This window comes from Rhizobium sp. S96 (assembly GCF_030382195.1).
Lineage (GTDB): Bacteria > Pseudomonadota > Alphaproteobacteria > Rhizobiales > Rhizobiaceae > Rhizobium.
Genome location: NZ_JAUDRY010000010.1, coordinates 229,753 through 285,732 on the forward strand (window position 1 = coordinate 229,753; position 55,980 = coordinate 285,732).

The 55,980-nt window shown below is 61.2% G+C and carries 56 protein-coding genes, 1 tRNA gene, 1 pseudogene and 1 riboswitch (2 of these 59 cut by a window edge); of the genes and pseudogenes, 27 read left to right on the forward strand and 31 right to left on the reverse strand.

Annotation, left to right across the window (positions count from 1 at the left end; genetic code table 11):
* From QTL94_RS13280 to QTL94_RS13290, 3 genes are all read right to left on the reverse strand, one after another.
* Positions 1–787: the 5' portion of a glycosyltransferase family 4 protein gene (locus tag QTL94_RS13280; protein WP_289802188.1), read on the reverse strand. The gene continues 380 nt to the left of window position 1, outside the view; only the first 787 of its 1,167 coding nucleotides appear in the window; the start codon lies at positions 785–787; its stop codon lies beyond the left edge, outside the window.
* 141 nt (positions 788–928) lie between these two features.
* Positions 929–1,165 (reverse strand): Lrp/AsnC ligand binding domain-containing protein, encoded by a 237-nt coding sequence (locus tag QTL94_RS13285; protein WP_065694565.1) that lies wholly within the window; start codon positions 1,163–1,165, stop codon positions 929–931.
* A 71-nt stretch (positions 1,166–1,236) separates the two neighbouring features.
* Positions 1,237–2,133, reverse strand: a complete 897-nt coding sequence (locus QTL94_RS13290) for a LysR family transcriptional regulator (protein WP_289802190.1) — start codon at positions 2,131–2,133, stop codon at positions 1,237–1,239.
* Between the two features lie 259 nt (positions 2,134–2,392).
* Here QTL94_RS13290 and QTL94_RS13295 point away from each other — a divergent pair, with 259 nt between their 5' ends.
* From QTL94_RS13295 to QTL94_RS13315, 5 genes and pseudogenes are all read left to right on the forward strand, one after another.
* Positions 2,393–3,676 carry an NAD(P)/FAD-dependent oxidoreductase gene (locus QTL94_RS13295; protein WP_289802191.1) on the forward strand — a complete coding sequence of 428 codons (1,284 nt, stop codon included), beginning with the start codon at positions 2,393–2,395 and terminating at the stop codon, positions 3,674–3,676.
* A 26-nt stretch (positions 3,677–3,702) separates the two neighbouring features.
* On the forward strand, positions 3,703–5,241 hold the full coding sequence (gene amaB / locus QTL94_RS13300; RefSeq protein WP_289802192.1) for an L-piperidine-6-carboxylate dehydrogenase: 1,539 nt from the start codon (positions 3,703–3,705) through the stop codon (positions 5,239–5,241).
* Between the two features lie 279 nt (positions 5,242–5,520).
* Positions 5,521–6,546, forward strand: coding sequence for an iron ABC transporter substrate-binding protein (locus QTL94_RS13305; protein ID WP_289802193.1), 1,026 nt, complete (start codon positions 5,521–5,523; stop codon positions 6,544–6,546).
* Between the two features lie 65 nt (positions 6,547–6,611).
* Positions 6,612–8,283 (forward strand): annotated as a pseudogene (locus QTL94_RS13310) (ABC transporter permease).
* Positions 8,280–9,317 (forward strand): ABC transporter ATP-binding protein, encoded by a 1,038-nt coding sequence (locus tag QTL94_RS13315; RefSeq protein WP_289802194.1) that lies wholly within the window; start codon positions 8,280–8,282, stop codon positions 9,315–9,317. Before QTL94_RS13310 ends, QTL94_RS13315 begins: the two are co-directional and overlap by 4 nt.
* Here QTL94_RS13315 and QTL94_RS13320 read toward each other — a convergent pair whose 3' ends face one another.
* The 6 genes from QTL94_RS13320 to thiC form a co-directional block, all read right to left on the reverse strand.
* Positions 9,318–10,640: a glucoamylase family protein gene (locus tag QTL94_RS13320; protein ID WP_065694558.1), complete on the reverse strand. Its 1,323-nt coding sequence runs from the start codon at positions 10,638–10,640 to the stop codon at positions 9,318–9,320.
* 98 nt (positions 10,641–10,738) lie between these two features.
* Positions 10,739–11,350, reverse strand: coding sequence for a thiamine phosphate synthase (locus QTL94_RS13325; RefSeq protein WP_289802195.1), 612 nt, complete (start codon positions 11,348–11,350; stop codon positions 10,739–10,741).
* Positions 11,347–12,120 carry a thiazole synthase gene (locus QTL94_RS13330; protein ID WP_289802196.1) on the reverse strand — a complete coding sequence of 258 codons (774 nt, stop codon included), beginning with the start codon at positions 12,118–12,120 and terminating at the stop codon, positions 11,347–11,349. Before QTL94_RS13330 ends, QTL94_RS13325 begins: the two co-directional genes overlap by 4 nt.
* A 3-nt stretch (positions 12,121–12,123) precedes the next feature.
* Positions 12,124–12,321, reverse strand: a complete 198-nt coding sequence (gene thiS / locus QTL94_RS13335) for a sulfur carrier protein ThiS (RefSeq protein ID WP_289802197.1) — start codon at positions 12,319–12,321, stop codon at positions 12,124–12,126.
* Positions 12,318–13,292 (reverse strand): glycine oxidase ThiO, encoded by a 975-nt coding sequence (gene thiO, locus QTL94_RS13340; RefSeq protein ID WP_289802198.1) that lies wholly within the window; start codon positions 13,290–13,292, stop codon positions 12,318–12,320. Before thiO ends, thiS begins: the two co-directional genes overlap by 4 nt.
* Before the next feature lies 1 nt (position 13,293).
* Complete coding sequence (gene thiC / locus QTL94_RS13345) at positions 13,294–15,120, reverse strand: phosphomethylpyrimidine synthase ThiC (RefSeq protein WP_289802199.1); 1,827 nt, start codon at positions 15,118–15,120, stop codon at positions 13,294–13,296.
* A 92-nt stretch (positions 15,121–15,212) separates the two neighbouring features.
* Positions 15,213–15,345, reverse strand: a riboswitch (TPP riboswitch).
* Positions 15,346–15,523: 178 nt separating this feature from the next.
* Between thiC and QTL94_RS13350 the strand changes: the two genes are divergently transcribed.
* Complete coding sequence (locus tag QTL94_RS13350; RefSeq protein ID WP_289802200.1) at positions 15,524–15,709, forward strand: hypothetical protein; 186 nt, start codon at positions 15,524–15,526, stop codon at positions 15,707–15,709.
* A 170-nt stretch (positions 15,710–15,879) separates the two neighbouring features.
* Here the strand turns inward: QTL94_RS13350 and QTL94_RS13355 are convergent.
* Positions 15,880–15,954 (reverse strand) — tRNA-Gly (locus tag QTL94_RS13355).
* A gap of 257 nt (positions 15,955–16,211) precedes the next feature.
* Here QTL94_RS13355 and QTL94_RS13360 point away from each other — a divergent pair.
* The 4 genes from QTL94_RS13360 (at position 16,212) to QTL94_RS13375 (ending at position 18,710) form a co-directional block, all read left to right on the forward strand.
* Positions 16,212–16,721 (forward strand): prolyl-tRNA synthetase associated domain-containing protein, encoded by a 510-nt coding sequence (locus tag QTL94_RS13360; RefSeq protein ID WP_065694608.1) that lies wholly within the window; start codon positions 16,212–16,214, stop codon positions 16,719–16,721.
* 53 nt (positions 16,722–16,774) lie between these two features.
* A complete protein-coding gene (gene trxA, locus QTL94_RS13365) occupies positions 16,775–17,740 on the forward strand; it encodes a thioredoxin (protein WP_289802201.1) in 966 nt (321 codons plus the stop codon).
* 100 nt (positions 17,741–17,840) lie between these two features.
* Positions 17,841–18,512, forward strand: coding sequence for an LON peptidase substrate-binding domain-containing protein (locus QTL94_RS13370; protein WP_065694551.1), 672 nt, complete (start codon positions 17,841–17,843; stop codon positions 18,510–18,512).
* Positions 18,513–18,521: 9 nt separating this feature from the next.
* A complete protein-coding gene (locus QTL94_RS13375) occupies positions 18,522–18,710 on the forward strand; it encodes a Trm112 family protein (RefSeq protein ID WP_065694550.1) in 189 nt (62 codons plus the stop codon).
* On the opposite strand, the gene QTL94_RS13380 is transcribed toward QTL94_RS13375, so the two are convergent.
* Positions 18,707–19,936, reverse strand: coding sequence for a ubiquinone biosynthesis hydroxylase (locus tag QTL94_RS13380; RefSeq protein ID WP_502944132.1), 1,230 nt, complete (start codon positions 19,934–19,936; stop codon positions 18,707–18,709). The genes QTL94_RS13375 and QTL94_RS13380 overlap by 4 nt on opposite strands.
* Before the next feature lie 71 nt (positions 19,937–20,007).
* On the opposite strand from QTL94_RS13380, the gene tesB reads away from it, so the two are divergent.
* From tesB to QTL94_RS13410, 6 genes are all read left to right on the forward strand, one after another.
* The gene (gene tesB, locus QTL94_RS13385) at positions 20,008–20,892 is read left to right on the forward strand and encodes an acyl-CoA thioesterase II (protein ID WP_113521403.1); all 885 of its coding nucleotides are present in this window, start codon (positions 20,008–20,010) and stop codon (positions 20,890–20,892) included.
* 210 nt (positions 20,893–21,102) lie between these two features.
* Positions 21,103–21,453 (forward strand): P-II family nitrogen regulator, encoded by a 351-nt coding sequence (locus tag QTL94_RS13390; RefSeq protein WP_065694547.1) that lies wholly within the window; start codon positions 21,103–21,105, stop codon positions 21,451–21,453.
* Between the two features lie 27 nt (positions 21,454–21,480).
* On the forward strand, positions 21,481–22,845 hold the full coding sequence (locus QTL94_RS13395) for an ammonium transporter (RefSeq protein ID WP_065694546.1): 1,365 nt from the start codon (positions 21,481–21,483) through the stop codon (positions 22,843–22,845).
* 242 nt (positions 22,846–23,087) lie between these two features.
* Positions 23,088–25,763, forward strand: a complete 2,676-nt coding sequence (locus QTL94_RS13400) for an FtsK/SpoIIIE family DNA translocase (protein ID WP_289802202.1) — start codon at positions 23,088–23,090, stop codon at positions 25,761–25,763.
* 137 nt (positions 25,764–25,900) lie between these two features.
* On the forward strand, positions 25,901–26,575 hold the full coding sequence (locus QTL94_RS13405; RefSeq protein ID WP_065694545.1) for an outer membrane lipoprotein carrier protein LolA: 675 nt from the start codon (positions 25,901–25,903) through the stop codon (positions 26,573–26,575).
* Between the two features lie 150 nt (positions 26,576–26,725).
* Positions 26,726–27,529 (forward strand): exodeoxyribonuclease III, encoded by an 804-nt coding sequence (locus QTL94_RS13410; protein WP_289802203.1) that lies wholly within the window; start codon positions 26,726–26,728, stop codon positions 27,527–27,529.
* A gap of 16 nt (positions 27,530–27,545) precedes the next feature.
* On the opposite strand, the gene QTL94_RS13415 is transcribed toward QTL94_RS13410, so the two are convergent.
* Both QTL94_RS13415 and QTL94_RS13420 read right to left on the reverse strand, forming a co-directional pair.
* Complete coding sequence (locus QTL94_RS13415; RefSeq protein ID WP_289802204.1) at positions 27,546–28,001, reverse strand: cyclic nucleotide-binding domain-containing protein; 456 nt, start codon at positions 27,999–28,001, stop codon at positions 27,546–27,548.
* Between the two features lies 1 nt (position 28,002).
* Positions 28,003–28,686, reverse strand: a complete 684-nt coding sequence (locus QTL94_RS13420) for a response regulator transcription factor (protein WP_065694542.1) — start codon at positions 28,684–28,686, stop codon at positions 28,003–28,005.
* 142 nt (positions 28,687–28,828) lie between these two features.
* On the opposite strand from QTL94_RS13420, the gene QTL94_RS13425 reads away from it, so the two are divergent.
* Together QTL94_RS13425 and QTL94_RS13430 are read left to right on the forward strand one after the other, a co-directional pair.
* A complete protein-coding gene (locus tag QTL94_RS13425) occupies positions 28,829–29,377 on the forward strand; it encodes a L,D-transpeptidase family protein (protein WP_289802205.1) in 549 nt (182 codons plus the stop codon).
* Positions 29,378–29,509: 132 nt separating this feature from the next.
* The gene (locus QTL94_RS13430; protein ID WP_289802206.1) at positions 29,510–30,340 is read left to right on the forward strand and encodes an aldo/keto reductase; all 831 of its coding nucleotides are present in this window, start codon (positions 29,510–29,512) and stop codon (positions 30,338–30,340) included.
* A 30-nt stretch (positions 30,341–30,370) separates the two neighbouring features.
* Here QTL94_RS13430 and QTL94_RS13435 read toward each other — a convergent pair whose 3' ends face one another.
* The 4 genes from QTL94_RS13435 to QTL94_RS13450 all read right to left on the reverse strand — a co-directional run bounded on the left by QTL94_RS13435 (position 30,371) and on the right by QTL94_RS13450 (position 34,350).
* Positions 30,371–30,934 (reverse strand): SixA phosphatase family protein, encoded by a 564-nt coding sequence (locus QTL94_RS13435; protein WP_065694539.1) that lies wholly within the window; start codon positions 30,932–30,934, stop codon positions 30,371–30,373.
* Positions 30,935–31,053: 119 nt separating this feature from the next.
* Positions 31,054–32,463: a 3-isopropylmalate dehydratase large subunit gene (gene leuC / locus QTL94_RS13440; protein WP_065694538.1), complete on the reverse strand. Its 1,410-nt coding sequence runs from the start codon at positions 32,461–32,463 to the stop codon at positions 31,054–31,056.
* 246 nt (positions 32,464–32,709) lie between these two features.
* On the reverse strand, positions 32,710–33,534 hold the full coding sequence (locus tag QTL94_RS13445; protein ID WP_065694537.1) for an amino acid ABC transporter permease: 825 nt from the start codon (positions 33,532–33,534) through the stop codon (positions 32,710–32,712).
* Positions 33,535–33,552: 18 nt separating this feature from the next.
* A complete protein-coding gene (locus tag QTL94_RS13450) occupies positions 33,553–34,350 on the reverse strand; it encodes a transporter substrate-binding domain-containing protein (protein ID WP_065694536.1) in 798 nt (265 codons plus the stop codon).
* A gap of 297 nt (positions 34,351–34,647) precedes the next feature.
* Here QTL94_RS13450 and QTL94_RS13455 point away from each other — a divergent pair, with 297 nt between their 5' ends.
* Entirely contained in the window at positions 34,648–35,091 is a 444-nt protein-coding gene (locus QTL94_RS13455; RefSeq protein ID WP_065694535.1) for an SRPBCC family protein, read from the forward strand.
* 69 nt (positions 35,092–35,160) lie between these two features.
* Here the strand turns inward: QTL94_RS13455 and QTL94_RS13460 are convergent, their stop codons facing one another.
* Positions 35,161–36,039, reverse strand: a complete 879-nt coding sequence (locus QTL94_RS13460; RefSeq protein ID WP_289802207.1) for an aldo/keto reductase family oxidoreductase — start codon at positions 36,037–36,039, stop codon at positions 35,161–35,163.
* Positions 36,040–36,236: 197 nt separating this feature from the next.
* Complete coding sequence (gene rplS / locus QTL94_RS13465; protein ID WP_065694533.1) at positions 36,237–36,779, reverse strand: 50S ribosomal protein L19; 543 nt, start codon at positions 36,777–36,779, stop codon at positions 36,237–36,239.
* Between the two features lie 344 nt (positions 36,780–37,123).
* On the opposite strand from rplS, the gene QTL94_RS13470 reads away from it, so the two are divergent.
* The gene (locus QTL94_RS13470; RefSeq protein WP_065694532.1) at positions 37,124–38,581 is read left to right on the forward strand and encodes an NCS1 family nucleobase:cation symporter-1; all 1,458 of its coding nucleotides are present in this window, start codon (positions 37,124–37,126) and stop codon (positions 38,579–38,581) included.
* Between the two features lie 71 nt (positions 38,582–38,652).
* On the opposite strand, the gene QTL94_RS13475 is transcribed toward QTL94_RS13470, so the two are convergent.
* From QTL94_RS13475 to ffh, 6 genes are all read right to left on the reverse strand, one after another.
* Positions 38,653–39,456 (reverse strand): class I SAM-dependent methyltransferase, encoded by an 804-nt coding sequence (locus QTL94_RS13475; protein ID WP_289802208.1) that lies wholly within the window; start codon positions 39,454–39,456, stop codon positions 38,653–38,655.
* 120 nt (positions 39,457–39,576) lie between these two features.
* A complete protein-coding gene (trmD, locus tag QTL94_RS13480) occupies positions 39,577–40,257 on the reverse strand; it encodes a tRNA (guanosine(37)-N1)-methyltransferase TrmD (RefSeq protein ID WP_065694606.1) in 681 nt (226 codons plus the stop codon).
* Positions 40,258–40,265: 8 nt separating this feature from the next.
* Positions 40,266–40,850, reverse strand: coding sequence for a ribosome maturation factor RimM (gene rimM / locus QTL94_RS13485; protein ID WP_289802209.1), 585 nt, complete (start codon positions 40,848–40,850; stop codon positions 40,266–40,268).
* A 117-nt stretch (positions 40,851–40,967) separates the two neighbouring features.
* Positions 40,968–41,336: a 30S ribosomal protein S16 gene (gene rpsP, locus QTL94_RS13490; RefSeq protein WP_037182500.1), complete on the reverse strand. Its 369-nt coding sequence runs from the start codon at positions 41,334–41,336 to the stop codon at positions 40,968–40,970.
* 49 nt (positions 41,337–41,385) lie between these two features.
* Positions 41,386–41,706, reverse strand: a complete 321-nt coding sequence (locus QTL94_RS13495; protein WP_016556656.1) for a chorismate mutase — start codon at positions 41,704–41,706, stop codon at positions 41,386–41,388.
* Positions 41,707–41,722: 16 nt separating this feature from the next.
* The gene (gene ffh, locus QTL94_RS13500) at positions 41,723–43,291 is read right to left on the reverse strand and encodes a signal recognition particle protein (RefSeq protein ID WP_289802210.1); all 1,569 of its coding nucleotides are present in this window, start codon (positions 43,289–43,291) and stop codon (positions 41,723–41,725) included.
* A gap of 303 nt (positions 43,292–43,594) precedes the next feature.
* Between ffh and QTL94_RS13505 the strand changes: the two genes are divergently transcribed.
* Positions 43,595–44,599 carry an MBL fold metallo-hydrolase gene (locus QTL94_RS13505; RefSeq protein ID WP_289802211.1) on the forward strand — a complete coding sequence of 335 codons (1,005 nt, stop codon included), beginning with the start codon at positions 43,595–43,597 and terminating at the stop codon, positions 44,597–44,599.
* Positions 44,600–44,602: 3 nt separating this feature from the next.
* Here QTL94_RS13505 and QTL94_RS13510 read toward each other — a convergent pair whose 3' ends face one another.
* Complete coding sequence (locus tag QTL94_RS13510) at positions 44,603–46,561, reverse strand: elongation factor G (RefSeq protein ID WP_289802212.1); 1,959 nt, start codon at positions 46,559–46,561, stop codon at positions 44,603–44,605.
* Positions 46,562–46,742: 181 nt separating this feature from the next.
* Here QTL94_RS13510 and dapF point away from each other — a divergent pair, with 181 nt between their 5' ends.
* From dapF to QTL94_RS13535, 5 genes are all read left to right on the forward strand, one after another.
* Positions 46,743–47,651, forward strand: coding sequence for a diaminopimelate epimerase (gene dapF, locus QTL94_RS13515; protein WP_289802213.1), 909 nt, complete (start codon positions 46,743–46,745; stop codon positions 47,649–47,651).
* Positions 47,648–48,922 carry a tRNA (N(6)-L-threonylcarbamoyladenosine(37)-C(2))-methylthiotransferase MtaB gene (gene mtaB, locus QTL94_RS13520; protein WP_289802214.1) on the forward strand — a complete coding sequence of 425 codons (1,275 nt, stop codon included), beginning with the start codon at positions 47,648–47,650 and terminating at the stop codon, positions 48,920–48,922. The genes dapF and mtaB overlap by 4 nt, the downstream gene beginning before the upstream one ends.
* Positions 48,923–48,937: 15 nt before the next feature.
* A complete protein-coding gene (gene ftsY, locus QTL94_RS13525) occupies positions 48,938–50,623 on the forward strand; it encodes a signal recognition particle-docking protein FtsY (protein WP_289802215.1) in 1,686 nt (561 codons plus the stop codon).
* Positions 50,624–50,719: 96 nt separating this feature from the next.
* On the forward strand, positions 50,720–51,364 hold the full coding sequence (locus QTL94_RS13530; protein ID WP_065694523.1) for a septation protein A: 645 nt from the start codon (positions 50,720–50,722) through the stop codon (positions 51,362–51,364).
* Positions 51,361–51,954 carry a DUF2585 domain-containing protein gene (locus QTL94_RS13535; RefSeq protein WP_113521382.1) on the forward strand — a complete coding sequence of 198 codons (594 nt, stop codon included), beginning with the start codon at positions 51,361–51,363 and terminating at the stop codon, positions 51,952–51,954. The genes QTL94_RS13530 and QTL94_RS13535 overlap by 4 nt, the downstream gene beginning before the upstream one ends.
* 44 nt (positions 51,955–51,998) lie before the next feature.
* On the opposite strand, the gene QTL94_RS13540 is transcribed toward QTL94_RS13535, so the two are convergent.
* The 5 genes from QTL94_RS13540 to ccmA form a co-directional block, all read right to left on the reverse strand.
* The gene (locus tag QTL94_RS13540; protein ID WP_065694521.1) at positions 51,999–52,604 is read right to left on the reverse strand and encodes a DsbE family thiol:disulfide interchange protein; all 606 of its coding nucleotides are present in this window, start codon (positions 52,602–52,604) and stop codon (positions 51,999–52,001) included.
* On the reverse strand, positions 52,601–52,768 hold the full coding sequence (ccmD, locus tag QTL94_RS13545) for a heme exporter protein CcmD (protein ID WP_065694520.1): 168 nt from the start codon (positions 52,766–52,768) through the stop codon (positions 52,601–52,603). Before ccmD ends, QTL94_RS13540 begins: the two co-directional genes overlap by 4 nt.
* A gap of 5 nt (positions 52,769–52,773) precedes the next feature.
* Entirely contained in the window at positions 52,774–53,535 is a 762-nt protein-coding gene (locus QTL94_RS13550) for a heme ABC transporter permease (protein ID WP_065694519.1), read from the reverse strand.
* Between the two features lie 47 nt (positions 53,536–53,582).
* Positions 53,583–54,242, reverse strand: coding sequence for a heme exporter protein CcmB (gene ccmB, locus QTL94_RS13555; protein WP_065694518.1), 660 nt, complete (start codon positions 54,240–54,242; stop codon positions 53,583–53,585).
* 205 nt (positions 54,243–54,447) lie between these two features.
* Positions 54,448–55,122, reverse strand: coding sequence for a heme ABC exporter ATP-binding protein CcmA (gene ccmA / locus QTL94_RS13560; protein ID WP_289802216.1), 675 nt, complete (start codon positions 55,120–55,122; stop codon positions 54,448–54,450).
* A gap of 229 nt (positions 55,123–55,351) precedes the next feature.
* Between ccmA and acnA the strand changes: the two genes are divergently transcribed.
* A protein-coding gene (acnA, locus tag QTL94_RS13565; RefSeq protein WP_289802217.1) for an aconitate hydratase AcnA crosses the window boundary here: on the forward strand, positions 55,352–55,980 show its 5' portion. It continues 2,062 nt past the right edge of the window; the window shows 629 of its 2,691 coding nt (coding positions 1–629); its start codon is at positions 55,352–55,354; its stop codon lies beyond the right edge, outside the window.

Here is a 55,980-nt window from a genome sequence, read left to right on the forward strand (position 1 = left end):
TCTTCAGCCGGGCTATATGACTGAGCAAGTCCTGGCGGTTGAGATCATACTCGACGCCGACGATATCGAGATGCCAATCGGGATTGTGGGCCTTTAGCGCTGCGGTAACCTCAAGAAGGTGGTCGAGGCGCTTGTTTACCGAGAAGCGGCCGATGGTGAGCATCCGGCGGCGCGCGTTCTTCGAGGCCATGTCGGCGAATTTGCCTATATCCGCGCCGTTCTCGATCAGGATGCTGCGTGTCGGGGCAACCTGCGAAAACTGCCTCAGGTCGGAAACACTGCATCCGATGACCTTCCGATATGCCCGCGCCGACAGGCGCGTCACCGTCTGGAACCAGATCTTCTTGATCGCCGCATAATTCGTGGTGTGGAAGAAGCCGCCATGCGTCGTGACGACCATCGGCTTGCCATGCAGAAACCGTCCCCAGGCCAGTGCGTCAAAGAAGAAATCGATGGCGTGGACGTGGATGACATCGGCGTCACCGAGGTGACGGAAGACCTGCGGAGCGATGGGATAGCGGGTGCTGCCGGACCAAGGGATGCGTACGACCTCAATACCGGCAATCACCTCATGATGCGGGAGCTTCTCTTCCCGGCTGGTAAACAGCGAATCGAGCGTGATCACGCGAACACGATAGCCGCGGTCGATGGTCTGGCGCGCGAGGTTGGAGACCACATCCTCGAGTCCGCCGCGGTTCGGCAGGAACTGCCGTATGACGTGAACAATCAGCGGCCGGGAATCGGGAGACGGTTCGGCTTCGTGGACGTAGGTTTCGGCGACAGACATGATCGGACCCTTGAGGTCGCGCGCAGGCGACCGTGGCGACGGTTATATCAACAAGGCCGCCGCCAGCATTAAGGTCGGGTTTAAATGCCGCCGTCGGACAGCATTTCTCGTCGGGAAAGTTAACCGAGCGTGACTGTTCCCTCAGAACGCCTTGAAGGTCAGGGTCGTCAGCGAGCGAATAATGCCGGGGATGTTGGCAATATTGTCATTAATGAATTTTCCGATGTCCTGACCCTCCTCAATATAGATCTTGAGCAAAAGATCGTAGTCGCCGCTGGTCGAATAGAGCTCCGAGGCACGTTCGGTCTGGTAAATCGCATCGGCGACTTCGTAGGTCTTGCCCGGGGCGCATTGGAGTTGGACGAAAATCGGCTTCATTGAGGTTTCCTGCATGGAATTATGTTTGCCGCATAATGCTCGAAAGCGGCATGGAGACGCAAGCTGTTCCGTTACCCTGCTGCCTCCCGGACGATCCAGTCACGAAATGCTGCAAGCGGCGGGTAGTCTGCCCGTTCGGGCGGATAGGCGAGGTAGTAGCGTTCGTTGCTTTCCATCTCGCGGTCGACGGCCGCGACCAGATCGCCGCGTTTCAGTTCGTCCTCGATCAGGAAAGTCGGGAGAAGCGCGATACCCAATCCCGCGACGGCCGCCTGCGCCGCCGTTGCGAATTGGTCGAAGAGCATCCCGTGGACGGTCTGAAAGGAAACGCCGTTGTTTGCGAACCATTGCTCCCAGGCATCGGGCCGGGTGTTGAGATGAAGCAGCGGAACATCGAGCAGATCGGGTGCCGCGGAGATTGTGTGATTGTCGCGAAACGCCGGACTGCAAGCAGGTACGGTTCGTTCAGACATCAGGAACGCCAGTTCGGCGCCGGGCCAATGGGCATGTCCGAAGTGGATTGCGGCGTCGATTGAATCAAGGCGGAAGTCGAACGAGGAAAGCCGCGTCACCAGATTGATCGTCACACCCGGATTGGCGTTGAGAAAGCGGCCAAGGCGCGGCGCGAGCCAGCGTGTGCCGAAGGTCGGCAGTATGGCAAGGTTCAGCGTGCCGCCATGCGGGTTCGCCCGAAGATTGAGCGATGCACTGGAGATGCGGCGAAGCGCCTCGCGGATTTCGCGCGCATAGCTGTCGCCGGCCAGCGTCAGGCGTACGGTCTGCCGTTCGCGGACGAACAGTTCGACGCCTAGTTGCTCCTCCAGCGCCTTGATCTGGCGGCTGACTGCGCTCTGCGTGAGGTCGAGTTCGCGGGCGGCGGCCGTGACACTGCCGGTGCGGGATACCGCTTCGAAAGCCACCAGAAGCGACGTGGAGGGCAGAAAGCGTCGAGAGACCAGCATGGTCATTCCAATACAGAATGAGCTATTTCATAAATGTCGATATTTATGGCTTCGAGCGGCTTGTAAAGAACATTATCCAGCAGAATTGGAATGAACGTGGAGTTTCTTCGTGTCGACAGGTTTCGTTTCCGCTGACCACATTCGCTCGCTTCCACGCAGGCGCAGCGACCTGTTGCAAACGCCAATTGACTTACTTCGCGTCGCGGGTTTCCAGTTAAGCTTATTGCCTGCCGATGGTCTCACACTGTAATGGATGGTTTGATCGATGCTGAATGATCCGCGCTCCCACGGGCTATGGGAAAAAACCGCTCCGCCTGCTCTGGTCTCCTCTCACCTGCAGGGCAATGTCACCGCTGATGTCGTCGTGGTTGGCGGCGGCTATACGGGGCTGTCGTCAAGCCTCCACTTGGCGGAAGCGGGTTCGCGCGTTGTGCTTCTCGAAGCGAAGGAAATCGGCTTCGGCGGCGCGGGGCGTAATGTCGGCCTCATCAATGCCGGTATGTGGGTCATGCCCGACGATCTTCCGGGTGTCCTTGGTCCGGTTTATGGCGAACGTCTGCTCGACCTGCTTGGCAACGCACCGAAGCTGGTGATGGAACTTATCGACAGGCACGGTATCGCCTGCGAGCTTGAGCGGAACGGCACATTGCATGTCGCAGTCGGCGCCGATGGACTGAAGGAGATCGAAGATCGCGCCAAGCAATGGGGCGCACGCGGCGCTCCCGTCACGGTGCTTGACGCTGCAGAGACCGCCAGACGCGTCGGCAGCAATGCCTATACCGGAGCGCTGCTCGATATGCGCGCCGGTACGTTGCAGCCCTTGGCTTACGCCCGTGGCCTGGCACACGCCGCAGTCAAGGCGGGTGTCGAGATCCACACATCAAGCCCGGTGATCGCGACAGAGCGAAACGGCGACCGGTGGACCGTCAAGACCGCGAGCGGACAGGTGACCGCAGACTGGATCATCGTTGCGACCGATGCCTACAGCACCGGCCCGTGGGAACAGGTCCGCAACGAGCAGGTGCACCTGCCCTATTTCAATCTGGCCACCACGCCGCTCAGCGACAACCTCCGCAAGTCGATCCTCGCGGGTCGCGAAGGCGTATGGGATACCAAGGAAATCCTGTCGTCCTATCGCATGGATCAGGCCGGTCGGTTGGTTTTTGGCAGCGTCGGCGCCTTGCGAAACAGTGGGCTTGCGATCCACAAGGCCTGGGCGCGGCGGTCGCTCAAGAAGCTCTTCCCCCAGATCGGCGATGTTGAGTTCGAGTGCGAATGGTATGGCAAAATCGGGATGACCGACAACGCGCTACCGCGCTTCCATAAGTTCGCGCCGAACGTTATCGGTTTTTCCGGCTATAATGGCCGCGGCATTGCACCGGGCAGCGTCTTCGGACGCACGCTTGCGCAACACATCCTGGGGCAGCTCGCTGAAAGCGATCTGCCGCTTCCCTTGACGCCGCTTGCTGAACCGAGCTTCCGCGCCGTCAAGGAACTGTGGTACGAAGCCGGCGCGCAAGTCGCCCACTTCGCCGATGCACGATTTTAAGAACAACAGGGTTGGGAACAACGACAATGACAACCGCAACGCTCGATCTCGCCACTGAGACACACAAACTGCTCGCTGAAATGGGTGTTCCCACGGATCGTTACGCGGGTGGGACGCTCCGGGTTACGTCGCCTGTGTCAGGCAAGGAAATCGGCGCGCTCAAGGAGCATTCCGTCGCTGACGCCAAGACGGCGATCGCGGAGGCGCACAAGGCGTTCGTCGAGTGGCGCGCTGTTCCCGGTCCCAAGCGCGGCGAACTGGTTCGCCTGCTGGGTGAAGAGCTTCGTGCATCCAAGGCTGCGCTTGGCCGCCTGGTTTCCATCGAGGTCGGCAAGATCGTGTCGGAAGGCCTCGGCGAGGTGCAGGAGATGATCGACATCTGCGATTTCGCGGTCGGTCTGTCGCGCCAGCTCTACGGCCTGACGATCGCCACCGAGCGTTCCGATCACCGCATGATGGAAAGCTGGCATCCGCTCGGTGTCGTCGGCATCATCTCTGCCTTCAATTTTCCCGTGGCCGTCTGGTCGTGGAACGCTGCGCTCGCCATTGTCTGCGGTAACTCGACGGTATGGAAGCCCTCCGAGAAGACGCCGCTGACGGCGCTGGCAACGCAGGCCCTGTTTGAAAAGGCACTCAAACGGTTCGTTGCCGAAGGTGGGCAGGCGCCCGCCAACCTGTCGACGCTTCTGATCGGCGGTCGTGAGGTCGGTGAGGTGCTGGTCGACCATCCGAAGGTGCCGCTTGTATCGGCCACTGGCTCGACGGCGATGGGCCGCGTGGTCGGTCCACGCCTGTCGCAGCGTTTCGCGCGGGCGATCCTGGAACTGGGCGGCAACAATGCCGCGATCATCTGCCCGACGGCTGACCTCGACCTGACGTTGCGTGGCGTTGCTTTTTCCGCCATGGGCACCGCCGGACAGCGCTGCACGACGCTGCGCCGCCTCTTCGTCCACGACAGCGTCTATGACAAGCTGGTTCCGCGTCTGCAGAAGGCTTACGGCTCGGTCACCATTGGCAATCCACTCGAGACCGGCACGCTGGTCGGACCGCTGATTGACAAGCAGGCGTTCAACAACATGCAGTCGGCGCTTGATCAGGCAAAGGCGGCTGGTGGCAACGTCACAGGCGGCGAGCGCGTTGAGAACGGTTCGGCGGATGCCTTCTATGTGCGTCCGGCGCTCGTCGAGATGCCGTCGCAGACCGGGCCCGTCGAGCATGAAACCTTCGCTCCAATCCTCTACGTCATGAAGTATAGCGATTTCGACGACGTGCTCGAGCAGCACAATGCCGTGCCGCAGGGCCTGTCGTCGTCGATCTTCACCAACGACATGCGCGAGGCGGAGATGTTTGTTTCGGCTCGCGGTTCCGACTGTGGGATCGCCAACGTCAACCTCGGTCCTTCAGGCGCCGAAATCGGCGGTGCGTTCGGCGGCGAAAAGGAAACCGGTGGCGGCCGCGAGTCCGGTTCGGACGCGTGGCGCGCCTACATGCGTCGGGCAACGAACACCATCAACTACGGCAAGACATTGCCGCTGGCACAGGGCGTCAAGTTCGACGTCGAGTAGTTGGCCAATGACGCGAAGGGGCGAAGGCGCTGCGGCGTTGTCGCCCCTCGGGCTTTTGCGGGTTTCGGCTGCGTGATCCATTTGCGACAACAGGCTGTTGTCGTTGGCGGTGCCGTTCCCCCGTGAGTTGCGGTATTTTCTAGAATTATTCTAATTAAGTAATTATATCAATCATTTGTGATCGTCCGAGCGATCCCGAAACTTGAAATGCGAACTCAACAAAAATATAGGGGCACACATCGCTTCGGGGAACTCGGGCGAAACGCCAAGGAGGGCATGATGAAAACTTCCCTTAATCGCTTCTCGGGCGCGCTTATGATTGCTGCGTCGCTTGCTGCCACTTCGCTGACGACTGGGGCTGCGCGCGCTGCCGATTCCGAAGGAATCGTCGTTTATAATGCGCAGCACGAGAGCCTCGGCCGCGAATGGATCGATGCCTTCACCAAGGCGACGGGCATCAAGGTAACCGTGCGCCAGGGCAGCGACATGCAGTTCGCCAACCAGATCATTCAGGAAGGCGATGCGTCCCCAGCCGACGTGTTCCTGACCGAAAATTCTCCCGCCATGACTCTGGTCGATGCTGCTGGTCTGTTTGCGCCGGTCGACAAGGACACGCTGGCCCAGGTTCCCGATGCCTACCGTCCGTCCGACGGGATGTGGACGGGCATCGCCGCGCGTTCGACGGTGTTTGCCTATGACAAGACGAAGCTGACGGAAGACAAGCTGCCGAAGTCCCTGCTGGATCTGGCTGATCCAGCGTGGAAGGGGCGTTGGGGTGCAGCACCGGCCGGCGCCGACTTCCAGGCAATCGTCAGCGCCCTGCTCGAACTGAAGGGCGAAGAGGCGACTGCCGCATGGCTCAAGGCGCTCAAGGAAAATGCAACGCCGTACAAGGGCAACAGCGTTGCCATGAAGGCCGTCAATGCGGGCGAAGTCGAAGGGGCGGTCATCTACCACTACTACTGGTTCGGTGATCAGGCCAAGACGGGTGAAAATAGCAAAAACGTTGCGCTCCACTACTTCAAGAACGAAGATCCAGGCGCTTTCGTCAGCATCTCCGGTGGCGGCATTCTGAAGTCCAGCCAGCATATGAAGGAAGCGCAGGAGTTCCTGAAGTTCGTTACCGGCAAGGCCGGCCAGGACATTCTGAAGACCGGTACGTCGTTCGAATATGCGGTCGGCAACGGCGCAGCATCGAATGAAAAGCTGGTGCCGCTGACTGATCTTCACGCACCGAAGGTCGATGCTGCGAATCTGAACAGCAAGAAGGTCACTGAACTGATGACGGCTGCAGGCCTCATCTAAGGCTTTTGTGTCGCGGGTGATTGTGGGTCAAAACTATTGCTTTTGGCTCAAGAAAACCTTAGGGCATGACAAAATCCGGCAACCGCTTCCAACGGGGCGGTTGCCTTCCTTTTTCAGCGTGTGAAGGCGGCAGCCTTGCTGCAGGACAACAGATTGCTCGCATCCGGCCAAGAAGTGTCGACGGCGCGTCCGATGGTCGGACTGTATCGCTTGCGTGCCCGCATGCCGCATACGTCCGTCGTTCTCCTGGCTTCCATGGTCGCGCTTTTCAGCCTGGTGCCGCTTGGCTTTATCAGCTGGATCACCTTTGATGTCGGCTGGCAGACGGTCAAGGAACTGGTGTTTCGTCCGCGCGTCGGCGAACTTCTCATCAACACCGTGCTTCTCGAGGTCATTACGGTTCCGCTCTCCATCGCGGTTGCGGTGACGCTCGCATGGTTGACGGAGCGAACGGACATCCCGTTCGCACGGATCTGGTCATGGCTCGCGGTCGCGCCGCTTGCTGTTCCCGCCTTCGTGCACAGCTATGCCTGGATCAGCCTGATCCCGGGGATGCGTGGGCTGCAGAGCGGTGTCTTCGTCTCGGTCATCGCCTACTATCCGTTTTTGTATCTGCCGGTCGCAGCCGCTCTCCGTCGCCTTGATCCGGCAATCGAGGACGCCGCCGCCTCGCTAGGACTCGGGCCCTGGCAGGTGTTTTTCCGGGCGGTCCTGCCGCAGTTGCGGCTTCCGATTTGCGGCGGCTCGCTGTTGATCGCGTTGCATCTGCTTTCGGAATACGGGCTCTACGTGATGATCCGGTTCGATACGTTCGCGACGGCGATCGTCGACCAGTTCCAATCCGCCTACAACAGCCCTGCCGCCAATATGCTGGGCGGTGTGCTGGTGGCCTGCTGCCTGCTCTTGCTTGGCCTTGAAGTGCTTCTTCGCGGCAATGAACGCTACGCACGCGTGGGCTCCGGTTCGGCGCGTCCGGCCGATCGCCGGCGCCTTGGCTGGTTCGTCGTGCCGGCTGTGTTGCTGCCGCTTGCTCTGGCTGCACTGACCCTGGGCGTGCCCCTCGTGACACTTGCCCGGTGGCTCTATCTCGGTGGTCTCGATATCTGGCGCCTGGACACCGTCGGTAGTGCCTTTCTGCAAACCATCGTCCTGGCCGTTGCCGGCGGGATACTGGCCACCATATCCGCGGCGCCGATGGCATGGCTGTCTGTGCGGGCGCCGGGACGGTTCCAGCGTATCCTTGAGGCCTGCCACTATTATGTCGGCTCGCTGCCGGGCGTCGTTGTCGCCCTGGCGCTGGTCACCATCACCGTTCGCTTGGTTCTGCCGCTTTACCAGACCTTCGCGACCTTGGTGGTGGCCTATATCCTGCTGTTCCTGCCGCGCGCCATGGTCGGGCTGCGTGCAAGCATCGCGCAGGCGCCGGTAGAGCTCGAGCGCGCCGCCATGGGGCTTGGGCGCACGCCGTCGCAAGCCGTGCGGCAGATTACCATGCGGCTTGCCGCGCCTGGCGCTGCCGCCAGTATCGCTCTGGTCGCGCTCGGCATCACCAATGAATTGACCGCCACGCTGATGCTGGCTCCCAACGGCGTTGAAACGCTTGCGACGAAATTCTGGTCGCTGACCAGCGAGATCGACTACGTTTCGGCCGCGCCTTACGCCTTCATGATGGTCGTGCTATCGCTGCCGCTCACCCTTCTTCTTCATGCGCAATCGAAACGGACGGCCGGACAATGACGCTGCTTACGATCGACGGTATCAGCAAGCGGTACGGTCATGTCCAGGCGCTGCAAAACATTTCGATCGATGTCACCGCCGGAAGCCGTACCGCAGTGGTCGGCCCGTCCGGTTCCGGCAAGACGACGCTTCTTCGCATTATCGCCGGTTTCGAACAGCCGGACACCGGGCAAGTGACTTTGGACGGCGAACTGTTGGCCGATGGGCCCGCGGCGGTCCCCGCGCATAAGCGGGGCATCGGCATCGTCTCCCAGGAGGGGGCGCTGTTTCCGCATCTCGATGTCGCAGAGAATATCGGCTTCGGGATTGCCCGCCGGGCGCCCGACCGCGACAAGCGGATCCTCGAGCTTTTGGACATGGTCGAACTCGAGCGGAGCATGCTTGCGCGCAGGCCGCATCAGCTTTCCGGTGGCCAGCAGCAGCGCGTGGCGCTTGCCCGGGCACTCGGACGCGAGCCGCGCCTCATGTTGCTGGACGAGCCGTTCTCGGCGCTCGATACGGGCTTGCGCGAGAACATGCGCAAGGCTGTTGCGCGGGTGCTGCAGGCAGCCGGCATCACGACCATTCTCGTTACTCACGATCAGGCAGAAGCCCTGTCGTTCGCCGATCAGGTGGCGGTGCTTCGCGCGGGCTGCCTAGTTCAGGCGGGCTCGCCGCAGTCGCTCTATCTTCAGCCGCGCGACCGGGAAACTGCTCTGTTCCTGGGCGATGCCGTGATGCTTCCGGCGATCGTGAGGAACGGTGTTGCCGATTGTGCGCTCGGACGCGTCGCCGTGGAAGGCAATCACCGGGGCAAGGTCGAGATCATGTTGCGGCCGGAGCAGATACGCGTCGTCACTGATGAGAGCGAGCAGAAGTACGGCGGTCGCGTTGTCGAGGTGGAGTTCGGCGGTGCTACCTGCACGGTGGCCGTATCGCTCGATGGTGTCGCGCTGCCGCCGATCCTGATCAAGACGTCCAGCGTTGCGCTGCCGGCGCGGGGCGATCGCGTCCGGCTCGATATCGCCGGCAAGGCGCATGTCTTCAATCGCTGATCAGGCGATTTTCCGTTCCACGTCCTCTTCGTCCAGCCAACCGCCGGTAAAGCCCGCACGCTGCAAGCCTCTGCGAATGACCGGCGATTGCCGCATGAGACCCCAGATGAAATCCGAGCGGTCGTTTTCGATCGTCATCACGAGAAGCCCCTGATCGATGCCGACACAACGGTCATCGACCCAGCCTTCGGGTCGGGCCGTCTTGACCGTCGGATTGAAGCCGCCGGGAAAGCGGTCCTCGTAGAGCAGATTGGGGTAGGTCGAGAGCAGGGCGCGGACGCCGTCGATCGAGGCTTGGCGGTTGTAGGGTAGTGAAGCAAGCGCCGACCATGGCGCTATCGTGCCGTCATCAGGTCCGAGAGGCGCGCCACGAGCGGCATAGCCAAGCACATGCGGATGGCGCCCGCCACGCATGTGGCGCGTTGGCGGCGGACCGTCGGAAGCCGACAGGCCCCAGACATTCTTGTTGTAGCCGACGAAATGGCCGGGGTTGCGCTCGGCATAATCCCGTTGAACGTCGATGCAGACCTGCGTGTTGCGGAAGTAGTCCCAGTTTCGTGCCGCCATCGGGCGATCCTGGATGCCCCGGAAGTCGATCCAGGCATGAGAGAAGAAATGGATGAAAAGAGGTCCGGCATAAAGATATGCCTGCTCGCCGAACAGCATCCAGGAATAGCTGGAGGTAAAGGCATCATAGCTCGATGGGGGGATCGGATGGGTCGGCGAGGCGAGGGCGAGGGTATAGAGAAGGACGGCTTCGTCGTAACCCTGCCAGCGCCAACGCAGGAAGCCGCTCCCAGGCTTCCAGCCCATACAGACGGTCTGGCCTTTGTTGAGCGCCCAGTGCCAGTCGATCCGCTCATAGATCAGCGTTGCAAGCCGACGGATCTCTCTTTCGGCGTCGTCCTCACGGTCGAAATAGGCGGCCGCCGTCAGCACACCCGCGACGAGCAGCGTCGTGTCGATCGTCGAAAGTTCGCTGTTCCAGGCGCGATGGCCGGTATCCATGTGGAGGAAATGATAGAAGAAGCCCTTGTAGCCGATGGCATGGCGCTCGCGCCCCTGGTGGCCATTGGCAAAGAAACAAAGCGTCCTGGTGACACAGTCTATGGCATCAGCACGGTTCACCCAGCCGCGCTCGACGGCGACCGCATAGGATGTCAATGCGAAACCGACGGCGGCGATGCTGCAGGGAACGCCCGCCACCGAGGTATCGGCGACGAGGCCGTTCTCGGGATTATAGTGCTTTGGGAAATAGTTGAATGCCGCCTGCTGCAGCCTGTCGACCAATGCGGCGTCGGTTTCCTCGGTCCTTTGTAGCATGCGCTCCAAACCCAATTCGTGATCCTTTCTCCTGCTTCAACACGGGTGGGCTCTATGTGCAAATCAATCTTTTTGGAGCCCTCGATTGAGGTCCTTATTCAGGACTGTCGCCAGGTCTCCGTCGCGGTGAGCCATTGCCGGGTTCGCCGTTCCGGATCGGCATTGCGGGTGATGTCGGTCACGACAGCGGCGCTGTCAGCTCCATGGGCGAAGACGCCGTCGATACGATCGACGTTAAGGCCGCCAATCGCAACCAATGGCATGTCGCCGATCCGCGATTTCCACGTGCGCAGTTGCGACAGTCCCTGAGGCGCCCATTTCATCTGCTTGAGGATCGTCGCATAGACCGGGCCGAGCGCGACGTAATCGGGTCGGGCGGCGAGGGCGGTTTGCAGTTCGGCATTGTCATGGGTGGAGAGACCGAGCCGGATGCCGGCGGCGCGGATGGCGGCGAGGTCGGCGGTCTCAAGATCCTCCTGGCCGAGATGGACGAAATCGCAGCCTTCCTCGATCGCCAGCTGCCAGTAATCGTTGACGATCAGCTGGCAGCGGTGCTCCGCGCAGATCGCCCGAGCGTTGCGGATCTCTTGGCGCAGATCGGCCTCGGAGCGATCCTTGACGCGCAGCTGCACCAGCTTGACGCCGAGCGGCACCAGCCGGGCGATCCAGTCGGCGCTGTCGACGATGAGGTAGAAGGGATCGAGCCTCATGCGAACACCGCCTGTCCGATAACAGGCGTCGATGGCACGGCCATGTCGCGCGGTTCCAGTATCCCCGCCTCGAAGGCCTGGCGGCCGGCTTCGATCGCGCTTGAGAAGGCGGCGCCCATCAGGACAGGATCGCCGGCGCCGGCCACCGCGGTGTTGAGCAGAACAGCGTCGAAGCCGAGTTCCATGACAGCAGTCGCGTGCGAGGGGCGGCCTATGCCGGCGTCGACGATGAGCGGTACGTCGGGGAAATGGGCGCGCATGGAGCGTAAAGCCATCGGGTTGAGCGGGCCGGCGGCACTGCCGATCGGCGCGCACCAGGGCATCAGCACCCTGCAGCCGGCTTCCAGCAGCCGCTCGGCGATGACGAGGTCGTCAGTCGTATAAGGGAAGACCTGAAAGCCTTCGCTGACGAGAATGCGGGCCGCCTCGACGAGGCCGAAGACATCGGGCTGCAGCGTGTCGTGGTTGCCGATCACTTCGAGCTTGACCCAGTCGGTGGCGAACAGCTCGCGCGCCATCTTCGCCGTCAGCACCGCCTCGGAAACGCCGTGGCAGCCGGCGGTGTTGGGCAGTACCTTGACGCCGAGCGAGCGGATCGTCTCGAAGAAGGCGCCGCCATTACGACCTCCTGCCGTCTCGCGGCGCAGCGAGACGGTGACGATCTCGGTGCGGGAGCGGCTGACGGCATCGGCCATGATCGACGGTGACGGGTAGCGCGCGGTGCCGAGCAGCAGGCGCGAGCGCAGTTGCGTTCCATAGAGTTCAAGCATCGGTCAGCCTCCCTGCATCGGCGACAGGATCTCGATCCGGTCGTCATTGTTCAGCGTATGGGCCGGCCGGTCCTCGCGGTGGACGAGTTCGCCGTTGACGGCGGTCGCCAGCCAGTCGCCTTCGTAATCCATCAGCGCCAGCAGTTCTTCCAGCGTGGCGGCGGCGATTTCCTTGGGTTCGCCGTTGACGATCAGTTTCATGATGCGTGTCCTCCTGCAGTATCGGTGTTGAAGACAAGGTCGGCCGCCCGCGTCGCGATGGCGGGCGCGAGCAGAAAGCCGTGGCGGTAAAGGCCGTTCAGCGAGATCAGTTTTCCGCGTCGCTCGACGCGGGGGAAATTATCGGAAAAGGCGGGGCGGATGCCGGCGCCGGTTTCCACCACGGTCGCGTCGGCGAAGGCCGGATGCAGCGCGTAGGCGGCGTTCAGCAGTTCCATCAGCGAACGGGCAGTGATCGGCCCGGAAAACTCCGTCTCGATCATCGTCGCGCCGACCATGAACAGGCCTTCGCCGCGCGGCACGATATAGACGGGGATGCGCGGGTGCAGCAGCCGGACCGGGCGGTCGAGAGTGACCTCGTCGGTCCTGAGATACAGCATTTCGCCACGGACGCCGCGCAGCGAGGCGGTCTCACCGATGCGCGTCGCGCCGGTGCAGTCGAAGATATGGTTGAAGTCCTGCTCGTCGGGGAGCGTTTCGACGAAAGCGGCGCCGCACGCGATCAGCTTTTCGCGCAAGGCAGTCATCGCCCGGCGCGGATCGAGATGCGCTTCGCGGGGGAAGAACAGCGCTTGCCGGAAGCGACCGGCCAGGGAGGGTTCGAGCGCGGCGATCCGCTCTTCGTCGAGCCATTCGTATCCCGTCGTGCGGCCGGCGAAGCGCTTCAGCTCCGCCTGGTCGCGGGCGGGCGCCAAGACCAGCGTGCCGTTCCGTTTGACCTCGCCGGGCAGCATCGCTTCCCAGCGGTCGGGCGCATCCTTCCCCTCGCGCAGCACGGCTTCGTCGGCGCTCTCGCGCTCGCACCAGGGCGCCAGCATGCCGCCGGCGAGCGAGGAGGCGGCCGCCGAAAAGCCGGGGTTGGGATCAAAGACCGTGACCTCGGCGCCGCGCGCGGCGAGCGCATGGGCCACCGTGAGGCCGGCGACGCCGGCCCCTTTGACAAGGACGCGCATATCAGCCGGCCACCTGGCCCTCGGCATCGACGGCCATATAGAGATCGCCGCCGTCGCGGTACTTGGCCGCCATGGCGTCCAGCCCCTCTTTCTGCGCTTCGGCGCGGATATCGTGGGAGATCCGCATCGAGCAGAATTTCGGGCCACACATCGAGCAGAAATGCGCGACCTTGTGTGCTTCCTTCGGCAGCGTCTCGTCGTGGAAGCTCCGGGCGGTCTCGGGGTCCAGCGAGAGGTTGAACTGGTCCTCCCAGCGGAACTCGAAGCGGGCGCGTGACAGCGCATCGTCGCGCAACTGGGCGGCCGGGTGTCCCTTGGCGAGATCGGCGGCGTGGGCGGCGATCTTGTAGGTGATGACGCCGGTCTTCACGTCGTTTCGATCCGGCAGGCCGAGATGCTCCTTCGGCGTGACGTAGCAGAGCATCGCCGTGCCGAACCAGCCGATCATCGCCGCACCGATGCCTGAGGTGATGTGGTCGTAGCCCGGCGCGATATCCGTTGTCAGCGGCCCGAGCGTATAGAACGGCGCCTCGCCGCAGACGGCGAGCTGTTTGTCCATGTTTTCTTTGATCTTGTGCATCGGCACATGGCCGGGGCCCTCGATCATCACCTGGCAATCCTTGCGCCACGCGATTTTCGTCAGTTCGCCCAGCGTTTCCAGCTCGGCGAATTGTGCGGCGTCGTTGGCATCGGCGATCGAGCCGGGGCGCAGGCCATCACCGAGTGAGAACGAGACGTCATAGGCGCGGCAGATATCGCAGATCTCCTCGAAATGCTCATAGAGGAAGCTCTCGCGATGGTGATGAAGACACCACTTGGCCATGATCGAGCCGCCGCGCGAGACGATGCCGGTGACGCGGTTGACGGTCAGCGGGATGTAGTGGAGCCGCACGCCGGCATGGATGGTGAAATAGTCGACGCCCTGTTCGGCCTGCTCGATCAGCGTGTCGCGATAGACCTCCCAGGTCAGGTTCTCGGCAATGCCCTCGACCTTTTCCAGCGCCTGGTAGAGCGGCACGGTGCCGATCGGCAGCGGCGAGTTGCGGATGATCCATTCGCGGATGTTGTGGATGTTGCGGCCGGTGGAGAGGTCCATGACCGTATCGGCGCCCCAGCGCGCGGCCCAGACCATCTTCTCGACCTCTTCGGCCATCGAGGAGGTGACGGCGGAGTTGCCGATATTGGCGTTGATCTTCACCAGGAAGTTTCGGCCTATGATCATCGGCTCGGCTTCGGGGTGGTTGATGTTGACGGGAATGATGGCGCGGCCGGCGGCCACTTCCTGGCGGACGAATTCAGGCGTGACGTGATCGGGGATATGGGCGCCGAAGCTCTCGCCGTCGCGGACCATGGCTTCGGCTTTGATCTTGCGGCCGAGATTTTCGCGGATGGCGATGAATTCCATCTCCGGCGTGACGATGCCGGCGCGGGCATAGGCCAGCTGGGTCACGGCCTTGCCGTCTGTGGCGCGCAGCGGCCGGCGCTTGGCGGGGAATTCCGGCGTCAGGCGCTCGCCGCTGGCAAAGCCGTTGTCTTCGGGGCGCACCTGCCGGCCGTCATAGGCCTCGACATCGCCGCGGGCGAGAACCCAGTCGCGCCGCAGCGCAGGCAGACCGCGCTCGATGCTGATGTCGGCGCCTTCGACGGTGTAGATGCCGGAGGAATCGTAGACCGTGACCGGCGGCTCGCCGGAGGTGGGATGAACACTGATCTCGCGCATGGGAACGCGGATATCGGGGTGGATGTCGCCCGGAATATAGATCTTGCGGGAGGCCGGCAGCGGGCCTGTGGTGACTGTGGGGGTGATGGTCTTTGCGGCGATATTCATGGTTTGAGGCTCCAAGTTTTCGATTGGAGACCCAGTCCTCAGCCGGAATGATGAAAAGACGCCGGCACGGAATCCACGCGGGAATCCCTGCCTTTCGAGCGCTTGCACCGTCCCTACGCCAGTATGAACTGGATCAGGTTCAACGGGTCACTGCGCCACGAAAGGCCTAGGCCATATCGTCCAGCAGTATCTCAGCCCCTTGCCGGGACCCCCCTGGTGAATGCGAAAAGGGTAGAGGGCAAACCGTGAAGCTGTCAAGCGACAGTCGCGGCTGTGCGGAGGGCCAAGGTCCAAGCCATTGTCGCGTCTGAATAAAAGCTGGTGAGAAATTGTTCGGCGTATTTCAGACACGCCGGTGAGCCGCTAAATGTTTACGAAGTGTAAACAGCGTAGCGGGTTTGAGATGAGAAGCTTTGCAGGAAACATGACGGCGGGTCATCTGGAGCGGATGCTTGCCCCTTACATCGCCGAACGCCGTGCCGAAGCCGCTGCCCGTGAGGCTGGTCGCGAGCATGGCGAGGCAGACAGTGTCACCGCCAAGAGCGACAGCGCCAACAGCTGGCAAGCGTCAAGCGATCTGGCGCGCTGACAAATCAATCACAAGCGTAGAGACCCGCCGCGCAGCAGATTTGTTGCGCGGCTTTTTTCGTTGAGTCGGATTGTGAGGCGGCTGAGTGATTTTCACCAGAGCAAACATAGCCAACGACCGCCAGCGTGTCGCTGTCGGTCAAGTCAGTTTCAGTGATCATCTAGGAAAACTGGAGCGGGCGAAGGGATTTGAACCCTCGACCCCAACCTTGGCAAGGTTGTGCTCTACCCCTGAGCTACACCCGCTCAATCCGCACCGGTCCGGGGTAGTTGTGAGGACCGTGGGCGCCACCTTGCGGCGACGGGCGCTATATCGCCCAAACGATTTTCAAATGCAACAGGGAAATGACGGAAAATCGAAGAAAAATTTGCGGGGCGGTTTTGCGGGCGGCCGGAATGCCGCAAATGCAGGGCAAAGCGGCGAATGCGAACATTGCAAAATAAGGACGGGAAACGTAATCAGGGTGCGTTTCCGCCCCTCCTGCGTGTTGATGGATTCTTAGATGACTGACAAGACACCGAAAACTGCCGACGACCTGTTCGCCTTTCTCGACGGGTTGAACATCAAGCACAGCACGAAAACGCATGCGCCGGTCTTCACCGTTGCCGAATCGGTGTCCCTGCGCGACGAGATTCCGGGCGGCCATACCAAGAACCTGTTCGTCAAAGACAAGAAGGATCAGTTTTTCCTTCTGACGGTCGAAGAAAATGCTTCGGTCGACCTGAAGACGGTTCACACGCTGATTGGCGCCGCCAGTAAGGTGTCGTTCGGTAAGCCGGAAAAGCTGATGGAGTATCTCGGCGTGATTCCGGGTGCCGTGACCGCTTTCGGTGCTATCAATGATTCGGACGCGAGCGTGACCTTTGTTCTCGACGCCGACCTGATGAAGGAGGAAATCATCAACTGCCATCCGTTGTCGAATGATGCGACGACGTCGATCGCGAGCGCGGATCTTGTTCGTTTCATGGAAGCGACCGGGCACAAGCCGCTTGTCTTGAAAGTGACGTCCTGACATACGATTTTAGCGCTAGAAAAGCCGGCTGACCGGCGCGGCGGGAGATACCAATGAGCGGCAACGACAATCCTTACAGCAATTCATTTGGCCAGATGTCGGCAACGGCAAGCTATGGCGCGGCACCTGAACAGGCGGCAGGGAGCTATATCAAGGATACAACAACTGCGACTTTCGCGAAGGACGTTCTCGAAGAGTCTCGCAACCAGCCGGTTCTGGTCGATTTCTGGGCTCCCTGGTGCGGGCCATGTAAGCAGTTGACGCCGGTGATCGAAAAGGTGGTCAACGAGAGCCAGGGCCGCGTCAAGCTGGTCAAGATGAACATCGACGATCATCCGTCGATCGCGGGCCAGCTCGGCATTCAGTCGATCCCTGCCGTGATTGCGTTCGTCGGCGGGCGTCCGGCCGACGGCTTCATGGGTGCCGTGCCGGAAAGTCAGATTCGTGAGTTCATCGACCGCGTTGCCGGCCCCGCGGGTGCCGATCAGGCGGCCGAAATCGAAGCGGTGCTGAAGGAAGCTGACGAATTGCTGGCTTCGGGCGACGTCAATGGCGCTGCGCAGCTCTACGGCGCTATCATGCAGGCCGATCCCGAGAACGCCAAGGCGCTTGCCGGCATGGCGGAGTGCATGATCGCGGCGAACCAGCACGAGCGGGCGCGCGAGGCACTCACGGATCTGCCGGAAGACATGGCGAAAGACGCGTCCATCCTAGCTGTTCTCAAGAAGCTTGAGCAGATCGAGGAGGCGCGCAAGCTTGGTGATCCGGTGGCGCTCGAGCACGAACTGGCGCGCAACCCTGAGGATCATGAAGCCCGCGTGAAGCTTGCGAAGATCCGCAATGTCGAAGGCAAGCGCGACGAGGCCGCCGACCACCTGCTCTACGTCATGCGCAAGGACCGCACGTTCGACGATGATGGCGCCCGCCGCCAGCTGTTGCAGTTCTTCGATGTCTGGGGCTTCAAGGATCCCGCGACGGTAGCCGCGCGACGCAAGCTTTCGGCGATGCTCTTCTCCTAAGTTTCGGCAAAGGGACTTGCGTTTTCGGAGGCGTACCCCACATTCCCGTTAGTGCGGGCGCAAGGTGTTGCGCCCTGCCAGAGGCGCGGGACTGGACTCTATGCAAGTGGGGAATGCACGATATCTCAAACCAGGTGATCTGCCGGACTCGATCGCTGTTTTTCCCTTGAGCGGTGCGCTTCTCCTGCCGACCGGCCAGTTGCCCCTCAACATCTTCGAGCCACGTTATCTCGCGATGTTCGATGCGGCGATTGCCGGAAATCGGCTGATCGGAATGGTGCAACCGGCACTCGGTGAGGCCGACGAGAAGCCCGGTGAGGGCCATCTTGCCTCTGTTGGGTGCCTGGGACGGATCACCTCCTTCGCCGAAACCGGTGACGGGCGCTACATCGTATCGTTGACGGGCGTCTGCCGGTTCCGGCTTCTGGAGCAGAAGGATACGCACCAGCCATATCGTACCTTCCGTATTGCTCCGTTCATCGCGGATCTCTCGGCACGCGACGAGGAAGATGCCGTCGACCGTGGCGCGTTGCTGGCTGCCTTCAAGGCCTATCTCGATGCCAACAAGCTTGAGGCCGATTGGGAGAGTGTCGAACGCGCCAGCAATCTCACGCTGGTCAACTCCCTGGCGATGATGTCACCTTTCGGGCCAGCGGAGAAGCAGGCGCTGCTGGAAGCACCTGACCTTAAAACACGCGCGGAAACGCTGATCGCGATCACCGAGATCGTGCTTGCACGTGTTTTCGGAGACTCGGATACCGTTCTGCAGTAGAGTGTTGGCATGGACGAAAAACTTAGTCGCGTGGACCCCAAGCTTCTCGAATTGCTGGTTTGCCCCCTAACGAAAGGCCGGCTTTCCTATGACCGCGAGCACAACGAGCTCGTCTCGGAGAAGGCGCGCCTGTCCTACCCGATCCGCGACGGCATACCGATCATGCTGGTCTCAGAAGCGCGGCGGCTTGACGACTAGATCGCTTGGCCGGTGAGGAGGCGAGGGTTCTCGTTGGCCGCGGTGCCCGCCGCCTGACCGATGAAGAAGGACTTCAGGCCGGGCAGCCGATCGACGATCCCGAGACCGAAATCCCGTGCGATTCGGATCGGCGCCAGATCGTTGGAAAACAGCCTGTTCAGCACATCGGTCGTAACGCCCATTCGGAACGTATCGAAACGGCGCCAGGACTGATAGCGCTCGAGAATGTTTATCGAGCCGATATCCAGGCCGAGCCGGTCGGCGTCGACGATGGTCTCCGCAAGTGCTGCAACGTCCTTAAAGCCGAGGTTCAATCCCTGGCCAGAAATCGGGTGGATGCCATGCGCAGCGTCGCCGGCGAGGGCAATGCGCGGGGCGACGAATGCGCGCGCAAGTGTCAGTCCCAACGGGAAGGCGCGTTTCTCGCCGATAACCCTCAGCGCGCCGAGTTTGTGGCCGAAGCGACGCTCCAGTTCTTCCTCGAAAACAAGCTCGTCGGATCTGGCCAACCTGTCGGCTTCGTGCGTGGCCTCCGTCCAGACCAGCGAGGAACGATTTCCCTTGAGAGGAAGGACGGCGAAGGGCCCTGCGGGCAAGAAGTGCTCCTCGGCGCAGCCGTTGTGGGGACGTTCGTGCTCGACGGTCGCAACGATCCCGGATTGACCGTAATCCCAGCTGACGGTCTTGATTCCCGCCAGTTCTCGAAGATGGGAGCGGACGCCGTCGCAGGCGACCACGAGGCGGGCCGCGATGACGCTGCCGTCGGATAGCATCACCTCGGCGTGCGTGTCCTCGGTCTTCAGAGCGGTTGCGGCAACGTTGTGCCGAATTTCGATGCCAAGGCGTTCGCAGCAGCCGCGCAGCGCCCGGACCAGCTCAACATTGGGAACCATGTGCGCGAAGGGCTGGCCCTCCGCTACTTCGCCATCGAATGTGAGGAAGACGGGGCGGACCGGATCGGATGTTTTCGAATCAGTGACGACCATGCGGTTTATCGGCTGCGCCGATGGTGCGATCTCGTCCCAGATGCCGAAAACCTCGAGCATCTTCGTTGCCGCCGCGATGATGGCGGATGCCCGCATATCTTTCTGCCAGACGGCTTCGGGCGCCGCCTCCACGACGATGACATCGAGGTGGGGGGCTGCCTGTTTGACCGCGACGGCAGCCGATAGGCCAACATAGCCCGCGCCAACAACCAGCATGTCCCGCATAGCGTTTCGTTCCATTCCTTGTGAATATCGTATTGATCTATATAGATCATCGCCGCTGCACTTCCTACCGTCCGGAGCCGTACAAAATGACGCGCGACATCGAAAAACCGACCGCCATGGAAACCCTGATCGCCACGCTCGATCTCGAGCCGATCGAGGTCGATATCTTCCGCGGCACAAGTCCTCAGGTCGGTTGGCAGAGGGTGTTTGGAGGGCAGGTGATCGCGCAGGCCCTGATGGCCGCGCAGCGCACCGTGGATCGCGAGCGCCGCGTGCATTCGCTGCACGCTTATTTCATGCGACCGGGCGACCCGTCGGTGCCGATCATCTATCAGGCTGAACGGATCCGCGACGGTGCGAGTTTCAATACGCGTCGCGTCGTCGCAATCCAGCACGGAAAAGCGATCTTCGCCCTTTCGGCCTCGTTCCAGATCGAGGAGCCGGGCTTCGATCACCAGATCGGCATGCCGGACGTGCCGTCGCCGGAGGAACTGATGGACGAGCGGCAAATCAGCTCGCAGTTCCTTGCGGGCGCCCCGCCCGCCATCCGCAACTACTGGGAGCGCGAGCGTCCGATCGAGATCCGACCCGTTTCCCTCACGCACTACGTCTCGGACAAGAAGCTCGATCCCTTCCAGCATGTCTGGGTCCGTGCGACCGGTTCGGTTCCCGACGATCTGCATTATCAGACCGCGATCCTGGCTTACCTCTCCGACATGACGCTGCTGGATACGTCCCTCTATCCGCATGGGACGTCGATCTTCAACCAGTCGATCCAGGTTGCCAGCCTGGATCACTCGATGTGGTTCCACCGCCAGGCAAAGATGGACGACTGGATGCTCTATACGCAGGACAGCCCTTCTGCATCGGGCGCGCGAGGGTTGACCCGAGGTAGTCTGTTTACGCGAAACGGTATCCTGATTGCGTCCGTGGCACAGGAAGGCCTGATTCGTAAAAGAGCAGATGAATAAATAATATGCAGTCTTGTGCATTTGCGCTTTTTTTGAGCGATTATTAGGCAATCATTTGCCTGTTTATTGGTTTTGCCAAATATAGCTTTTATTTTTCAATAACTTATTTTCCATTTTGAATCTGGCACGCCCCTTGAATGTATATCCCCGGTCGCTGCTCGTTAACGTCAGCGGCAAGGAGAGTCGGCTCCGCGCCGAGGATAACGAAGGATGGGAAACCAGATGAAAATTGTGATGGCCATTATCAAGCCGTTCAAGCTCGATGAGGTGCGTGAAGCCCTCACCGCGATCGGCATTCAGGGCCTGACCGTGACCGAAGTAAAGGGATACGGGCGCCAGAAGGGACATACCGAAATCTATCGCGGCACCGAATACGCGGTCAGCTTCCTGCCGAAGCTGAAGATCGAGATCGCGGTCGCATCAGAACTCGTCGACAAGGCTGTCGAGGCTATCGCGTCATCCGCGAAGACCGGCCAGATCGGCGACGGCAAGATCTTCGTTTACTCGATCGACCATGCCGTGCGCATCCGTACCGGCGAAACCGACTCAGAAGCGCTGTAAGAACGGTAGAGCAAGGAGCTTTTCTCTATGTCAATTTCAAAGTTTTCTCCCACTCTGGCGCGCCTTGCCACTGCGTCCGCAGCGCTTCTGGCGCCGGTCGTTGCCTTCGCGCAGGATGCCGCCACCGCGGCTGCTCCGGCTGCCGCCGCTGCGCCCGTTCCTGACAAGGGCGACACCGCCTTCATGTTCATCTCGACCCTGCTAGTTTTGTTCATGATTTTGCCCGGCCTAGCGCTGTTTTACGGCGGCCTCGTGCGCGCCAAGAACATGCTGTCCGTGCTGATGCAGTGCACGATGGTCGCCAGCGTCCTGATGTTGATCTGGGTCATCTACGGCTACTCGTTCGCTTTCGGCGGTTCCGACAGCCCTTACTGGGGCGGTACGGCAAAGCTGTTTCTCTCTGGCGTAACCAAGGACTCGACGGCTGCGACCTTCTCGCAGGGCGTTGTCATTCCTGAGTTCATCTTCGCGATGTTCCAGATGACCTTCGCAGCGATCACGCCCGCCCTGATCGTCGGCGCCTTTGCTGAGCGCATCAAGTTCTCGGCTGTCGTACTGTTCTGCGCACTGTGGGCAACCTTCGTCTACTTCCCGATCGCTCATATGGTCTGGGACGCAAACGGCCTGCTCTTCAAGATGGGCGCGCTGGACTTCGCAGGCGGTACCGTCGTTCACATCAACGCCGGCGTTGCCGGTCTGATCGGCGCGATCATGGTCGGCAAGCGTACCGGCTTCGGCAAGGACATGATGGCTCCGCATTCGATGACGCTGACCATGGTTGGTGCATCCATGCTCTGGTTTGGCTGGTTCGGCTTCAACGCCGGCTCCAACCTGGAAGCTTCGGGCGGTGCAATGCTCGCAACGGTCAACACCTTCGTTGCAACGGCCGCTGCTGTGGTTTCCTGGTCTGCCGTTGAAACGCTGACCCGCGGCAAGGCCTCCATGCTCGGCGGCGCTTCCGGTATGGTTGCCGGTCTCGTCGCGATCACGCCTGCTGCCGGTATCGTCGGTCCGATGGGCGCCATCATCATGGGCCTGATCGTTTCGCCGCTTTGCTACTTCTTCGTCTCTGTCGTGAAGAACAAGTTCGGCTACGACGACACGGCTGACGTCTTCGGCGTCCACGGCATCGGCGGCATGTTCGGCGCAATCGCCACCGGCATCTTCGCCAGCGCGTCGCTGGGCGGTGTTGGCTATGCAGAAGGCGTCACCATGGGCGGTCAGGTCATGACGCAGCTGACGGCGATCGCCACCACCATCGTATGGTGCGGCGTCGGTTCGGCGATCCTCTACAAGGTCGTCGACATCATCGTCGGTCTGCGTGTGTCCGTCGAGGCAGAACGCGAAGGTCTCGACCTCGCAACGCACGGCGAAGCTGCTTACCACTCCTAATCAAAGGCATTGCGGCGCTCGTTCAAGGGCGCCGCTGAACAGCCCGTCGCGGCCTATTCGAACTGTTTAAGCCGCTTTTGGCCCGAGCCCTCACAGGTTCGGGCCTTTTTTGTTTCCGGATGCTGGATGCAGCCTGCATGGTTAACATCGCTTTAACCGTCCTTTGATTAGGTGGAGCGGACGCATTGGGCGCGAAGCGCATTGGCGATTCGCACGCTTTCAAGCATTGGACGGGTACACACATGGCAAGAAGCACATCGCCAGCAATGGATGGCCGGCCGGACCGTTTCTCCCTTTCGGGGTTCATGTTCCGGCAGGCGCAGACCCTTTTGGGCTTCGCTATCTTTTTGTTGCTGGCATTGGCGGTTGCAGCTCTCGCAACGTGGAATGTTGCCGATCCGAGCTACTCCTATGCGACAGGCAACGAGCCGACCAACATTCTCGGCTATGGCGGCGCCGCCTTCGCGGATATCCTCATGCAGTTCTTCGGGCTGGCCAGCGTCGTGGCGCTGCTGCCCGTCGTGGCCTGGGCGCTGGCGCTGATTTCCGGCCGTCGTTTTACCCGGATTCCGGCGCGCGCCGCGGCATGGGGCCTTGGCTCGGTGTTGTCGTGTGCTGTGCTTGGTTGCTTCCCGCCGCCCCTCACCTGGCCGATCCCGAATGGTATCGGTGGTGTCATCGGCGACATGATCCTGCGCTTCCCGGCGCTCTTCGTCGGCGCCTATCCGACTGGTGCCTTCGCCACAGCCGTCGGCTGTGTGTTTGCCGTTCCCTGTGTCTGGATGATGCTGTTTGCGGCCGGCATTGTTGGCCGTACCGAGGAGGAAGAGGCCGAAGAGGAAGAAGAGAACTATGCGGCGAGCCGCTCGAAGCTCCGGTCGGTCGGCGATGAGGATGAGGACGAAGAAGAAGGCGGTTGGCTTGCCTTCGGCGCCCTGACGCACGCCTGGTACATGAGCCAGGCGCGGATGCGCCGCCTGCTCGGCATGGGACCACGCAAGCGCCGGCAGGATGACTTCGAATCGCCGTACGACTTCAACGACGACGAATTCGGCAAGCTGAACGAACCCGTTCGTGCGAAGACGCCCACGGCACGTGGCGAACGGATGGATCCTTCGATGGAACCGCGCGCTGCCTCGCAGCGCCGCATCGTTTCTGCGCCCTCGATCTCTCTCAATGACGACGAAGACGACGACATGCCGTTCGACAGCGACATGCCGCCACGCCCGGCCGATATCCTTCCCGATGACGACGAGGACGACGGCTGGATGATGCGCGCCCCCGCCAAGCAGGCCGGTGGTCGCCCCGAGGCACGGGTTGTGCAGCCGTCAGCCCGTCCGAAACCCGGCGCGCGCGTCGAGCGCGAACAGCAGGGGTCGTTTATTCGCCCCGAAGGCTTCCAGCTGCCGTCGATGCATCTGCTGGCCGAGCCGAAAAATGTCGTGCGTGATTCAACGCTGTCGGCCGATGCTCTTGAGCAGAACGCCCGCATGCTCGAGGGCGTGCTTGAGGACTTTGGCGTCAAGGGCGAGATCATTCATGTTCGCCCCGGCCCCGTCGTCACGCTCTACGAACTGGAACCTGCGCCCGGCATCAAGTCTTCGCGTGTCATTGGCCTTGCCGATGACATCGCCCGCTCGATGAGCGCGATCGCCGCCCGCGTTGCCGTCGTTCCCGGCCGCAACGCGATCGGTATCGAATTGCCGAACTCGACCCGTGAGACCGTCTATCTGCGTGAGCTCATTGCCTCGCGCGATTTCGAGGGCTCGAAGGCCAAGCTCGCCATGGCGCTCGGCAAGACGATCGGCGGCGAAGCCGTCATCGCCGACCTCGCCAAGATGCCGCACCTGCTGGTTGCCGGTACCACCGGTTCCGGTAAATCCGTCGCCATCAACACGATGATCCTGTCGCTGCTCTACCGCCTGACGCCGGAGCAGTGCCGACTGATCATGATCGATCCGAAGATGCTCGAACTGTCGGTCTATGACGGCATTCCGCATCTGCTCTCGCCTGTCGTCACCGATCCCAAGAAGGCCGTCGTGGCGCTCAAGTGGACCGTCCGCGAGATGGAAGAGCGCTATAAGAAGATGTCGAAGATCGGTGTGCGCAATATCGACGGCTTCAACAGTCGTGTCGAGCAGGCGCTGGCCAAGGGCGAAGTGATCTCGCGCACGGTGCAAACGGGCTTCGATCGCCACACCGGCGAGGCGATGTACGAGACCGAAGAATTCGACCTGCAGCCGATGCCTTACATAGTCGTCATCATCGACGAAATGGCCGACCTGATGATGGTGGCCGGCAAGGATATCGAAGGCGCGGTGCAGCGTCTGGCGCAGATGGCGCGTGCGGCCGGCATCCACGTCATCATGGCGACGCAGCGGCCCTCCGTCGACGTCATCACCGGCACGATCAAGGCCAACTTCCCGACCCGCATCTCCTTCCAGGTGACGTCGAAGATCGACAGCCGCACGATCCTTGGTGAACAGGGCGCCGAACAGCTGCTTGGCATGGGCGACATGCTCTACATGGCCGGCGGCGGCCGCATCCAGCGTGTCCATGGTCCTTTCGTGGCCGACATGGAAGTCGAGGAAATCGTTGCCTATCTGAAGACGCAGGGCTCGCCGCAGTACCTCGACGCCATCACTGCCGATGACGACGAGGACGGCGATTATGGTGGCGGTCCCTCCGGCACATCCAACCTCTCCGATTCCGATGATCCCTATGATCAGGCCGTCGCAATTGTATTGCGTGACGGAAAGGCTTCGACGTCGTATATTCAGCGCAGGCTGGGTATCGGTTACAACAGAGCCGCTTCGTTGATCGAGCGGATGGAGCAGGAAGGCATCATCGGGCCGGCAAACCATGCAGGCAAACGTGAGATCCTCGTTCCTACCGAAGGCGACGTCCTGGACCGCTAAATATCGGAGATTGTTTCCGTGCAACTGGCCTTCACGGAAACCTGATCGCTCGCAAAGCGTTACCTTCCGCAGGCTTGCGAATACGCCATGAAGACGCCGCGTTTCAGCAGCATGCAGATTGCATAGAGGAGATATTGATGACCCACTCCGATTCATACCTGGACCGTATTTCGCTGACCCGGCGCCATATGCTCGGCGCAATGGTAGTCGCTGCGGCCTCCACGGCGATCCCTTTGACCGTTTTCGCGCAGGCGGCGTCGGCCGCTTCGAATAACGCGACAGCGCAGGCGATCGCCGATCACTTTTCCAGTGTCGCGACAATGCAGGGCGAGTTCGTCCAGTTCGGCCCGCGCGGCGAGCAGACAGGCGGCAAGTTCTATATCCAGCGTCCCGGAAAGCTTCGCTTCAACTACGACAATCCGTCGCCGATCCGTGTGATTGCTGACGGAAAGAATGTCGCGGTCGGCAACATGAAGCTCAAGACCTGGGATCTTTACCCACTGTCGAAGACGCCCCTCAGCCTCCTTCTGGCGCAACGCATCGACCTGTCGGCGGGTTCAGTGAAGAGCGTGAAGGTCGAGTCGGACCTCACCACGATTGCCTTGGGCAACAATACCGTATTCGGCAATTCGACGATCACCATGATGTTCGACCCGAAGACATACGATCTGCGGCAGTGGACTATCACCGACAACCAGGGCAAGGACACCTCCGTGATGGTCTTCAACGTCAAGACCGGCGTCCAGTTCGACGACAAGGTCTTCAAGGTGCCTTACGAAGTTATTCCGGGTACAGCCGCTTACCGCGACTGACCCCGGGGTACAGCCGCGTACCGCGGCTGACCCATCCGGCCCGTGACAAGGCGCCTTGCATTCGCGGGGCGCTTTTTCTTTGTCTATGTCCGTTCCATCCGCGCAGGCTTTGTTCTAAAGCCAGTCCAATCGCGTTTGAAAGGGAGTCGAATGGGTTTCTCGATCACCACCTGGAATATCAATTCCGTTCGGCTTCGCATGCCACTCGTTGAGCAGTTGGTGCTGAAACATCGGCCCGATATCCTTTGCCTTCAAGAAACCAAGGTGCCGAACGAGCTCTTTCCCCACGCTCCGCTCCGCGCCATGGGCTATGAGCACATCATCATCCACGGCCAGAAGGGCTACCATGGTGTTGCGATTGCTTCGCGGTTTCCGCTGACGGAAGACCACCGTCAGGATTACTGCAAGGTCGGCGACGCGCGCCATATCTCGGCGGTTTTCGAGCGCGGCGGCCGTCGCATTCGTCTCCACAATTTCTACGTTCCGGCTGGTGGCGACGAGCCCGATCGGGAGATCAATGCGAAGTTCGGTCACAAGCTTGATTTCATCGAGGAAATGAAGCTGCTCAAGGCGAACGGCGAGGTTGGTACGTCGTCAATTCTCGTCGGCGATCTCAACATCGCGCCGCACGAGCACGACGTCTGGTCACACAAGCAGCTTCTGAAGATCGTAAGCCACACGCCTGCCGAAACCGAGGGCTTGCTTGACGTGATGAAGCGCGGCGCATGGCTCGATCTGATGCGCCAGCAGGTTCCGATCAACGAGAAGCTTTACACTTGGTGGAGTTACCGTGCGAAGGACTGGGAAGCAGCCGATCGTGGCCGCCGCCTGGATCATATCTGGTCGTCGGTCGACCTCGGACCGCATTTGCAGCGGATCGACGTCGTCAAGGAAGCTCGCGGCTGGGAACGCCCGTCCGATCATGTGCCGGTGACGGCGCATTTCGATCTCTAGGCCAAGAGCAGATCGGTCAGGAAAAGCGATGAAGTTCGGCGGCGGCTTTTGCCGCCAGAGCAGCGATATTGTCGCGTATGCGCGCTTCGATCAGGAGCGCCGCCTCGGGATATTCCTCGATCAGGCGATGAAACAGCGATCGCGTGATGCGGATGACGCCTGCATCCTCTTTCGCGATCGCCGTGAACTTGCGCTCGACCAGAGTGACCAGTGCGAGCTCGGATAGCAACGTACCCTCGCCAACGTTCGCCTGCACCTCAGGCTGGCCATCGCGGCCGGTTCGGCTGAGCTCGACCGTACCACTCAGGATAACATAGGCGCTTTCTGCCGGCGACCCTTCGCGGAACAGCATCTGCCCCTGAGAGATCGTGCGCCGATCGGCGCCGAAGGCGATCAGCCGAAGCTGATCCTCCGACATTTCGTTGAACAGTGGCAGCTGCGACAGCAGCCGGATATCGTCGTTCAGTGCCATCTTACGGTATGATCTTGTAGCCGCCGTTTTCCGTCACCAGAATCTCGGCATTTGACGGATCGCGCTCGATCTTCTGACGCAGGCGATAGACATGGGTTTCCAACGTGTGGGTTGTCACGCCCGAATTGTAACCCCAGACTTCCTCAAGCAGCACATCGCGGGTCACGACCTTCTGCTCGGCGCGATAGAGATACCGGATAATCGCGGCCTCTTTTTCCGTGAGGCGGATCTTCTGCCCATTGTCGGTCGTCAGGAGCTTCTGGCTCGGCTTGAATACATAGGGGCCAACGCTGAACGTGGCGTCCTCGCTCTGCTCATGTTGGCGCAGCTGCACGCGGATGCGAGCCAGGAGCACGGCGAACCGGAACGGCTTTGTCACGTAATCGTTGGCACCGGCTTCGAGACCAAGGATCGTGTCCGAATCGGTATCATGGCCGGTCAGCATGATGATGGGCGCCTTCAGGCCTCCCTTGCGCAACAGCTTGACGGCCTCGCGGCCATCCATGTCAGGCAGCCCGACATCCATGATCAGCAGATCGATCGGCGTTGCTCGAGCGCGTTCCACGCCCTTTGCAGCTGTTGCTTCCTGCAAAACAGTAAACTCGTCGTACAGCGACAGCTGTTCCGTGAGTGTTTCGCGGAGGTCATCGTCATCGTCCACCAATAGAATGGTGCGTGCGGTCATGCGGCTCTGTCCTCGCCATCTGGTTCCTTAGTCCTACGCCAATTTCGATCATTGGCAAAGATCAGGAGACCAAGCTGTTGTCGTATATGGTGCTATATGATTTCAATCTTACCCCAAGCAATTGCCAAGACATGTGAGAAAGATGGAAAAAACAAGGCGGTCGCGCGCTATACAATCCACGATCATTACCGTTCGACCAGCACCGGGTCAGAAAAGTCGTGCATTGGTTCAATTCGGTGCAATCGTCGTGCCTGCCGCGATTGGCCGTTCGGGCCGGACTGTGTTGAAACGTGAAGGTGATGGCGCAACGCCGATCGCATCGATGAAAGTGCTCTCCGGTTTTCGGCACGGAGACCGGCCGACACGCCTGCAGACCCCACTGCCGATTCGCCGGATTCGCGGAGACATGCTGTGGTGTGACCAGCCGGAGGACCCCAACTACAATCGCCTGGTCAAGGCGCCGTTTCGGCCAAGCCACGAAGAGATGAAGCGCCAGGATGGTTTGTACGACGTCTGCCTCGTCATGGACTGGAACGTCACGTCACGGGCGCGCAACCGAGGCTCGGCGATCTTCTTCCACATGATCAAGCCGGGCTATGAGCCGACCGCGGGCTGTGTTGCTGTCCACCCTCGCGATATGCGTCGCCTGCTGCCGTTCATACGCAAGGGTACGGTCGTCCGCGTTCTCTAGCGTGGGGGTGATAATCGAGGTTCGCTGACCTATATGCGTCACCACCGGCGCTTGGGCCGAATGCGCGCAGGTAAACCGGGGCTGCGGGTCAATATACCCGATCGAATTCAATGATTCTTGCGGAGACTTAGTGTGGCACAACAATCCATCATTACCTTTCATGACGGACATTCCATTCCCCAGGTCGGCCTCGGTGTATGGCGGACGCCCGATGACATTGCGGCGCCGACCGTGCGGACGGCAATTGCGGCCGGTTACCGCCATGTGGACACGGCGGCCGTCTACGAAAACGAGGATGGCGTTGGCGAGGGCATCCGTTCCTCCGGCGTCGACCGCAAGGACATCTTTCTGACGACGAAGCTTTGGAACAATGATCAGGGTTACGAATCAACGCTCAAGGCCTTCGAGAAGAGCTTGAAGCGGCTCGGCACCGACTATGTCGACCTTTATCTGATCCATTGGCCCGCGCCGACGCGCAATCGCTATGTCGATAGCTGGAAAGCCCTGATCAAGCTGAAGAAGGACGGCCTTGCGCGTTCGATCGGCGTCTCGAACTTCTATCCCGAGCATATCGAGCGCCTGATCACCGAAACCGGTGTCGTGCCTGTTATCAACCAGATCGAGCTGCATCCTGATTTTCAGCAGAAGGTCGCGCAGGAGGCTCACAAGAAGCTGAACATCGTCACGCAGTCCTGGAGCCCCCTTGGTCAGGGCAAGCTGATCGACCATCCTGTCATCGGCGCAATCGCCAAGAAGCATGGCAAGACACCGGCGCAGGTGATCATTCGCTGGCATATGGATAGCGGCCTCGTTGTCATTCCGAAATCGGTGACGCCATCGCGCATCGTCGAGAACTTCGAGGTCTTCGACTTCAAGCTCGATGGCGAAGACATGGGCGTGATCGCCAAGCTCGACAACACCGGCGCTCGCATCGGGCCGGATCCGAAGACAGCAACATTCTGACTACGGCAGGGCGGCGCAAGCCGCCCTTTTTCATTCATGGTTGGAGAGCGCTGCGGCGAGTACGCGGGGCGTGACGAAACGTTCAAGTCGCCCGCTGCCCGACGATACGTCCGCCCAGCCGTCGGCCTCGAAGGAAATGACGGCGAGGCCACCCGTGGGAAATTTCTCTGATATCTGTTTGCGCATCTCGGCATCACCGCTACCGACAAGCCAATTCGCAAAATCCTGAAGACCGGGATTGTGTCCCACCATCATCACGGTTCGGTCATTCGGATCCACCGCTGCGAGAATGTCGACCAGACGGGTGGTTGAGGCTTCGTAGAGCTCGGGGACGTCCTGCCGGGGGATCGGGTGTGGCAGCTCCTTCGCCACCAGCTTCCATGTCTCCTGCGTACGCCGCGCCGTGGAGACCAGAACACTGTCGGGAAAGAGCCGCTCCCGCGCCATATAGGCGCCGATCATCGGAGCAGCCTTGAGCCCACGGTCGGCCAGCGGACGGTCGTGGTCTTCGACATCAGGTGGCCAGGCGGATTTGGCATGTCGCAGAAGAAAGAGATATCGCCGGCTTGGCGAGGGGCCGCTTTGTGTTTTCATGTCGCTCACCCGAAAAGTGCAGGCAAAGGTCTGTCGGTGTCATTGTCTCACCGAAGGCGCGGCATGTCTTGCGGAGATAGGATGTCTCCCTCACCGGATGGCGAGGGAGACGATAGCAGTTAGTTCCACTCGCGGATATCGACGAAGTGGCCGGCGATCGCCGCAGCTGCCGCCATGGCCGGCGAGACCAGATGCGTGCGGCCCTTGAAGCCCTGACGGCCTTCGAAGTTGCGGTTGGACGTCGATGCGCAACGTTCACCCGGCTTCAGGCGGTCGTCGTTCATGGCCAGGCACATGGAACAGCCAGGCTCGCGCCAGTCGAAACCGGCAGCCTTGAAGATCTTGTCGAGCCCTTCCGCTTCTGCCTGTTCCTTCACGAGGCCGGAGCCTGGAACGATCATGGCGTTGACGGTCGAAGCAACGGTCTTGCCTTCGACGACCTTGGCGACTTCGCGCAGATCTTCGATACGGCCGTTCGTGCAGGAGCCGATGAAGACGCGGTCCAGCGTGATGTCGGTCATCTTGGTGCCGGGCTTCAGGCCCATGTAGTCGAGCGCGCGCCACTTGGAGCTACGCTTGTTCTCGTCCTGGATCTCGTCCGGGTTCGGAACGACGCCCTGTACGGAGATGACGTCTTCAGGCGAGGAGCCCCAGGATACGATCGGCGGCAGAGAAGCGGCGTCGAGAACGACGACGCGGTCGTAGTGAGCGCCTTCGTCGGTCTGCAGCGTCTTCCAGTAGGCGATTGCCTGCTCCAGCGTTTCGCCCTTCGGCGCGCGCGGCTTGCCCTTGATGTACTCGAAGGTCTTTTCGTCAGGCGCGATCAGGCCGGCGCGGGCGCCGCCTTCGATCGTCATGTTGCAGATCGTCATGCGGCCTTCCATCGACAGCGCGCGAATGGCTTCGCCCGCGAATTCGATGACGTGGCCCGTGCCGCCGGCAGTACCGATCTCGCCGATGATGGCAAGGATGATGTCCTTGGCGGTGACGTGCGGCGGAAGCTGGCCATCGACACGCACGAGCATGTTCTTGGCCTTCTTCTGGATCAGCGTCTGGGTGGCGAGAACGTGCTCGACTTCCGAGGTGCCGATGCCGTGCGCCAGCGCGCCGAAAGCGCCGTGGGTCGACGTGTGGCTATCGCCGCAGACGATCGTCATGCCAGGCAGGGTAAAGCCCTGCTCGGGACCAACGATGTGAACGATGCCCTGACGCTTGTCGTTCTCGGAGTAGTACTCGACGTTGAACTCGGCGGCATTGATGGCAAGCTGCTCGACCTGGATGCGGCTTTCCTCGTTCTTGATGCCGAGGTGGCGATCAGGCGAGGTCGGAACGTTGTGATCGACCACGGCCAGCGTCTTTTCCGGCGCGCGAACCTTGCGGCCGGTCATGCGCAGGCCTTCGAAAGCCTGCGGCGAGGTGACTTCGTGGACCAGGTGGCGGTCGATATAGAGAAGACAGGTGCCGTCTTGCTGCTCGTCGACCAGATGGTCGTCCCAGATCTTGTCGTAGAGGGTACGCGGTGCGCTCATGGCGGTAGGTCCGTTTTTGGATGCGTATGGATAGATGGAGCTTTAATGGCGGACAGGTCCGCCGGCCGTCATTCGATCAACGAAGTCGGCTGTTGAGTGCGCCGGAAACGGCCGCAAAAAAGCGTGCCGGCAGACGATAGTGATCCTGCAGCACGAAAACATGGGCGCCAATGCAACTGAACTTGGATTCCATGAGCCGTCACATATCAATTTTTGGCGACGGCGGCAATTCGAATCGTTCAGCCGCTATCGACGTTCCTTCCCGCGCATTCGTTTCTCCACTTGCCTCAGGGCAAGCGACAGCCCGATCGTCAGGATCAGGTAGATATAGGTGACGATCGAGTAGGTTTCAAAGAAGCGGAACGAGCCGGATGCGTAGATCTTGCCCATCTGGGTGATGTCGGAAACGCCGAGGACGGACACAAGGGACGAGTCTTTCACCATCGCCACGAAGTCGTTGGAGAGCGGCGGAAAGATCACCTTGATCGCTTGCGGAAAGACGACGAGGCGGAAACGGTGATAGCGCGACAGGCCGAGCGCCTTGGCCGCCTCGATCTGTCCGTGGTCAACGGACTGGATGCCGGCGCGGAAGACTTCGGCGATGAACGAGGAATAGCCGATCATCAACGCAATGATCGCCCGCCACATCAGGGAAAAGTCGCGCACCATGATCGGCTCTGCGAGGCCAGCGCGAACCAGCGGCGTGATGATCACGTTGTAGGCCGCAACGATGGCGGGTGCGCCGACGAAGGCGACATAGAACAGCAGTACCAGCATGGGGACGCCGCGGATGACCTCGACGTAGAAGCGTGAGATCTGCCTGAGGATGACGCTGTCGGAGAGGCCGAGCAGGGCGATGCCGAGACCGAGAATGATGGCGAGCGCAAAGCCCACCAGTGTCACGAATATGGTGATGCCGACACCGTTGAAAACGGTGCGGAAAACCTGGGCGTAGATATCGTTGGTGACAATCACGACGGCAAGGATGATGCCGATGACGACGAGGGCGACCAACCACCAGGGGTAGTCGCCCTTGCTATGTCCGCCGGGAGCCGGCTGCGGAGCTAACATTGAGGAACGGAGGCCTTGTTATTCGCCCATCTTGTAGTCGAGGAACCACTTCTTGTTCAGTGCATCGAAGGTACCGTCGGCCTTGAGGCTCGCAATAGCGGCGTTGACCGGCGCGACAAGATCCGAACCCTTCGGGAAAATGAAGCCGAAGTCCTCGGTGCCAAGCGGACCGCCAATGACCTTCAGGCCACCGTTCGAGGCATCGACATAGCCCTTGGCGGCAACGCTATCAGTCAAGACCACATCGACGTCGCCGGCCTTGAGAGCCTGCACGGTTGCGCCGAAGGTCTCGAACAGCTTGATGCGCGGGTTCTGTTCATTGCCGTCGAGGATTTCGTAGACAGCCGTGTAGAAGGGCGAGGTGCCTGGCTGCGCGCCGACCAGACCATCATTGAAGGCGCCAAAGGTCTTGGCGTCGGTGAAGCGACCCTCATCGCCGCGCACCAGCATGAACTGCTGCGAGCGCATGTAGGGATCGGAGAAGTCCACCTTGGCCTTGCGGTCATCCTTGATGGTGATGCCGGTCATGCCGATGTTGTACTGATTGTCGGAGACTGCCTGGATCATCGCGTCCCAGCTGGTGTTCTGGTATTCGACCTTGAAGTTCAGTCGCTTGGCGATCTCGTTCATCGCGTCATATTCCCAGCCGATTGCCTTGCCCGACTTCGGATCGACGAACTGCAACGGGGGATACGCATTCTCGGTGACGACGACGACGCTCTTGCCCTTCAGATCAGGCAGATCGGCAGCCAGGGTTGCCAGCGGCGACAGGATGAGAGCGGTCAGTCCAGCAAGGACGGTGCGGCGGAACGGCATTGAATTATCTCCCCAAAATTTAGCTCGCGGAACCTGTCATAGTTGCGAAGCCGATGGCAAGAGGATTGGCGCGCGGCGACGCCGGAAAACCGGAATGACGGCCTAAAAACCGGGGATTTGTGGGAAGGAAATTCGTGGGTCGTGTGTCTCTTGTATAATGCTCCCCCAGAGGGGCGGAAGCTTCGGTTCCACTCATCGGACATTCCACTTGAACAAAAAGCCGATCGCATGTCGGATTGGCGGGGCCGCGTCCGTCCTTGGGACTGACACACGGTATCAATCTAGGAGGAGCAAGACATGCCCAGTACCGTCCGCCTGCACCGCGTTCTCGCGACCAAGCCGGAGAAGGTCTATCGCGCCTTTCTTGAAGCCGACGCGCTGGCCAAATGGCTTCCACCGAACGGCTTTGTCTGCACCGTCCATCATCTGGAGCCCGTCGTCGGCGGTACGTTCAGAATGTCGTTCAGGAATTTCACGACAGGCAACAGCCATGCCTTTGGCGGCGAATATACCGAACTCGTCGAAGGCCAGCGCCTCCGCTACACCGACCGCTTCGACGATCCCAACCTGCCGGGCCAAATGGACGTGACGATCAACCTGAAGAAGGTCTCGGTCGGGACCGAGGTGGATATCGTTCAGGCCGGCATTCCCGACCTCATCCCGCCGGAAGCCTGCTATCTCGGCTGGCAGGAATCGCTGCGCAACCTCGCCCGGCTGGTCGAGCCCGAGATCGCCGAGTAATCGGACGCCAGCCAGCTTCGGAACGAAAGGGCGACCAAAGGCCGCCTTTTCGTTCATCGCGTATGTTTTCTAGATGGTCTCGCCCGATGCGATGCTGTCGAGTTTCTCGATGGCGTCTGCCGGCAATGTAATGTCGGCGACCGCGAGATTTTCCCTGAGATGGGCGCGCGACGAGGTTCCAGGGATCAGCAGGATGTTGGGCGCGCGTTGCAGGAGCCAAGCCAGGGCGACCTGCATTGGTGTCGCGCCGAGCGAGACCGCGACATCAGAAAGAGCTGAAGACTGCAGCGGCGAGAAGCCGCCAAGCGGGAAGAATGGGACATAGGCAGTCCCTTGCGCCGCGAGCTGTTCGATCAGAGCATCATCCTGGCGGTGCGCAAGGTTGTATTGGTTCTGGACGCAGACGATCTCCGTGATCTTGCGGCCATCGGCGATTTGCCTGGCTGTGACGTTGGACAGACCAATGTGCTTGATAAGGCCCTGGCGCTGCAGATCGGCGAGAACGGTCAGTGGCTCTTCCAGTGACCCTTCTGCAGGGCCGTGGACATCGAACATCGCACGCAGATTGACCACATCGATAACGTCAAGCCCGAGATTGGTGAGGTTGTCGTGGATCGCCTGCGTTAGCGCTTCTCGCGAGAAGGCTGGGTTCCACGATGCATCCGTTCCACGCGTCGCTCCCACCTTGGTCACGATGACGAGGTCATCCCTGTAGGGATGCAGTGCGTCGCGGATGATCTGGTTGGTGACGTGCGGTCCATAGAAGTCGCTGGTGTCTATGTGGTTGACGCCGCTTTCGACCGCTTCGCGCAACACGGCGATCGCTTCCGCGCCATCCCTTGGTGGCCCGAAGACGCCTTTGCCGGCAAGCTGCATGGCGCCGTAGCCGAGGCGCAGCACCGTGCGGTCGCCAAGCGTGAATATGCCTGATTTTTCGAGATTGGACATTGTCTACTCCGTTTCAACACAGAGCAGACATAGGGCAGCCCGCTGTTTGCGATAACCGGACACTTGCTGCACGGGCTGTTCGGAATTTTGAACAATGGCTGATGGAGCGGCGCGATTAACGCGTAACCGGTGCCACCATGCGCAACAAAAAAGGCGACCCGAAGGTCGCCTTTTCTTCAATCCCTGAGGATTGAAACTTATTCTGCTGCCGGCTCGGCTGCAGCGGCAGCAGCTGCTTCTGCAGCGGCCTTGGCTTCAGCGGCTTCCTGTGCTGCCTTTTCGGCTGCCAGCGCCTGAGCTGCTGCAACCTTTTCGGCTTCCAGGCGTGCCTTTTCCTCAGCAATAGCCTGACGCTCTGCGTCGTTGAGCTTGCGGGCGCGAACGCCGGTGTCTTCAACGATACGGGCAGACTTACCGCGACGGTCGCGCAGGTAGTAGAGCTTCGCGCGACGGACCTTACCGCGGCGAACGACTTCTACGCTTTCGATTGCCGGGGAGTAGACCGGGAATACGCGCTCGACGCCTTCGCCGTAGGAGATCTTGCGGACCGTGAAGTTTTCCTGCAGACCGCCGCCGGAGCGAGCAATGCAAACGCCTTCGTAGGCCTGAACGCGCGTACGCGAACCTTCAGTAACCTTCACGTTGACGCGGACGGTATCGCCCGGGGAGAATTCCGGGAGCGTGCGCTTGGCTTCGATCTTGGCGACCTGTTCGGCCTCAAGCTGCTGAATGATGTTCATGACTCAACCTCTTTGTTGGTTCAACAGCCAGAGCGCTCTGACGATCTATCCTTGGTCGAGCCGCAGATATTTGCCGGTGAGGGCAGGAGCGAATTCGTCTGTTTTTCTTTGCGTGGTTGATGGGAGTTTTCCCATTCCGGGCGTGCGCATACCGCATTGCGGAGGCTTTGTCACCCCTTGGTCCTGAAATTTCACGGGCATTCGCCGTCAGATGCGGCCTTTTCCGGCGCTGCACAATATCAAGTCTGTGACTCATTTGATTAAATATTTGTCAAATGCACACGTCGAGAGCAGATTCGTGCATGGATCAAATTGTGATCCGTGGGAGTTTCGGAGGGGAATGAATGACAATAAACAATCCGTCGTCCTCATTGCATAACGAGGACCTGGCGCCTGCTACGGAGAGGAAGTGGGGCGCCTTCAGCATCTTCAATGTGTGGACCTCAGACGTTCACAGTTTGTGGGGCTATTATCTCGCCGCCAGCCTTTTCCTGCTGTGCGGCAGCTTCATCAATTTCGTCATCGCGATCGGCATCGGGTCGCTGGTGATCTTCTTCCTGATGAGCCTCGTCGGCAATGCCGGCGTGAAGACCGGCGTCCCGTTCCCCGTGCTGGCGCGTGCCTCGTTCGGCACCTTCGGCGCCAATGCACCGGCGCTCGTCCGAGCGGTCGTCGCATGCTTCTGGTACGGTGCGCAAACGGCGGCGGCATCAGGCGCGATCGTCGCTCTCCTCATTCGCAATGAGAGCATTCTCGCCTTTCATCAGAACAATCATCTGCTCAACCATTCGACGCTCGAGGTCATCTGCTATGTCGTCGTCTGGGCGCTGCAGCTCCTGATCATCCAGCGTGGGATGGAGACGGTGCGCAAGTTCCAGGATCTTGCCGGTCCTGCCGTCTGGATCATGATGCTCGTCCTCGCCGTCTATCTGGTGATCAAGGCGGGCACCTTCTCCTTCGGCAGCGAAATCCCGCGCGACGTGCTGCTCGAAAAGACCAGGGATGCTGGCGTTCCCGGTGAGCCTGGCTCCTTTCCCGCACTCGCCGCTGTCGCAGCAACCTGGATCACCTACTTTGCGGCGCTCTATCTGAATTTCTGCGACTTCTCGCGCTATGCCAAAGACGTGAAGACGTTGCGCAGGGGCAATCTCTGGGGCCTGCCGATCAACCTGCTCGCCTTCTGCCTAGTGGCGGGCGTCACCACGACGGCGGCCTTTACCGTCTACGGCGAGGTGCTGCTCCATCCGGAAGCCATCTCGGCCAAGTTCGACAGCTGGTTCCTGGCGCTGCTCGCGGCACTCACCTTCGCGGTGGCCACGCTCGGCATCAACGTCGTCGCCAACTTCGTGTCGCCGGCCTTCGACTTCTCGAACGTCTTCCCGAAACACATCAGCTTCAAGCGTGGCGGCTTCATCGCGGCGCTGATCGCGCTGGTGCTTTATCCGTTCGCCCCGTGGGAAACGGGTGCGGCGCACTTCGTCAACTTCATTGGGTCGACCATGGGCCCGATCTTCGGCGTGATGATGGTGGACTACTATCTGATCCGGAAGGGCGAGCTCAACGTTCCGGCACTCTATCGCGAGGATGGCGAATTCCGCTTCCAGGGCGGCTGGCACGTCAATGCTTTCATCGCGTTTGCGATCGGCGCGCTGTTCTCCTCGATCCTGCCGACCTTCACGTCGGTCCTGCCGCAATGGTGGGGGACTTACGGCTGGTTCTTCGGCGTCGGTATCGGCGGCGGGGTCTACTACATCCTGCGCATGAGCACCCGCGGTTCCGCCGTCGGCGCTGCATCGCGATAAACGGCATGCCCGGCTTCGGCCGGGCATTTCTGCGTCGTCGTCCCCATCCGCATCAGGGACGGCGGCGTTCCTCAGCCCGGCACGACGCCGCGACAGGCCCAGGCGACCGATGCAAAGGAGCGCGGCCCGTCCGGCCTGCCCGCCTCGTAGGCGCCGCGCACCGCCGCTTTCAGCCGCTCCCGTAAACCCGCCTCAAGATTGGAAACGTAGTGGCCGAGCGGTCCGTCTCCGCCGGTAAACGGCATCCAGTAGTCGTCGAAGGACTGGTAATCCATGCGGATCAGCAGCGAAGTCTGCTCGACTGACGCTAGCCCCTGGCTGACGAAGCTGTTCTTCATCTCGTCGAGCGCCGTCATCGGGCGGAAGCAATAGTTGCGCCGGAAGTCATGGCTGTTTTCGTCCAGAACGGCGGCGGTATCGAGCATCATCCGCATCCCGGGCATGCCGCCCATGTGGTCCCACACCGCGGCCGCGACCACGCCGCCCGGCCGCACCACCCGCCGCATCTCGGCAATGGCCTTGTCCGGGTCGGAGACGAAGTGCAACACCAGCAGGCAAAGCGCCAGGTCGAAGGCCTTATCCTCGAAGGGGAGCGCCGTCGCATCCGCCTGCCGGACGCTGATGCGTGGATCGGTATTGGTGCGGGCGACCTCGTCGACGAAGATCGGCGAGTAATCGATCGCGACGATCTCCTTGATCTTCGCTGCTTGCGGTAGGAAGAAGGTCAGACTGCCGTTACCGCAGCCAACATCTAGGACCCGCTCGCCATCCGAAAGCCCGGCGAAATCGACGAATAGTGGAGCGAGCCGCTTGCTCCAGCGGCCCATAAGCTGCTCGTATCCCCCTGCACTGCGGACATTGAAGCTCGATGTCATGGCAGCCTCCCTGTGCGGAGGGCTGAAAATAGACCCCGTGGAACGGCGTCGCAAGAGGCAGCGCCATCCGCTAGCGCGGTAACGCTTGTGGGCTCGCGAGGTTAAGTTGTCCCGGGCAAACTAGTCTTCCAGGAGATCCGGCCGCCGTTCGCGGGTCAGTTTTATTGCCTGCTCGCGGCGCCATTTGTCGATGGCTCCGTGGTTGCCCGAGGTGAGAATGGCAGGGATCTCCCGACCTTCCCATTCCTGCGGGCGGGTGTAGTGCGGATGTTCCAGCAACCCGCCCTCAAAGCTCTCGTGCAGGCCGGAGAGGTCGTTGCCCATGACGCCGGGCAGGATGCGAACGATGGCGTCGAGCACGGTCAGCGCCGCCGGTTCGCCGCCCGAGAGTACGTAGTCGCCGATCGACACCTCTTCCAATTCGCGCGCGTCGATCACCCGCTGGTCGACGCCCTCGAAGCGGCCGCAGACGATGATGACGCCGTCGCCGGATGCCAGTTTGCGAACGCGCTCCTGTGTCAGCGGCTTGCCGCGCGGGCTCATCAGCAGGCGAGGACGGCTGTCGTTTTCCGAAACGGTATCGATGGCGCGGGCAAGCACGTCAGGCTTCAGCACCATGCCGGCGCCGCCGCCGGCGGGCGTGTCATCGACAGTGCGGTGCTTGTCGGTGGCGAAATCGCGGATCTGCACGGCGTCGATCGCCCATTGGCCGCGTTCCATCGCCTTGCCGGCAAGGGAATAGCCGAGATGACCCGGAAACATTTCCGGGTAAAGCGTCAGCACCGTTGCCCGGAATGCCATCGCGTCGCTCACTTCTTCTTTTTCGGCTTGTCGTTATCAGGCTCGTCCGGCGTGAACTTCGGGCCGTCGTCGTCGCTGTCGACGAGACCTGCCGCCAGCGGATCGATGGTGATCTTGCCGCCTTCGAGGTCGATTTCCAGCACCGAGGCCTCTGAGAAGGGGATCAGCACCGGACGCTTGCCGGGTCCCTTGATCTCCAGGAGGTCGCCGGCGCCGAAGTCGAAGACGCCGGTCACCTTGCCGTAGCTGACACCGCTGTCATCCAGCGCTTCCAGGCCCTCGAGATCGGCGTAGAAGAATTCGTCTTCTTCCAGTTCGTCGTCGGGCAGGTTGTCGCGCTCGATATAGAGTTCCAGGCCGGTCAGAGCCTCGGCCGCGTTGCGGTCATTGACGCCACGGAAGCGGACGACGACCACATTCTTCATCTCGCGGATTTCGAGAATTTCGAAGGTGCGGCCGTCCATGCTGTGCAGGTGGCCGTAATCGCCGAGTGCGGTCGGATCGGCCGTATAGGCCTTGGCGCGCACTTCGCCGCGAATGCCCTGTGCACCGCCGATCGTTGCCATCAGCACCGGATTTTCAAGCTTTGTCATGGCGTCCCTAGTGTGAAGCCGGAGGTTTGGTTTCTCATAACCGAACTCAGCGGGAATGGAAACGAAAACGGGCGGCATGTCGCCATGCCGCCCGTTTCATGAAGGGAAGATCCCGAATTATTCCGCGGAAGCAGCAGCTTCTGCAGCGTCGGCGATCTTCTGAGCCTTTTCAGCTGCACGCTCCTGAGCGCGCTTGCCGGGCTTTGCCTTTTCCGGGTTGTTCTTGGCTTCGCGCTTTGCGAGGCCGGCTTCGTTCAGGAAGCGCAGAACGCGGTCGGTCGGCTGTGCGCCCTGGTCGAGCCAATGCTTGATGCGGTCAGCGTCGAGCTTGACGCGAGCATCGTTGTCCTTGGCCAGCATCGGGTTCCAGGAACCGAGGTTCTCGAGGAAGCGACCGTCGCGCGGCGAACGGGCGTCGGCGAGAACGATGTGGTAGTACGGGCGCTTCTTGGAACCACCGCGTGCGAGACGAATTTTCAGTGCCATTTTCTTTACTCCTTGGACTTTTCTGGACCGCCTGATCAGGCGGTATGGTTCATTTTGCTGCGGCGCCGTTTTCGGCGTGGTCTGCAGCGATCTGCTCATGATGCCGGATGACTTCCTTGATGATGAAGTTCAGGAACTTCTCGGCGAAATCCGGATCCAGATTGGCATCCTTCGCCAGATGGCGGAGGCGTTCGATCTGGTATTCTTCGCGCGCCGGGTCTGCCGGCGGCAACTTGTACTTGGCCTTGAGAACGCCGACCTCTTTGGTGCAGCGGAACCGTTCGGCCAGGATATGGACCAGCGCTGCGTCGATGTTGTCGATCGACTGGCGATAGTTCGAAAGCTGGGCTTTGATTTCAGGATCAATCATTGTCTACACGACCCCTTCACTTCTTCTTTGGCAGGCCGGGAAGGCCCGGGAAACCACCGCCGAGACCCGGCAGCTTGGCGCCGCCCAGGCCCGGCAAACCGCCGCCGCCCAAACCGGGCAGCCCGCCGCCCGGCTTTCCAAGACCGGCAGCTTCAGCCTGCTTCTGGAGCGCTTCGAGCTGCTTGGGGTCGATGTTGGATAGATCGGGCATACCACCGCCGAGGCCGCCAAGGCCCATCTTGCCGGCGAGACCGCCCATCATCTGCTTCATCAGGCCGCCTTTGCCCTTGCCGCCCATCATCTTCATCATGTCCGCCATCTGGCGGTGCATCTTCAGAAGCTTGTTGATGTCGGAGGCATCGGTGCCGGAACCGGCGGCGATACGCTTCTTGCGCGAATGCTTGAGCATATCCGGATTGGCGCGCTCGGCCTTGGTCATCGAACCGATGATGGCGAGCTGGCGGCCGAACAGGCTGTCGTTGAGACCAGCCGAAGCCATCTTGTCCTTCATGCCAGCCATGCCGGGCATCATCGACATGATGCCGCCCATGCCGCCCATCTTCTGCATCTGGCGCAGCTGGTCGGCGAGGTCGTTGAGGTCGAACTTGCCCTTGGCCATCTTGGCGGCCATGGCGGCCGCCTTCTCGGCGTCGATGTTTTCGGCGGCGCGCTCGACCAGCGAAACGATGTCGCCCATGCCAAGAATGCGGTCGGCGATACGGCGGGGATGGAATTCCTCGAGTTCGCCCATGCGCTCGCCGACACCGATGAGCTTGATCGGCTTGCCTGTCACCGCGCGCATCGAAAGTGCTGCACCACCACGGCCGTCGCCGTCCATGCGGGTCAAGACGAGGCCGGTGATGCCGACGCGTTCGTCGAAGTTGCGGGCGAGATTGACGGCGTCCTGACCGGTCAAGCTATCGGCAACCAGCAGGATTTCATGCGGGTTCGACTTCTTCTTGATGTCGGCCATCTCGACCATCAAGGGCTCGTCGATATGGGTGCGGCCGGCGGTGTCGAGGATGACGACGTCATGACCGCCGAGCTTGGCGGCCTGAACGGCGCGCGCGGCGATATCGGTCGGCGACTGGCCGGCAATGACGGGCAGCGTGTCGACATTGGTCTGCACGCCGAGCTGCCGCAGCTGCTCCTGGGCGGCCGGGCGTCGCGTATCGAGCGACGCCATCAGAACCTTCTTCTTCTCGCGGTCGGTGAGCCGCTTGGCGATCTTCGCCGACGTCGTCGTCTTGCCCGAGCCCTGCAGACCGACCATCATGATGACGACGGGGGCAGCCGCATGCAGATCGACGCCCACGCCTTCGCCGCCGAGCATCTCGATCAGCTCGTCATGGACGATCTTGACGACCATCTGGCCGGGCTTGATCGACTTCAGGATGTCGGCGCCGACGGCCTTTTCACGGACGCGATCGGTGAAGGCGCGCACAACGTCGAGCGCGACGTCGGCTTCCAGAAGCGCACGACGAACCTCGCGCAGCGCTGCGGAAACATCACTTTCCGAAAGCGCGCCACGGCCTGTCAGTCCATTCAGAATGGATCCAAGACGGTCCTGGAGGTTCTCAAACATCGGCTCTTCCTTGTGATTTCCTGAAGACGGAAACCTTGTGCTTTTCCTTGACGAAAACAAGACGCATAGCCAAAAAGCACCCGAGGGCGCATCGCGCTGTCGGGTGTGGACCTCCGGGATCGATTTATACCTTTGCGGGTCCCGGTCGGTGGCTCGAGTCTTGAAGCTCGTCGCAGATTGAGCGGCGGTAAACAGCAAAAAGCGCCGCGAGTCAAGGCAAAGCCGAGAAAGAGGGCGTTTCGGTCTTTCAAAACCGTAGGCTCGATCCCAGATCAGCCTTCCTTCCAACGGAAACGCTCCTGTATGTCCACTGCCAAGCGACGCAATCCCTACTATCAAGGTCCGGTCTCCGATCACTTCGACGGTACGCACTTCTTTAATCCCGGGGGCATCGAGCCGCTAGGCTTTCGTGATCTGATGCGGTGGCAGTTCGGCGGCGGGCGCGATCGCTGGCCGAAGGCGGTTCGGAGCCCGTTCGTGGGGGCGAAGCCGGATTTGCGTGTCGGCGGTGACGATCTGAGGGTCACCATGGTCGGTCACGCCACGCTGCTCGTTCAGGTCGCCGGACTTAATATCCTGACGGATCCGGTTTGGTCGGACCGTGCCAGCCCCCTGGCATTCGCCGGGCCGAAGCGTGTCGTGCCGCCGGGCATCGCGTTCGAGGACCTGCCGCCGATCGATCTCGTGCTCGTTTCGCATAACCACTACGATCATCTCGATGTCGCGACGCTCCGGCGACTGCAGGCGAAACACCGCCCGCAGGTCGTGACCCCCCTCGGCAACGATACGATCATTCGCCGCGCGGTGCCGGACATGCAGGTAACCGCAATGGATTGGGGCGACCAGATCCCGTTTGCCGGAATCGGCATCAATGCCGAGCCGGCACATCACTGGTCGGCGCGCGGCACGAGGGATCGCCGCATGGCGCTCTGGGCGGCTTTCGTGCTGTCGACGCCGACGGGTCGAATCTACCATGTCGGAGATACAGGCTTCCACGGTGGCGCCAACTACATGACGGCACAGCAAAAGTATGGTGGGTTTCGCCTCGCCATTCTGCCGTTCGGTGCATATGAGCCGCGCTGGTTCATGCGCGGACAGCATCAAAACCCGCAAGAGGCGGTCATGGGAATGCAGCTGGCGAACGCCGCGCATGTGGCCGGCCATCATTTTGGGACGTTCCAGCTGACCGATGAAGCGATCGATGCGCCGGTCAAGGCGCTGCAGGCCGCGATGAGCGAACACAATGTTGCGCCCGATCGTTTTCGTCCGCTCAGGGCCGGCGAAGTATTCAATGTGCCGCCAACATGATCGTCAGTGCGCGTGCGCTCCGGAACCGTGAGTATTGATGATGGCGTCGGCCTCCTTGCCGTAAAGCTCTTCGAAGTGGTCGAAGGTCTTGGAGAAATGGCCGATCCCTTGCGTCGCGGAGCGGAGCGAGCGGGCGAGTTCATCCAGCGCGGCGCCCGGAATGAGTGCTCGAAATATATCCCAGCCCTTGGCGTTTTCGTCTCGATCGAAGCCGAGCACCTGCCCCTTGAGCGAGGAGACGAGCGCGATCAGGCCGCCCGAAAAGATCGACGGAATGTGGATCTCGACGCGCACGACCGGCTGCATCAAAACAGCGGACGCTTGTGAAAGAGCCTGCTTGACGCCCATCTTCGCCGCCGCCCGGAAGGCGAAATCGGAACTGTCGACGGAATGATATTGGCCGTCGGTCAATGTCACATCGACATCGACCACCTGGAAGCCGAGAGGACCCTTTTCCATCGCCTCGCGGGCCCCGGCCTCCACCGCCGGAATGTAGTTGCGCGGAACGGTGCCGCCCTTGACGCTTTCCCCGAAGGTAAAGCCATGTCCGCGCTCGTTCGGCTGGACACTCAGCTGAACGTCGGCAAACTGTCCGGCTCCGCCTGTCTGCTTGCGGTGCCGGTAGTGCACGTCGGAAGGCTTGGAGATGGTTTCCCGATAGACCGGGTTCGGTGCGCGATCCGATACTTCGACCCTGAAGACCTCGGACAGCGTCTTGCGAAGGTCGCGCAGATGGACCGGTCCCTGCGCGCAGATCAGTGCCGCGCCGGTCCCTTCCTCCTGCATCACCTTGAGGCCGCGATCGGTCTCCGCCAGCTTTGTCAGTGTCGCCGAGAGCTTGGTTTCGTCGCGTTCGTTGCCTGGAACGAGAATTCTCTCCAGCATCGGCGTGGGCGGCGTGGTCCAGTCCGGCGGTTCGATAGCTGCGGCTTGCGTAAAGAGAGCGGGTGCGGGCAGGTGATCCGATTTCAGCGCGCCGAAGATACCACCGACCGGCACGTTTCCAGCGATCGGTTTACCGCTTCCTGCTTCCTGCAAGGGGCCGAGATTGCCGCCGCCCAGCGAAGAGCCCTGCTTAACGCCGTCCGTCAACGCGCGTGCCAGCACGGTCTTGCCGACATTGGCCTTGTAGTATGCATGAAAGCTCACGGCGACAAGGGACGCGTCCTTGGCTGTCGAGCTCGCGGCGAGCCTAGTCTGGAGGGCTGCGACCGGAGGTGATTCGTGACGCAGGGCCTTCATCAGGCGCTTGATGCCGTTGCTATGCGATGCCGCGCCGAACAAGACCGGAATGACTCTGTTTTCCTTGAGAATGCGGGCGGAGATCGTAAACAGCGTGTCACTCGCGGGGGCGCGATCCTCAACCAACTCTTCCAGCAACCAGTCGTCGAACTCGGAAAGCTGTTCCAGCATTTCGGTGCGGGCTTCGTGCTCACGCTCGAAAACATCCTTGGGCAATTCGATCAGGGCCGATGGTTGTCCTTCGCGGTAGCGCCAGGCTCTCTCCGAAATTAGGTCGCAGCTGCCGACAACGGTATCGCCTTCGCGGATCGGAACCTGTCGCAACACCAGCGGATGATTGGAATAGGTCTGGAGCGCGGCAATGACATCGCGCAACCGGCCCCGTGGTTCATCCATCCGATTGATGAAGATCAGGCAGGGCGTGCCGGAGGCTTCGATCGCGCGCAGATAGGGGGCGGCAAGAACGGCATCATCGGGTGTTGGCGAGATGCAAAGAATACAAGCATCGCTCACCAGCAGAGAATCCTGCGCGAGAGCCAGAGCCTCGTTCGCTCCGGGGGTGTCGATCGCGCACCACGTTTCGTTCTTGAACTCGAACTCGGTGAGGCTCGATCCGTAGGGTGAGACTGATTTTCTGGGTGTCCCCTCGAGCGAGGCAAGCTTTGCGACAAGCGTCGTCTTTCCCGTCTGTGACGGTCCAAGTACCGTGAAGCAGCGCATCGGCAATCCTCCCATGGCCAAAAGCACGCATCCGCAGCCACAGAATGCCTCGAAGTCAGTAAAAGCGCCAGATAGTTGCGATCATTCTTAAATATGAGGCCGGCGCTCAGGCCCCTGACCCACTGGTAATTCCCCCGCATTTCCGCCATATACAGCCCAAACACACATGGAAAAGAAACCAATGAGCGCAACGGTCGAATTCGCGAAGATGAACGGGCTTGGCAACAAGATCCTGGTCGTCGATATGCGCGGACGCACGGACAAGGTGACGCCCGAGGCGGCGATTGCGCTCAATGCGGCTGAAGATACGCAGTTCGACCAGATCATGGCGATCCATGATCCGAAGGCCGAAGGCACCGATGCCTGGATCGATATCCTCAACTGCGACGGCACCAAGGCGCAGGCATGTGGCAACGGCACGCGCTGCGTCGTGCAGGCGCTGGCCGCCGAGACCGGCAAGAAGGTCTTCACCTTCCAGACTGTCGCCGGCATCCTGAATGCCGTCGAGCACGAGGACGGGACCATCTCGGTCGACATGGGCAGGCCGGTGTTCCAGTGGGACCAGATCCCACTGTCGGAAGAGTTTTTCGATACCAGCCGTATCGAGTTGCAGATCGGGCCGATCGACAACCCGGTGCTGCATTCGCCATCGGCCATGTCGATGGGCAATCCGCATGCGATCTTCTGGGTCGACAAGGATCCGATGAGCTTCGATCTGGAGCGCTTCGGACCGCTGCTCGAAAATCACCCGATGTTTCCTGAGAAGGCCAACATCACGCTGGCGCAGGTCACCTCGGACTCAAGCCTGCGCACCCGCACCTGGGAGCGCGGCGCCGGGTTGACGCTTGCCTGCGGTTCGGCTGCCTGCGCCGCCGGGGTCTCCGCCGCACGCACCGGCCGCACCGGGCGCAAGGTCACGATCGACGTCGCTTCCGCGCCAAGCCGGCAGCCGCTTGTCATCGAATGGCGGCAGGACGACCATGTCGTCATGACGGGTCCTGCCGAATGGGAATGGTCCGGCACCGTCGATCCTTCCACCGGCGCGTGCCAGCGCGACGAGGCTGAGGTTCCGGGGGCGGAAGCCAAGTGAGCGGGGTCGAGGTCATCACCTTCGGCTGTCGTCTCAATACCTACGAATCCGAAGTGATGCGGGCTGAGGCCGAGAAGGCCGGGCTCAACAATGCCATTCTGGTCAATACCTGTGCCGTGACAGGCGAGGCCGTGCGCCAGGCGCGCCAGGCGATCCGCCGGGCCCGGCGCGACAATCCGCATGCTCGCATCATCGTCACCGGCTGCGCCGCGCAGACCGAGAAGGAAACCTTCGCCGAGATGGCCGAGGTCGATGCCGTTCTCGGCAACGAAGAGAAGCTCAAGAGCGCCAACTATCGCGCGCTGCCGGATTTCGGCGTTTCGGCGGAAGAGAAGCTTCGCGTCAACGACATCATGAGCGTCAAGGCGACCGCGCCGCAGATGGTCAAGCACATCGACGGCCATGTACGCGCCTTCATCCAGGTTCAGAACGGCTGCGACCACCGCTGCACTTTCTGCATCATCCCCTATGGCCGCGGCAATTCGCGCTCGGTGCCGATGGGCGCTGTCGTCGATCAGGCGCGCAAGCTTGTCGAGAGCGGCTATCGCGAGATCGTGCTGACCGGCGTTGACGCCACCAGCTACGGCGCCGACCTGCCGGGCGAGCCGACACTCGGGTTGCTGGCGAAGACGCTTCTGAAGCAGGTGCCGGATATCAGGCGTCTCAGGCTGTCGTCGATCGATAGCATCGAGGCGGATCGGCATCTTCTCGATCTCATCGCGGACGAGGCGCGCTTCATGCCGCATCTGCACCTGTCGCTGCAGCATGGCGACGACATGATCCTGAAGCGGATGAAGCGGCGGCATTCCAGTGCCGATGCGCTTGCTTTCGTCAATGAGGTCCGCAGGTTGCGGCCGGAAATTTCGATCGGCGCCGACATGATCGCCGGTTTCCCGACCGAGACGGAAGAGATGTTCGGCAATGCCGTGAGGCTCGCCGAGGAGGCGCAAATCGCACATCTCCACGTCTTCCCCTACAGCCCGCGCCCGGGAACGCCGGCGGCACGGATGCCGCAGCTCGACCGGGCGCTGGTCAAGGAGCGGGCGGCACGGCTGCGCGCCACTGGACATATGCTGCATCAGTCCCATCTCGATCGCATGGTCGGCACGCGGCAATGGCTGCTGGTGGAAAACAACGGACTGGCGCATACGGAAAACTTCACGCTTGTCGCAGCGCCGGGGCTAAGCCCCCGCGCGCTGGTCGAGGTCGATATCGTCGGCCACAACGGCAAGCATCTCGACATGCAACTGACGGCCGCCGACGCGGCCTGACCTGACGGAATTCTCATGGCGTTCAGCTTCATCAAAAAGGTCTTCACCTTCGGCCCCGACAAATCGGCGGAAGAGAAGGCGCCGGACGCGGTCGAGACGAAAGCCGCGGAGGTTGCGGTCGAGCCGGTCGCGGAAGCGCCGGCGGCTGCCGAGGTGATGGCGCCCGCGCCATCCGTGCCTATCGACGATCTCCCTGTCGCCGCTGATCCGGTGCCGCCGGAGGAGATGGATACGGCAGGCGGGCCATCAGCCTATAGCGAGGGTGCGGGCGAAGACGACGTTTCCGAGGATCTGCCGACCGAGCTTGCGGCGAGCGATGTTGGCCTGGTGCCGCTGGAATTGCTGGAAGCCGAGGCGGAGGCGGAACCTGCCGCGCCGGCGGATACCCCCCCTGGCCTGCCGGCCATCCCCGCCACAGGTGGGGGGACGGATCTGGGGCACGACATTCGCGAAACGGATGATGACACCGCGGATGCACAGCTGGAAAAAGCCGCTGACGCCCCGCAGGCGGAAACTGTTCTTGCGTCCGACGTGGCGGCTCGCGCGTTTGATGAGCCCAACGCTGACCTTGCCAAGCATGAAGCCGATGGTGCCGAACAAGACGCCGCCACGGGTCTCCCCCCACCTGTGGGGGGGATGCCCGGCAGGGTAGGGGGGGAGGCCACGCACGCCGACGCCGCCGAACCAATATCCACCGACTCCCCCATCCTCCCCAAGGGCTTCGCAACCGGCCCGGCCCCCGAGCCGGTTGCTGCCATCGTGCCGCCCGCCAAGCTCTCCTGGTTCCAGCGGCTGCGTGCCGGGCTTGCCCGTACCTCCTCGCAGCTGACCGGCCAGATCTCGGCGCTGTTCACCAAGCGCAAGCTTGATGATGACACGCTGCAGGACCTTGAGGATCTACTGATCCAGGCAGATCTCGGAGTTGAAACCGCCATGCGCGTCACCGATACGCTGGCGTCCGAGCGCTACGGCAAGGATGTGTCGGGCGACGATGTGAGCCGTATCATGGCGAGCGAGATCGCCAAGGTATTGAAGCCCGTCGCCAAGCCGCTGCAGCTCGATCTCAGCCACAAGCCGCATGTCATCCTTGTTGTCGGCGTCAACGGCACCGGCAAGACGACGACGATCGGCAAGCTGGCCGCCAAGCTTTCGGGCGCAGGGCTGAAGGTCATGGTCGCAGCCGGCGATACGTTCCGCGCCGCCGCGATCGAACAGCTGAAGATCTGGGCGGAGCGCACCAAGTCGGAGTTCATCGGCACCAAGCTAGGCGCTGATGCCGCGGGCCTTGCCTACGATGCCTTCGAGCAGGCGAAGGCGAAGAAATGCGACGTGCTGATCATCGATACCGCCGGGCGCCTGCAGAACAAGGCGGAGCTGATGGCCGAGCTGGAAAAAATCGTGCGCGTGCTCGGCAAGCTCGATCCGGATGCGCCGCATACCGTGCTGCAGACGCTTGACGCCACCACGGGACAGAACGCGCTGAACCAGGTCGAGATCTTCCGCAACGTCGCCGGCGTCAACGGCCTGATCATGACCAAGCTCGACGGCACGGCACGCGGCGGCATTCTTGTCGCCATCTCGGCCAAGCACAAACTGCCTGTCTATTTCATCGGCGTCGGCGAGGGCGTGGACGATCTGGAGCCGTTCGAGGCCGAGGATTTCGCCCATGCGATCGCGGGCCTCGGGGATGCGCGCGCCTGATCGGGCCGGAGCCATTGCCGTATAAGGCTATTGATGCCACACATATGCCCGCAACGGCGCGCAAGCGTCTGCGACGAAGAACGGATTTGAGATAGAATGACGACCGAAAGCGATATCACCCCTTCGGCTGCCGACAAGCATCATCCGATGCTGAAGCTGGCGCTGGAACTCGGGCCCCTGCTCATCTTCTTCTTCGCCAATCTGCGTGGGCCATGGCTGGTCGAGAAATTCCCTGTTCTGGCGACCCTTGGTGGTCCGCTGTTTGTCGCCACCGCGCTGTTCATGGCGGCGACGGTGATTTCGCTGGTGATCTCGAAGATCGTGCTGCGCCATCTGCCGATCATGCCCTTCGTCTCGGGCATCGTCGTGCTGGTGTTCGGCTCTCTGTCGATCTATCTGCAGGATGAGACCTTCATCAAGATGAAGCCGACCATCATCAATGCGCTATTCGGTTTCACGCTGCTCGGTGGGCTGCTGTTCGGCAAGTCGTTGCTCGGCTATGTCTTCAACGCCGCGTTCCAGCTCGATGCCGACGGTTGGCGCAAGCTTACTATCCGTTGGGGTGTCTTCTTCCTGTTTCTTGCCGTGCTCAACGAGGTCGTGTGGCGCAATTTCTCCGATGATGCCTGGGTGGCCTTCAAAGTCTGGGGAACGATGCCGATTACCATCATCTTCACGCTTGCGCAGATGCCGCTGATCATGAAGCATACGCTGGCGCCGGAGGGAGAGACGGAGAAGTGACAGCACTGGATACGGCTGAGAGAGCAAAGCATCAGAGCTTCTGGTTCGTCGCATGCCTTGCGGTTCTGCTGATCCAGATCATCGCTGAATACATGATGGGGCGGACGCCGATCTGCACCTGCGGCTATATCAAGCTGTGGGAAGGAACGGTGAATTCCAGCGGCAATTCGCAGCATATCTCCGACTGGTACACGCCGTCGCACATCATCCACGGCTTCATCTTCTACGGCATCACGCATCTTCTTCTGCGCGGCAAGCCGATCGCGGCGCGACTGCTGCTGGCGCTGGTCATCGAGTCCGGCTGGGAGCTGCTGGAGAACTCGCCGATCATCATCGACCGCTACCGCACAGCGACGATCTCGCTCGATTATTACGGCGACAGCATTCTGAATTCGGCGATGGACACGGTGTTCATGGTGCTTGGCTTCTTCTTCGCCTCCCGGGCGCCGGTGGCGCTGACGGTGGCGATCGCTATCTTCTTCGAGATATTCACCGGCTACATGATCCGGGACAACCTGACGCTCAACGTGCTGATGCTGGTCTGGCCGCTGGAGGCGGTGAAGACGTGGCAGAGCGGGGTCGGAGTTTAGGCTAGACGCACATCCCGGCCACGCCTTCGCGTGGAACAAGCGTCTTACGAGGCCGGCTTGCCCAACGCCTTCTCGATAGCAGGAAACAGCCCTTCCTTCAGGCTGATGTCGTCAAACGGGCCCACGCGCTTGTAGAGGATCGTTCCGTCCGGTCCGACCAGATAGCTTTCCGGGATGCCATAGACGCCCCAGTCGATTGCGGCCTGTCCCTTGGGATCAATGCCGATCGCCTTGTAGGGATTGCCGAGTTCGCCGAGGAAACGCAGCGCGTTGTCGTTCTTGTCCTTGTAATTGATGGCAACGATATTGAGTCGGCTATCACCGGCCAGCTTCTTGAGGATCGGATGTTCCTCGCGACAAGGGATGCACCAGGAAGCAAAGACGTTGACCAGCGTCAGCTTGCCCTTGATGCTGGCGTCTGTCAGCGCCGGCAGATTGGCGCCTTCAAGCGGCGGCAGATCCAGTGACGGAGCCTTGGTTCCGAGGAGCGCCGACGGGATCTCGGAAATGTCTTTGCCGTGTACGTCCTGGTCGTAGAGCATCTTCCCCGCGATGGCAGCGATGCCGCCAAAGACGATGAGAGGGATCAGGGCGAAGGCATAGCGCCCGAAGCCGCGCTTGCGCGGCGTGGCGTCAGGAGTGTCAGTCATTTCGTATCCTTGGCGCGTGCCGAACGGCGACGGATTCCCGATGCCTCGAGCGCTGTCAGTTCCCGGCAGCGCGCGCGGCCGTCGAGCCAGGTCCAGAGCGTCACGGCGATGCTGATCGCGGCGGCGAAGGCATAGGAGCTGTAGACATAGAATGCGTGCGTCATCGGCCTTATGCCTCGCGGCTTGCAAGGCGAGCGGCAAGCCGGCGCTGCGCCGCGATGCGGCGGCGCCAGATCTCGTTGCGGATAGCCATGACATGCAGCGTCAGGAACAGCATGGTGAAGGCGACCGCCATGACGAGCAGCGGGCGCAGGAATTCCGGGTCGATCGCCGGACCGTCGAGGCGCAGGACGCTCGCCGACTGGTGCAGCGTGTTCCACCAGTCGACCGAGAACTTGATGATCGGGATGTTGACGAAGCCGACGAGGATCAGCACGGCGCTGACGCGGGCGGCCTTCGACGGATCGTCCATGGCGCGGTTGAGCGCGATCAGGCCGAGATACATCAGGAAGAGGATGAAGACGGAGGTGAGCCTTGCATCCCAGACCCACCACGTGCCCCACATCGGCTTACCCCAGAGCGAACCGGTGACGAGTGCGATCAGCGTGAAGGCGGCGCCGAGTGGGGCTGCAGCCTTGGCGGAAACGTCGGCTAGCGGATGGCGCCAGACGAGCGTGCCGATCGCCGAGATGCTCATGATCGTGTAACCCATCATCGACAGCCAGGCGGCCGGCACGTGGATATACATGATGCGGACCGTTTCGCCCTGCTGGTAGTCGCCCTCGGTCGTGAAGCTGAGATACAGCCCCACGATAAAACAGAGGGCCGTAATGCCAGCCATCCACGGAATGAGGCGGGCAGCGAGCGCCAGGAACCGCGTCGGGTTGGCAAGATCGCTGAATTTGGTGATGGCCAGGCTGCTTTCGGTCATGCCGTCTCCTTAGCGCGATCTGCCGTTTGCCGCAATCGAGCGAGCAATCAATCCGATGTGTTGCGCAGCGCAAGGGCGGCCGCCGCAGGGCCGATGACAGCAAAGAACAGCGTCAGCGCGATCAGGATCAGGAAGGGCGGCAGGAAGGGCGAGGGTCCTTCGACAGCCGCGTAAGTAGCGCTGACGCCGAAGATCAGCACCGGGATCGTCAGCGGCAGCACCAGGATCGAGACCAGAAGCCCGCCACGAGGCAAGGCGACCGCGACTGCGGCGCCGACAGCGCCAATGAAGGTGATGGCCGGCGTCCCGACCAGCAGCGTCAACATGGTGGCGCCGATCGCGGTCTCGCTCATGTTCATGAACAGGCCGAGCAGCGGCGAGGCGATGACCAGCGGCAGGCTGGTGGCGATCCAGTGGGCTAGGCACTTGATCAATACCGTCAGCACCAGGGGCGTCTCATGCATCAGCATCAGATCCAGCGCGCCGTCGTCGCGCTCCGCCTGAAACAACCGGTCAAGGCCGAGGAGTGCTGCGAGAAGTGCACCGATCCAGACGATCGCCGGCCCGATGCGCGACAGCAGGGCAAGGTCCGGCCCGACGCCGAAGGGGATGACCGCGACGACCGTGAGGAAGAACAACACGCCGATGAGCGCGCCGCCGCCGGCGCGAATGGAGAGCTTGATGTCACGCAGGAGAAGAGCGGTCATGTTGCAGGCTCTATGCTTGTCGAGAAAGACCCCTCCCCAACCCCTCCCCACGAGGAGGAGGGGCCTGGCTGGAGCGATGTCACAGGGCTGCAGGCGGCGTTGGCATCTGTTGAGAGGTTTCCATTGTGCGAGGTGGAGGCGGCGGTGGAGCCCCTCCCCCTCGTGGGGAGGGGTTGGGGAGGGGTGTTTCCCACAAACACGGTCATTATTCCCAAACTCCTGCATCTACTCCGGAAAACCCGGTCATCCGCAATTCCCGCGCATCCGTCAGCCCCAATGGTTGATGCGTCGCCGCAAGGACGATGCCGCCACCTTGCCGATGGGCGTCTATAAGGTCCGCAAACAGCCGATCGGCGCTGGTGTCCAGTGCGGCGGTCGGTTCATCGAGGATCCAGATCGGTCGGTAGGCGACGAGAAGCTTGGCGAAGCCGAAACGACGTTGCTGTCCGGCGGAGAGGTAGCCGAAGGGTAGGTGGGTGATGCCGGCAAGGCCAACCGCCTCGGCAGCCTCCTCGATTGACAGCGTCGCGGCGTCGTTGCCGCCAAGAAACTCGCGCCAGAAGCCGAGGTTTTCCGCGACTGTCAGTTCGCTTTTCATGGCGTTGCGGTGGCCAAGATAGTGGCTGACCTCGCCGACGTGGCTTTCCGCTTGCCCTTCCGAATCAGTCACCGTCACTGTGCCGGTCTCCGGTCGTAAGAGACCGGCTACGACACGTAGTAAAGTTGACTTTCCTGATCCATTTTTTCCTGTCAAAACCAGCGCTTCGCCTGATCTCAGGTGAAAGGACACACCCTCGAAAATCAGGTCTTCGCCCCGGCGCGCAGCGAGATTGGCGGCGGCAAGATCCGTGACTTTTGAGGGGTTTAATTTTTCAGTCATCGCAATGCAAAAAAATCCGAAATGGGTCACGCACTCTCTGGCACCTTTCTTAGAAATTATCTATAAGACCCGCAACCACGCCAGCGGTCGGCGTGAATTTCATCCTAGCGCCGAACATGAGGTCAAACTTCATGTGCGGACAGCGGAAATGGCCGTACCCGCATCCTGATGTGCATTACGTGCATAGGCGTCCGCACAATTGTGTTCGCTATCAGAAACGGGGTATCTCGTGTCTAAATCTCTTGACAGCTTCAATTGTCGTTCCACGCTCACCGTGGACGGTAAGGACTACGTGTATTTCAGCCTTCCCAAGGCTGAAGCGAATGGCCTGCCGGGCGTTTCGAAGCTTCCCTATTCGATGAAGGTTCTGCTCGAGAACCTGCTGCGCTTCGAAGACGGCCAGTCCGTCACCAAGGAACACATCCTCGGCGTTGCCGAATGGCTGAACAACAAGGGCACTGTCGAAAACGAAATCGCCTATCGCCCGGCGCGCGTTCTGATGCAGGACTTCACCGGCGTTCCCGCCGTCGTCGACCTGGCCGCGATGCGCGACGCGATGGTGTCGCTCGGTGGCGACCCCGAGAAGATCAATCCGCTGGTTCCCGTCGACCTCGTGATCGACCACTCCGTCATCGTTGACGAATTCGGCACGCCGCAGGCATTCGCCAAGAACGTCGAGCTGGAGTACCAGCGCAACGGCGAGCGCTACCGCTTCCTGAAGTGGGGCCAGCAGGCGTTCAAGAATTTCCGCGTCGTTCCTCCGGGCACCGGCATCTGTCACCAGGTCAACCTCGAATATCTCGGCCAGACCGTCTGGACGAAGGAAGAGGATGGCGAGACCATCGCTTATCCCGATAC

Coding starts and splice junctions, on each gene's coding strand:
- ffh (WP_289802210.1), bottom strand. CDS start 43,291: ATGTTTGAGAACCTCCAGGACCGTCTTGGATCCATTCTGAATGGACTG.
- QTL94_RS13460 (WP_289802207.1), bottom strand. CDS start 36,039: ATGTCCAATCTCGAAAAATCAGGCATATTCACGCTTGGCGACCGCACG.
- QTL94_RS13405 (WP_065694545.1), top strand. CDS start 25,901: ATGACCCACTCCGATTCATACCTGGACCGTATTTCGCTGACCCGGCGC.
- QTL94_RS13455 (WP_065694535.1), top strand. CDS start 34,648: ATGCCCAGTACCGTCCGCCTGCACCGCGTTCTCGCGACCAAGCCGGAG.
- trxA (WP_289802201.1), top strand. CDS start 16,775: ATGAGCGGCAACGACAATCCTTACAGCAATTCATTTGGCCAGATGTCG.
- QTL94_RS13295 (WP_289802191.1), top strand. CDS start 2,393: ATGCTGAATGATCCGCGCTCCCACGGGCTATGGGAAAAAACCGCTCCG.
- QTL94_RS13450 (WP_065694536.1), bottom strand. CDS start 34,350: ATGCCGTTCCGCCGCACCGTCCTTGCTGGACTGACCGCTCTCATCCTG.
- thiS (WP_289802197.1), bottom strand. CDS start 12,321: ATGAAACTGATCGTCAACGGCGAACCCAAGGAAATCGCCGCCGCCACG.
- QTL94_RS13475 (WP_289802208.1), bottom strand. CDS start 39,456: ATGACATCGAGCTTCAATGTCCGCAGTGCAGGGGGATACGAGCAGCTT.
- QTL94_RS13435 (WP_065694539.1), bottom strand. CDS start 30,934: ATGAAAACACAAAGCGGCCCCTCGCCAAGCCGGCGATATCTCTTTCTT.
- QTL94_RS13375 (WP_065694550.1), top strand. CDS start 18,522: ATGGACGAAAAACTTAGTCGCGTGGACCCCAAGCTTCTCGAATTGCTG.
- QTL94_RS13285 (WP_065694565.1), bottom strand. CDS start 1,165: ATGAAGCCGATTTTCGTCCAACTCCAATGCGCCCCGGGCAAGACCTAC.
- QTL94_RS13505 (WP_289802211.1), top strand. CDS start 43,595: ATGTCCACTGCCAAGCGACGCAATCCCTACTATCAAGGTCCGGTCTCC.
- QTL94_RS13350 (WP_289802200.1), top strand. CDS start 15,524: ATGAGAAGCTTTGCAGGAAACATGACGGCGGGTCATCTGGAGCGGATG.
- QTL94_RS13315 (WP_289802194.1), top strand. CDS start 8,280: ATGACGCTGCTTACGATCGACGGTATCAGCAAGCGGTACGGTCATGTC.
- QTL94_RS13410 (WP_289802203.1), top strand. CDS start 26,726: ATGGGTTTCTCGATCACCACCTGGAATATCAATTCCGTTCGGCTTCGC.
- QTL94_RS13550 (WP_065694519.1), bottom strand. CDS start 53,535: ATGACCGAAAGCAGCCTGGCCATCACCAAATTCAGCGATCTTGCCAAC.
- QTL94_RS13425 (WP_289802205.1), top strand. CDS start 28,829: ATGGAAAAAACAAGGCGGTCGCGCGCTATACAATCCACGATCATTACC.
- QTL94_RS13370 (WP_065694551.1), top strand. CDS start 17,841: ATGCAAGTGGGGAATGCACGATATCTCAAACCAGGTGATCTGCCGGAC.
- QTL94_RS13360 (WP_065694608.1), top strand. CDS start 16,212: ATGACTGACAAGACACCGAAAACTGCCGACGACCTGTTCGCCTTTCTC.
- rplS (WP_065694533.1), bottom strand. CDS start 36,779: ATGAACATCATTCAGCAGCTTGAGGCCGAACAGGTCGCCAAGATCGAA.
- trmD (WP_065694606.1), bottom strand. CDS start 40,257: ATGGCATTCCGGGCAACGGTGCTGACGCTTTACCCGGAAATGTTTCCG.
- thiO (WP_289802198.1), bottom strand. CDS start 13,292: ATGCGCGTCCTTGTCAAAGGGGCCGGCGTCGCCGGCCTCACGGTGGCC.
- QTL94_RS13380 (WP_502944132.1), bottom strand. CDS start 19,936: ATGGAACGAAACGCTATGCGGGACATGCTGGTTGTTGGCGCGGGCTAT.
- QTL94_RS13330 (WP_289802196.1), bottom strand. CDS start 12,120: ATGCTTGAACTCTATGGAACGCAACTGCGCTCGCGCCTGCTGCTCGGC.
- ftsY (WP_289802215.1), top strand. CDS start 48,938: ATGGCGTTCAGCTTCATCAAAAAGGTCTTCACCTTCGGCCCCGACAAA.
- dapF (WP_289802213.1), top strand. CDS start 46,743: ATGAGCGCAACGGTCGAATTCGCGAAGATGAACGGGCTTGGCAACAAG.
- QTL94_RS13325 (WP_289802195.1), bottom strand. CDS start 11,350: ATGAGGCTCGATCCCTTCTACCTCATCGTCGACAGCGCCGACTGGATC.
- ccmB (WP_065694518.1), bottom strand. CDS start 54,242: ATGACCGCTCTTCTCCTGCGTGACATCAAGCTCTCCATTCGCGCCGGC.
- leuC (WP_065694538.1), bottom strand. CDS start 32,463: ATGAGCGCACCGCGTACCCTCTACGACAAGATCTGGGACGACCATCTG.
- QTL94_RS13510 (WP_289802212.1), bottom strand. CDS start 46,561: ATGCGCTGCTTCACGGTACTTGGACCGTCACAGACGGGAAAGACGACG.
- thiC (WP_289802199.1), bottom strand. CDS start 15,120: ATGAATATCGCCGCAAAGACCATCACCCCCACAGTCACCACAGGCCCG.
- QTL94_RS13470 (WP_065694532.1), top strand. CDS start 37,124: ATGACAATAAACAATCCGTCGTCCTCATTGCATAACGAGGACCTGGCG.
- QTL94_RS13445 (WP_065694537.1), bottom strand. CDS start 33,534: ATGTTAGCTCCGCAGCCGGCTCCCGGCGGACATAGCAAGGGCGACTAC.
- rpsP (WP_037182500.1), bottom strand. CDS start 41,336: ATGGCACTGAAAATTCGTCTCGCACGCGGTGGTTCCAAGAAGCGCCCG.
- QTL94_RS13415 (WP_289802204.1), bottom strand. CDS start 28,001: ATGGCACTGAACGACGATATCCGGCTGCTGTCGCAGCTGCCACTGTTC.
- QTL94_RS13395 (WP_065694546.1), top strand. CDS start 21,481: ATGTCAATTTCAAAGTTTTCTCCCACTCTGGCGCGCCTTGCCACTGCG.
- QTL94_RS13530 (WP_065694523.1), top strand. CDS start 50,720: ATGACGACCGAAAGCGATATCACCCCTTCGGCTGCCGACAAGCATCAT.
- QTL94_RS13420 (WP_065694542.1), bottom strand. CDS start 28,686: ATGACCGCACGCACCATTCTATTGGTGGACGATGACGATGACCTCCGC.
- QTL94_RS13305 (WP_289802193.1), top strand. CDS start 5,521: ATGAAAACTTCCCTTAATCGCTTCTCGGGCGCGCTTATGATTGCTGCG.
- QTL94_RS13320 (WP_065694558.1), bottom strand. CDS start 10,640: ATGCTACAAAGGACCGAGGAAACCGACGCCGCATTGGTCGACAGGCTG.
- QTL94_RS13540 (WP_065694521.1), bottom strand. CDS start 52,604: ATGACTGACACTCCTGACGCCACGCCGCGCAAGCGCGGCTTCGGGCGC.
- QTL94_RS13290 (WP_289802190.1), bottom strand. CDS start 2,133: ATGACCATGCTGGTCTCTCGACGCTTTCTGCCCTCCACGTCGCTTCTG.
- ccmA (WP_289802216.1), bottom strand. CDS start 55,122: ATGACTGAAAAATTAAACCCCTCAAAAGTCACGGATCTTGCCGCCGCC.
- amaB (WP_289802192.1), top strand. CDS start 3,703: ATGACAACCGCAACGCTCGATCTCGCCACTGAGACACACAAACTGCTC.
- tesB (WP_113521403.1), top strand. CDS start 20,008: ATGACGCGCGACATCGAAAAACCGACCGCCATGGAAACCCTGATCGCC.
- QTL94_RS13400 (WP_289802202.1), top strand. CDS start 23,088: ATGGCAAGAAGCACATCGCCAGCAATGGATGGCCGGCCGGACCGTTTC.
- QTL94_RS13495 (WP_016556656.1), bottom strand. CDS start 41,706: ATGATTGATCCTGAAATCAAAGCCCAGCTTTCGAACTATCGCCAGTCG.
- ccmD (WP_065694520.1), bottom strand. CDS start 52,768: ATGACGCACGCATTCTATGTCTACAGCTCCTATGCCTTCGCCGCCGCG.
- QTL94_RS13390 (WP_065694547.1), top strand. CDS start 21,103: ATGGGAAACCAGATGAAAATTGTGATGGCCATTATCAAGCCGTTCAAG.
- rimM (WP_289802209.1), bottom strand. CDS start 40,850: ATGACAAAGCTTGAAAATCCGGTGCTGATGGCAACGATCGGCGGTGCA.